At 41.0% G+C, this 57,671-nt stretch carries 48 protein-coding genes and 3 pseudogenes (2 of these 51 cut by a window edge); 22 read left to right on the forward strand and 29 right to left on the reverse strand.

Translation table 11 applies throughout. The annotated features are described in order from the left end of the window. The 3 genes and pseudogenes from EL244_RS00525 to EL244_RS00535 all read left to right on the forward strand — a co-directional run. Positions 1-13: pseudogene (locus tag EL244_RS00525) on the forward strand (Arm DNA-binding domain-containing protein); its annotated part reaches 212 nt to the left of the window's first position; the annotation flags it as partial. Between the two features lie 72 nt (positions 14-85). Beyond that, positions 86-746 (forward strand): annotated as a pseudogene (locus tag EL244_RS17940) (IS3 family transposase); the annotation flags it as partial. Between the two features lie 220 nt (positions 747-966). Continuing rightward, a complete protein-coding gene (locus EL244_RS00535) occupies positions 967-1,302 on the forward strand; it encodes a hypothetical protein (protein ID WP_126436164.1) in 336 nt (111 codons plus the stop codon). A gap of 280 nt (positions 1,303-1,582) precedes the next feature. On the opposite strand, the gene EL244_RS18240 is transcribed toward EL244_RS00535, so the two are convergent. From EL244_RS18240 to EL244_RS00560, 5 genes and pseudogenes are all read right to left on the reverse strand, one after another. Beyond that, positions 1,583-1,876, reverse strand: coding sequence for a hypothetical protein (locus tag EL244_RS18240; RefSeq protein ID WP_126436166.1), 294 nt, complete (start codon positions 1,874-1,876; stop codon positions 1,583-1,585). Between the two features lie 53 nt (positions 1,877-1,929). After that, positions 1,930-2,763 (reverse strand): formylglycine-generating enzyme family protein, encoded by an 834-nt coding sequence (locus EL244_RS00545; protein WP_126457982.1) that lies wholly within the window; start codon positions 2,761-2,763, stop codon positions 1,930-1,932. Then, positions 2,763-3,242, reverse strand: a complete 480-nt coding sequence (locus EL244_RS00550; RefSeq protein WP_126457985.1) for a hypothetical protein — start codon at positions 3,240-3,242, stop codon at positions 2,763-2,765. The genes EL244_RS00545 and EL244_RS00550 overlap by 1 nt, the downstream gene beginning before the upstream one ends. Before the next feature lie 22 nt (positions 3,243-3,264). Continuing rightward, positions 3,265-4,119 carry a hypothetical protein gene (locus tag EL244_RS00555; RefSeq protein WP_126457988.1) on the reverse strand — a complete coding sequence of 285 codons (855 nt, stop codon included), beginning with the start codon at positions 4,117-4,119 and terminating at the stop codon, positions 3,265-3,267. A gap of 236 nt (positions 4,120-4,355) precedes the next feature. Beyond that, positions 4,356-4,946 (reverse strand): annotated as a pseudogene (locus EL244_RS00560) (ISNCY family transposase); the annotation flags it as partial. 843 nt (positions 4,947-5,789) lie between these two features. On the opposite strand from EL244_RS00560, the gene EL244_RS00565 reads away from it, so the two are divergent. Then, entirely contained in the window at positions 5,790-6,824 is a 1,035-nt protein-coding gene (locus EL244_RS00565) for a virulence RhuM family protein (protein WP_126457991.1), read from the forward strand. Between the two features lie 155 nt (positions 6,825-6,979). Here EL244_RS00565 and EL244_RS00570 read toward each other — a convergent pair whose 3' ends face one another. The 13 genes from EL244_RS00570 to EL244_RS00630 all read right to left on the reverse strand — a co-directional run bounded on the left by EL244_RS00570 (position 6,980) and on the right by EL244_RS00630 (position 19,203). Beyond that, a complete protein-coding gene (locus EL244_RS00570) occupies positions 6,980-7,342 on the reverse strand; it encodes a YibL family ribosome-associated protein (protein ID WP_039854928.1) in 363 nt (120 codons plus the stop codon). 186 nt (positions 7,343-7,528) lie between these two features. Further along, positions 7,529-7,810, reverse strand: a complete 282-nt coding sequence (locus tag EL244_RS00575; RefSeq protein ID WP_126457994.1) for an MrpH family fimbial adhesin — start codon at positions 7,808-7,810, stop codon at positions 7,529-7,531. 14 nt (positions 7,811-7,824) lie between these two features. After that, a complete protein-coding gene (locus EL244_RS00580; protein ID WP_126457997.1) occupies positions 7,825-8,583 on the reverse strand; it encodes a hypothetical protein in 759 nt (252 codons plus the stop codon). Positions 8,584-8,677: 94 nt separating this feature from the next. Further along, entirely contained in the window at positions 8,678-9,241 is a 564-nt protein-coding gene (locus tag EL244_RS00585; RefSeq protein ID WP_126457999.1) for a fimbrial protein, read from the reverse strand. Further along, the gene (locus EL244_RS00590; protein WP_126458002.1) at positions 9,238-9,756 is read right to left on the reverse strand and encodes a fimbrial protein; all 519 of its coding nucleotides are present in this window, start codon (positions 9,754-9,756) and stop codon (positions 9,238-9,240) included. Before EL244_RS00590 ends, EL244_RS00585 begins: the two co-directional genes overlap by 4 nt. Next, positions 9,756-10,256, reverse strand: a complete 501-nt coding sequence (locus tag EL244_RS00595) for a fimbrial protein (protein WP_126458005.1) — start codon at positions 10,254-10,256, stop codon at positions 9,756-9,758. Before EL244_RS00595 ends, EL244_RS00590 begins: the two co-directional genes overlap by 1 nt. A gap of 12 nt (positions 10,257-10,268) precedes the next feature. Continuing rightward, the gene (locus EL244_RS00600; protein ID WP_230084859.1) at positions 10,269-10,895 is read right to left on the reverse strand and encodes a fimbrial protein; all 627 of its coding nucleotides are present in this window, start codon (positions 10,893-10,895) and stop codon (positions 10,269-10,271) included. A gap of 56 nt (positions 10,896-10,951) precedes the next feature. Further along, complete coding sequence (locus EL244_RS00605; RefSeq protein WP_126458008.1) at positions 10,952-11,701, reverse strand: fimbria/pilus periplasmic chaperone; 750 nt, start codon at positions 11,699-11,701, stop codon at positions 10,952-10,954. A 93-nt stretch (positions 11,702-11,794) separates the two neighbouring features. Beyond that, positions 11,795-14,329, reverse strand: coding sequence for an outer membrane usher protein (locus EL244_RS00610; RefSeq protein WP_126458012.1), 2,535 nt, complete (start codon positions 14,327-14,329; stop codon positions 11,795-11,797). A gap of 70 nt (positions 14,330-14,399) precedes the next feature. Next, complete coding sequence (locus tag EL244_RS00615) at positions 14,400-14,924, reverse strand: fimbrial protein (protein ID WP_232004558.1); 525 nt, start codon at positions 14,922-14,924, stop codon at positions 14,400-14,402. Positions 14,925-14,992: 68 nt separating this feature from the next. After that, on the reverse strand, positions 14,993-15,553 hold the full coding sequence (locus EL244_RS00620) for a fimbrial protein (protein WP_126458015.1): 561 nt from the start codon (positions 15,551-15,553) through the stop codon (positions 14,993-14,995). A gap of 238 nt (positions 15,554-15,791) precedes the next feature. Beyond that, positions 15,792-16,115, reverse strand: a complete 324-nt coding sequence (locus EL244_RS00625) for a helix-turn-helix domain-containing protein (RefSeq protein ID WP_126458017.1) — start codon at positions 16,113-16,115, stop codon at positions 15,792-15,794. 799 nt (positions 16,116-16,914) lie between these two features. Beyond that, a complete protein-coding gene (locus EL244_RS00630; protein WP_126458020.1) occupies positions 16,915-19,203 on the reverse strand; it encodes an FdhF/YdeP family oxidoreductase in 2,289 nt (762 codons plus the stop codon). A 1,511-nt stretch (positions 19,204-20,714) separates the two neighbouring features. Here EL244_RS00630 and EL244_RS00635 point away from each other — a divergent pair. The 9 genes from EL244_RS00635 to EL244_RS00675 all read left to right on the forward strand — a co-directional run bounded on the left by EL244_RS00635 (position 20,715) and on the right by EL244_RS00675 (position 28,475). Continuing rightward, the gene (locus tag EL244_RS00635; RefSeq protein WP_006813953.1) at positions 20,715-20,990 is read left to right on the forward strand and encodes a helix-turn-helix domain-containing protein; all 276 of its coding nucleotides are present in this window, start codon (positions 20,715-20,717) and stop codon (positions 20,988-20,990) included. 150 nt (positions 20,991-21,140) lie between these two features. Next, positions 21,141-21,689, forward strand: a complete 549-nt coding sequence (gene fimA / locus EL244_RS00640) for a type 1 fimbrial major subunit FimA (RefSeq protein WP_006813952.1) — start codon at positions 21,141-21,143, stop codon at positions 21,687-21,689. 80 nt (positions 21,690-21,769) lie between these two features. Continuing rightward, positions 21,770-22,306: a fimbrial protein gene (locus EL244_RS00645; protein WP_126458023.1), complete on the forward strand. Its 537-nt coding sequence runs from the start codon at positions 21,770-21,772 to the stop codon at positions 22,304-22,306. Positions 22,307-22,369: 63 nt separating this feature from the next. After that, positions 22,370-23,068, forward strand: coding sequence for a fimbria/pilus periplasmic chaperone (locus EL244_RS00650; RefSeq protein WP_039854655.1), 699 nt, complete (start codon positions 22,370-22,372; stop codon positions 23,066-23,068). 91 nt (positions 23,069-23,159) lie between these two features. Next, entirely contained in the window at positions 23,160-25,796 is a 2,637-nt protein-coding gene (locus EL244_RS00655) for a fimbrial biogenesis usher protein (protein ID WP_006813949.1), read from the forward strand. 43 nt (positions 25,797-25,839) lie between these two features. Continuing rightward, positions 25,840-26,343 carry a type 1 fimbrial adaptor subunit FimF gene (fimF, locus tag EL244_RS00660; protein ID WP_006813948.1) on the forward strand — a complete coding sequence of 168 codons (504 nt, stop codon included), beginning with the start codon at positions 25,840-25,842 and terminating at the stop codon, positions 26,341-26,343. Between the two features lie 34 nt (positions 26,344-26,377). Next, a complete protein-coding gene (gene fimG, locus EL244_RS00665) occupies positions 26,378-26,869 on the forward strand; it encodes a type 1 fimbrial minor subunit FimG (RefSeq protein WP_039854653.1) in 492 nt (163 codons plus the stop codon). Between the two features lie 14 nt (positions 26,870-26,883). Further along, entirely contained in the window at positions 26,884-27,819 is a 936-nt protein-coding gene (locus tag EL244_RS00670) for a fimbrial protein (RefSeq protein WP_392397986.1), read from the forward strand. A 116-nt stretch (positions 27,820-27,935) separates the two neighbouring features. Then, the gene (locus tag EL244_RS00675) at positions 27,936-28,475 is read left to right on the forward strand and encodes a DUF2058 domain-containing protein (RefSeq protein WP_039854648.1); all 540 of its coding nucleotides are present in this window, start codon (positions 27,936-27,938) and stop codon (positions 28,473-28,475) included. A gap of 17 nt (positions 28,476-28,492) precedes the next feature. Here the strand turns inward: EL244_RS00675 and EL244_RS00680 are convergent, their stop codons facing one another. After that, positions 28,493-29,191 carry an RluA family pseudouridine synthase gene (locus EL244_RS00680; protein ID WP_112835854.1) on the reverse strand — a complete coding sequence of 233 codons (699 nt, stop codon included), beginning with the start codon at positions 29,189-29,191 and terminating at the stop codon, positions 28,493-28,495. A 177-nt stretch (positions 29,192-29,368) separates the two neighbouring features. Here EL244_RS00680 and EL244_RS00685 point away from each other — a divergent pair, with 177 nt between their 5' ends. Continuing rightward, positions 29,369-29,857 carry a cold-shock protein gene (locus tag EL244_RS00685; RefSeq protein WP_039854645.1) on the forward strand — a complete coding sequence of 163 codons (489 nt, stop codon included), beginning with the start codon at positions 29,369-29,371 and terminating at the stop codon, positions 29,855-29,857. A gap of 85 nt (positions 29,858-29,942) precedes the next feature. Here the strand turns inward: EL244_RS00685 and hypT are convergent, their stop codons facing one another. After that, on the reverse strand, positions 29,943-30,851 hold the full coding sequence (gene hypT, locus EL244_RS00690) for a hypochlorite stress DNA-binding transcriptional regulator HypT (RefSeq protein WP_006813934.1): 909 nt from the start codon (positions 30,849-30,851) through the stop codon (positions 29,943-29,945). A gap of 405 nt (positions 30,852-31,256) precedes the next feature. On the opposite strand from hypT, the gene cuyB reads away from it, so the two are divergent. From cuyB to dmsD, 6 genes are all read left to right on the forward strand, one after another. After that, entirely contained in the window at positions 31,257-31,964 is a 708-nt protein-coding gene (gene cuyB / locus EL244_RS00695) for a cysteate racemase (protein WP_126458026.1), read from the forward strand. A gap of 88 nt (positions 31,965-32,052) precedes the next feature. Continuing rightward, positions 32,053-33,354, forward strand: coding sequence for an anaerobic C4-dicarboxylate transporter (locus EL244_RS00700; protein WP_039854644.1), 1,302 nt, complete (start codon positions 32,053-32,055; stop codon positions 33,352-33,354). Between the two features lie 568 nt (positions 33,355-33,922). Next, positions 33,923-36,367: a dimethylsulfoxide reductase subunit A gene (dmsA, locus tag EL244_RS00705; RefSeq protein ID WP_126462690.1), complete on the forward strand. Its 2,445-nt coding sequence runs from the start codon at positions 33,923-33,925 to the stop codon at positions 36,365-36,367. 11 nt (positions 36,368-36,378) lie between these two features. Then, a complete protein-coding gene (locus tag EL244_RS00710) occupies positions 36,379-36,996 on the forward strand; it encodes a DMSO/selenate family reductase complex B subunit (protein WP_039854643.1) in 618 nt (205 codons plus the stop codon). A 1-nt stretch (position 36,997) separates the two neighbouring features. After that, entirely contained in the window at positions 36,998-37,855 is an 858-nt protein-coding gene (locus tag EL244_RS00715; RefSeq protein WP_126458029.1) for a DmsC/YnfH family molybdoenzyme membrane anchor subunit, read from the forward strand. A 102-nt stretch (positions 37,856-37,957) separates the two neighbouring features. Then, on the forward strand, positions 37,958-38,572 hold the full coding sequence (gene dmsD / locus EL244_RS00720; protein ID WP_126458032.1) for a Tat proofreading chaperone DmsD: 615 nt from the start codon (positions 37,958-37,960) through the stop codon (positions 38,570-38,572). A gap of 49 nt (positions 38,573-38,621) precedes the next feature. On the opposite strand, the gene EL244_RS00725 is transcribed toward dmsD, so the two are convergent. The 6 genes from EL244_RS00725 to codB form a co-directional block, all read right to left on the reverse strand. After that, positions 38,622-39,227, reverse strand: coding sequence for a protein-methionine-sulfoxide reductase heme-binding subunit MsrQ (locus EL244_RS00725; RefSeq protein WP_126458034.1), 606 nt, complete (start codon positions 39,225-39,227; stop codon positions 38,622-38,624). Next, complete coding sequence (gene msrP / locus EL244_RS00730; RefSeq protein ID WP_039854641.1) at positions 39,227-40,237, reverse strand: protein-methionine-sulfoxide reductase catalytic subunit MsrP; 1,011 nt, start codon at positions 40,235-40,237, stop codon at positions 39,227-39,229. Before msrP ends, EL244_RS00725 begins: the two co-directional genes overlap by 1 nt. An 89-nt stretch (positions 40,238-40,326) precedes the next feature. Continuing rightward, positions 40,327-41,691: a heavy metal sensor histidine kinase gene (locus tag EL244_RS00735; protein ID WP_126458037.1), complete on the reverse strand. Its 1,365-nt coding sequence runs from the start codon at positions 41,689-41,691 to the stop codon at positions 40,327-40,329. Further along, a complete protein-coding gene (hprR, locus tag EL244_RS00740) occupies positions 41,688-42,359 on the reverse strand; it encodes a response regulator transcription factor HprR (protein ID WP_126458040.1) in 672 nt (223 codons plus the stop codon). Before hprR ends, EL244_RS00735 begins: the two co-directional genes overlap by 4 nt. Positions 42,360-42,565: 206 nt before the next feature. Then, positions 42,566-43,852, reverse strand: coding sequence for a cytosine deaminase (locus tag EL244_RS00745; protein WP_126458043.1), 1,287 nt, complete (start codon positions 43,850-43,852; stop codon positions 42,566-42,568). After that, positions 43,845-45,092, reverse strand: coding sequence for a cytosine permease (gene codB / locus EL244_RS00750; protein ID WP_126458046.1), 1,248 nt, complete (start codon positions 45,090-45,092; stop codon positions 43,845-43,847). The genes EL244_RS00745 and codB overlap by 8 nt, the downstream gene beginning before the upstream one ends. Before the next feature lie 805 nt (positions 45,093-45,897). On the opposite strand from codB, the gene dcuC reads away from it, so the two are divergent. After that, positions 45,898-47,172, forward strand: coding sequence for a C4-dicarboxylate transporter DcuC (gene dcuC / locus EL244_RS00755; RefSeq protein WP_006813920.1), 1,275 nt, complete (start codon positions 45,898-45,900; stop codon positions 47,170-47,172). Between the two features lie 15 nt (positions 47,173-47,187). Next, positions 47,188-48,453 (forward strand): amidohydrolase, encoded by a 1,266-nt coding sequence (locus EL244_RS00760; protein ID WP_112835862.1) that lies wholly within the window; start codon positions 47,188-47,190, stop codon positions 48,451-48,453. A gap of 163 nt (positions 48,454-48,616) precedes the next feature. On the opposite strand, the gene EL244_RS00765 is transcribed toward EL244_RS00760, so the two are convergent. The 3 genes from EL244_RS00765 to EL244_RS00775 form a co-directional block, all read right to left on the reverse strand. After that, entirely contained in the window at positions 48,617-49,858 is a 1,242-nt protein-coding gene (locus EL244_RS00765) for a Zn-dependent hydrolase (RefSeq protein WP_126458049.1), read from the reverse strand. Positions 49,859-50,637: 779 nt separating this feature from the next. Beyond that, positions 50,638-50,922 (reverse strand): helix-turn-helix domain-containing protein, encoded by a 285-nt coding sequence (locus EL244_RS00770; RefSeq protein WP_126458052.1) that lies wholly within the window; start codon positions 50,920-50,922, stop codon positions 50,638-50,640. A 926-nt stretch (positions 50,923-51,848) separates the two neighbouring features. Then, on the reverse strand, positions 51,849-57,671 hold the 3' portion of the coding sequence (locus EL244_RS00775; protein ID WP_126458055.1) for an Ig-like domain-containing protein. The gene runs 1,299 nt beyond the window's last position; the window shows 5,823 of its 7,122 coding nt (coding positions 1,300-7,122); its start codon lies beyond the right edge, outside the window; its stop codon occupies positions 51,849-51,851.

Raw genomic sequence — 57,671 nt, forward strand, 5'->3', positions numbered from 1 at the left:
CAGAAAGTTACTTATGGATGTAATGGTCTAATAAAACTGTAGGGATTTATAGCTTATAATTAAGCAAAATCTTATAGGTATAAATATGACCCGAAAAGTAAAAGTGACCTTTAGTGCAAAGCAAAAACTGGAATATGCAAAACTCATGGTTGAAGGGGGGTATAGCACAATATCCAAGTTGAAAAAATATCTGGGGCAGGCAAATCTGCAGTATCGCGATGGAAGCAACAATATCTGGCTGAGTTAAATGGTAATACGCCAGTAAAATCAAAAGCACTAACGCTCGAGCAACAGCGCATACAAGAGCTAGAAACTCAACTCAAGCGCGCTCAGAGGGATAACGATATATTAAAAAAAGCAGCGGCTTACTTCATCCTCGACAATCAAAACTCAAAATCGTGAAACAAATGAAAACCCTGTATCCTAATTTTACAGTCACTGAGTTATGCCATCTTTTTGAAGTAAGCAGCAGTAGTTTTTATTATGAACCGACAATACCGACTGTTGAAAATGAAAGACTGTGTAGTGAAATCAAACGCATTTTTACTGTATCGGGTCAGACTTATGGCAAAAGGCGTATCCAAGCAGAGCTAAAAGATTTAGGGTATCAAATTGGTACTTATAAAATAGCGAACATCATGAAATTAAATCAATTAGTTGCCATTAGACCCACGAAAAAGCACTATTATGTCGGGGATATCACGTACATTCGGCATTATCATGGGTGGAGCTATTTAGCCTGTGTGTAATTTTATCGTTTTAGTGTTGGTTCAGTATTTTCAAATAAATACTTTAAAAACAATCATCTTTACAAACTGAACCAACTGAACCAACTGAACCAACACCTGATCGCGTATTTAATAGAAAAATTTTAATTAATTTCGGTAGTGAAAATTGGAAATACGGATAATAGCTGAAACAAAAAAGTGAACTATGATTGAGTTTTATTCAATACAGGAGATTAATGTGAGTTCAATCATAGAGAAAGATACATACACACCTTATTTTGCTAGCCAAATAGCTATTGTGGCAGTTCTTTACACACTGATGTTTGTTTGTTCTTTGCTGTTGAGTAAAATGACCGGTGTAAATATGTGGGATAAATTAAGTAGCATAAAAGGAGGGGGTTTAGTCTTTGTGGGCTCTGTTTCTTACCTATATATCCTTTCTAGAGTGGTTATGTTGGTTAAAGTCATACGTAGCCATATACACTTTTCCTGTATAGAAAAATTAATCCGGTTGTTTGAAGTGTTCTTAATTGCTTTAGCTTTGCTATTAACTCCAATATATCAATTATTTTAGAGTGAAAGTTGCTGCCTCAGTATAAGTAGAGGCGGTAATATTCGATAATAACTCTCATGCAATGATACCTCACGAAACCTCACACCTCTAAAATTTTATTACTAGCCAAAACTAGCCTTGTCATTCGTAAACGTTTAGCAAAATACAATGCGTAATTTTCTTTATAATGCTGATAATTCAATAAGTGACATTTTAAAATTGGAGCTACAGCGGTGGATCGCTTAAGCACATTTATGTTAAATTGACGTAAAAAGTCAATTTAACATAAATGGAATCGACATCATCTAAAAAACACCGATTTTTTAATTTTGGTCGATTTTTTCTCATAGTAGTAAGAAATACTATTCACGGTTGCATGCAAATTAAACCCAATCACAAAAATGCCTATGAATAAAAATAAACAGGCGAAAAAGAGTAGAACATGATCGTATTCGTCTAATCCAACATGAAACATCAGCAAGGAAGCAGCAATAAAAAAGCTGCCCAAAAGCAATAACGAGAAAAATAACAACAAGTGATGGTAGATAACGAGACGTAATACCTGAAAATTTGAACGTAATTTCTTATTTTGCATTTAGTTATCTCCTTGAGTCCCTGGCGACTCAAATCACCAGAGACTCGACCAGCTTACAGGTTTTCGACACACCGAAACCCATTTCCAAATTCATGGTCAGGGAGCCTCCCCCCCCGGGTGATCGTCAATGTTCCATCAACACTGCCAAGATAGCCTCGCACCACTTTTTCCGTTCCATTTTTTGGCCCTAACGGATTGTCTTCGGGGGAATGTTGATAATAATCTTCACTATACCAATCGTTAACCCAATCCGTCCCATTGCCCATCATGTCATACAGTCCAATGGGGTTGGGGGCAAAATGTCCTACAGGAGCGGGCCAAACCGTAAAGTTTCGTTTGGGGTCTTCGTTACTATGATACAACTTGTTATCACTATTCCCGAAAATCAAAAATTGTCCCCCGCTGCGCGCGGCGTATTCCCACTGTGCCTCCGTCGGTAAATCGGTTTTTTTGCCACTATTTGCCCCTAACCATTGGCAATAATCTTTCGCCTCTTGCCACGATACTTTTGCGGGATAATCGTCCCCTAGCTTATCTTTTTTTGCATAGGGATTATTTTTCACATCAAGGTAATATTCGGTTTTATTTCGCTCCTGTAAATCGAGCCAGCGATTAAACTCCCCCCACGTCACGCGGTATTTGCCCATTTTAAAATCCGACAAGGACACCCAATGCAAGGGCTTGGTTGAAAGGTCAAAACTATACGGCAGTTTATCCTCCACTAACGGTCCAAAATCCCCCATTTGAAAACGCCCTCCTGGAATGGAGACCATATTCTCCATTGATGCTTGTCGCAACTGAGCCGCTTCAATTTCTTTTTGCCCATTATCACACCCGGTAAGCATGACTATCAGTAACGGGGCGTAGCGACACCATATCCTTGTCATTATCGTAACTCCTTATCGTCCACAAACACGCGCGTACAACTGTCCACATACACAAAATCGACTTGCTTTAACGGGATCTGTTGATTCACATCCGAATTTCGTTGAACCTCAAGGCTATCCGGTAGATGTTGATACAGTGCCGCCAGATTTTGTCGGTAATGACTGGGCTCTATCCGAATGTCAGGTACCAGCCCAATGATAGTCGGGGCGGGACCAAACAGTTGCGGTTTTATCGGTGAAATTGGCGCTTCCCCATCCGATAAAAACGCTACCACCCGTGCTTCATTCGCTCGCCAATCCCCTTTCTCCCCAATATTCATGGATAAGTGCTGCATAATATTTTCGTAATCCCGTTTGGATTGTGCCCAGCTTAAAATCAGTAAAATCGCCCGTTTACGCGAGGCAAACCGCACCCCGCCTTCACAGCTTGTGCCTTGATGATTGGCTGGGCTGAACTCATCCCAAAAATTCCCGGTCATCAGTGAGGCAATCGCCGCCCCTTTACTTTCCGGTACGTAAATCTAATTCAAACGGACTGAATCCGGCTTTAAACCCCGCGCCATACCCCCAACGCATTAATTGAGATTGAGAATCGAATTCAAAGTTATCGCCTTTATACGGGGAGGTTTTGAGCTTTTTATTCAAATCTTCCACCCATTCTCCGAGCGTCCCCGCGGTATCTTTCACCAATTTTAGTTCATACAGGGAGATGTTCACTTTCCCCGAGGTTAATTGTGAGGTGAGTTTTTCCTTGTCAATCACTTGCCGTTGGCGTTTTTCTCCCTTGCCGTCGATGTATTCTTCGGTGGTGATAAAACTTTTAGTCCCGCTTTTTTTGTCATTCTCATTCAGTTGATAGCGCCGAGTATGGTTTTTAATTTTATCGGAACGCACGTAGGTATATTTATACCCTTTTTTTCCCCCGCTGATTTCGATAAGTTCCATTAACCCAATGGCACTTTTTTTACTGCTGTCGTCTAAGAGCTTGGTTTTGGGCAGTTCCTCCGGAGGGGCGAGCATTTTCATTTCCGTTTTTAAATTCTCCACGGCGGTATCAAAACATAACTCCTCCTGACGAAGCTCGGCTAATAAGCGTTCTTTTTCAACACTGTAGGGTTTATCAATCAAGGCTAACTTCCGGTGAAGTTCTTCGATGCGTAACTCCGCATCCACGCGCAGAGCTAAGAGTCCGTTCATCCGATTGTTATCGAGTTCGATATCGAGCGCGTCTTCGCTACTAGGAAAAAGGAACGTGCCGCTGTCGGGGTGAAAATAGAGGCGGGGCGGCACAGAGCTGGTGACGATCTCCCCGGTAGATTCCAGTTTGGTTTTTGAGTGATGTGTATTATCAGTCATGTGAAATGGCGTTAAGTAATGATTACATCTTAATAATTTAACTTAAAGCGCAAATAATAGCTTGCAGGTTTGTCTGATTTTTTTTCGATATCAGTTCTCAAAAGAAATGACAATTCTGCTATCACATTATCCTGTCACTCCAATTTTAAAATGTCACCTAATTCTCCAAAATAGAAATGTCACTTTTAGTTTGGAGAATAGGGTGATTATCGCCTTAAACTGGCTCTAAATTCTGCTGGATTACCGTGTTTTTCAATGTATTCTCGTGTTGCCAGCATATAATCAAAGGCAGATTCGGTTTTGCCAAAACGCAGGTGCATTAAGCGTCCTGTAGCATCATCAACAAACACCAGTAAGCAACATTTTGGGGTTCGACCTTCAAACCAATCATGATGAGATCCGTCTAGCTGGATCAGCTCACCAAGGCAATCACGACGACTACGAGGCTGATAAATGCGAGGCTTTCGCCGAACATAAGGAACCCAAAGACCATCAGCAATCATCCATTTTCTGATGGTTTCGGCAGAAACAATAATTTTGTGTTTTTCATGCAATTTTTCGGCTGCCAGGGTTGAACCAAAATCACTGTAATTTTGGTGTATCAGCGCCATCACGCGAAGTTTAAAAGCGTCAGGAAAGCAGTTGTTACCTTGTTTTCCTCGTTGTGCATGAGCCAGACCAGCTATACCTAATTCACGATACCGGTTAACGAGCCGCTGTACCTGCCGTTCGGTTAAATTGAGTTGAGATGCAGCATCACGCCGCCGTAATCGTTTTTCACAAACTGCCTGAATAACATTAATCCGATTCAATTCTTTATCCGACATAGTCACCAACATTTTGAATGTCCTTATCGCGGAAAAAGGTTTACTCCTTTATGCCGCAAAAAGTGATATTTCTAAATTGGAGCTACAACAAGCTGACGAAATAGTGATGTTTTGTAAAATTAAAGCGACATATTGCGCAAAATAAAGTTTGCGCAGTTGGCCATGAAATAGAAATGTAGCGTTGAAGTCTCTTTCTGGTTGGCTCTGCTCAATGATTGCCTGTTAACAATTGTTAAGGTTGTGCGCAAATTTGGGTGTGCAGAAATGTTAAGGTCAATTGCGCATTACTGCGAAAAACCGCGCTTAGAATTGCGCACTGCGAAAAATACGAACATCAATAAATTGTAATTATTACAATTGGTTAAGATGATGTTTACGTGTTTTGATATATAGATTTATTGAGGTTAACTGCGAATTGTGCGCAAAAAAATTGCGAATTGCGCAATACAATGCCAAGTTTTCCCAAGGTTTTTAGTTAGAAATAGAGGTGATAAGTATCGCCTAGAATTAAAGATGTGAGTAGTTTTGTGTGTAAATCTAAAAGTGTATTTATATAATTCATTATAAATCAATATAAAATGGACAATGTGGACTCCTGTTATCGCCACGATTTGCTTCTTTCGTCATGTCTCAAAAACTTCTTGTTAATTAATCAATCCAATTCTCTATAGCTTGTCCTAATTTGTGAATGTTTGTTGGTATTTACTACTATTAAAAACCGCGTTTTTTCTGCTGCTAAGTGATGCGAAGAATATGGCTATTTTTGTCAGCCTTATCTTTTGTGGTGACATAGTATATTGTTGGTCATAATTTATTCTTAGCACGTAAATTGGGGGCAATTTGATGAGTGAAAATCTTCCGGAAGCACCACAGGGTGAATTTGTTTTATTTCGTAGTGTTGATGGCCAAACTCGCGTCGAATGCCGCTTTGAATCCGATACGCTGTGGTTATCTCAGGCTGAAATTGCCAATCTTTATCAGGTAACACCTCAGGCAATAACTCAACATGTTAAAGCTGTTTACGAAGAGGGTGAGCTTGTACAAAATTCAACTTGTAAGTCTTTCTTACAAGTTCGACGAGAAGGTAATCGGCAGGTTAATCGCAACACACTGCATTACAACCTCTCAATGATCCTCGCGATTGGTTATCGCGTCCGTTCGGTTCGCGGTACACAATTTCGCCAGTGGGCAACGCAAACGCTGGAACAGTATCTGATCAAAGGGTTTGTGATGGATGATGAACGTCTGAAGAATCCGCCTATCGGTCAGTCTGTTGTGCCTGATTACTTTGATGAGATGCTCGAACGCATCCGTGATATTCGCGCCAGTGAGCGGCGAGTATATTTACGAGTCAAAGAAATTTTCACTATGGCAGCGGACTACGAGCCTTCAAATAAAGAAACTACTCGTTTTTTTCAAACCATCCAAAACAAACTGCATTTTGCTTGTACGGGAATGACTGCCGCTGAACTTATTGCCAGTCGCGCAGATGCCAGTCAGCTGGATATGGGATTAACCAGCTATAAATCCGACGAAATTCGTAAAACCGATGTAATTATTGCAAAGAACTATCTACGTGAGAATGAGCTCAAAGAGTTAAACCGTATCGTCAATATGTGGCTCGACTTTGCAGAAGACCAAGCACTGCGCCGCAAGCAGGTTTTTTTACAGGATTGGGATACCAAACTGGATCAGTTTTTAAGTTTCAATGACCGTGAAGTTTTGCAAGGCGCTGGTGGGATTAGTAAGAAAGCGGCTGATGAAAAAGCTAAAGAGATGTTTGATATTTATGCTCAAAAACGTCGACAGTTAAAAGAGGCAGAAGGGGCAAGGGCGAATATTGCAGCACTGAAAGATTTACTGAAAAGAGGGAAGTAGAAGTCACTATTCTTAATTTTAGCTGACTTGTTAAAGTCAGCCTTATATCAGAATCGGACGAATACTGGCTAACAGCTCATAATAATAAACAGTATATTAAGAACCTGCCAGTATTAGTCGGTCACGATAAATTTTTAGTTAGGTTGATTTTCTAACTAGAAATCAGTTTTAGAAAAACCTGTCATAGCATCCAGCTCCATTTCGCGACCTAATGCCGTCATGGGGTGGACAATAACGAGGCCTCGTACGGATTTCTTCAGCTTGCCCATATCCGCTTGCTCTTTCTTCGTGATCGGGCGCTTGAATGGCATATCCATCAACTTTTGTGCTTCTTTGCTGAGCTTCTTGTTACGAGTTTCCTTCACGCGAGCGATCTCAACTTCCAGCGTCGCTTTTTCTTTCTCAAGTTCGGCGTACTTTTCTGCTTCGTTCGTCAGCTGCATACTTGCCATCTGGTGACGAACAAGGTCTAAGCGGTCGCTAAGCGTTTTAATTTGTGTTTTTTCAGTTTCTTTCATCATTATTTAACCGTGAATAAATTTCCTGCTGGCAAGTATACATCATTCTGGATTAGAGGGGGAAAGGGATACTACGGTAAGAATCTAAGTTCATTATAATGGCAATTATTTGACTAACATAATGTCATGAAAAGGCTGGTCAATAATATCAATGAGCAGCCGATTTCTGAGTGACCGAATAATCTGTTAATTGTAGGTAAATACAAGTGTTGTCGCCCCTGAGTATTCCCCAGCCGACACGTGTCCATTTGTGATCAGTTCGCTACGAACGGGGACATTCAAAGGAACCCCCTCAGGAATAGAAAGTCGATTCCCATCAGGTAAGCTAATACGAGAAGATAATCCTTTGCCCAGACTCAGATCGCCACCTCCAGGGTTAATGATACTCACGTTTGCTGTTGCAGAGGTACTGCACGAGACGGTGACAGTGGCAGACCCAACCGCACCGTTCAGAGATGCTGAATTCATTACTCCGTAGTCTATTAGAGTATCGCCATGGGTGGTACATACGACAGGGGGACATAGCCATCATTAGAATACCCTGTTCTATGATACGTCATCCAACGATTGCTATTGCGAGGAGACCAGTCATTGGATGGTTGCACAATAAGATAAAAAGAAAGCGAAGTACCGTCCATAGACGGATAGATAAGTCTTCTATAAGTCCATGTGTAGGCATATGGATTAGAAGGCCCTCCAAAGAGGTTGCTCGCCATACTCGCGCTAACAATACCCACATCTCGAATGGTGGTCTCTGTACAAGGCTTATCAATCTGCTTGATTGTGGATCCGGTCGCCATTAGATAGCCATCATATGTAATCTCCCGTTGTTCGGCATTATTGGCTGCTCCCTTATCATATAGCATGGTTGAGCCTTCTGAAACGTAATTGTCAGCATACCCAGCCCCCACACTAAGGTAGCACTTACTCCCGCCTGTAATTGCTGTAAATGGGCGTTCATCAAGGCCGCCAACGAGAGATAATACCACGTCATATGAGGCTGGCCGTGAGAATACAGTACAGGCGACAGGCTGGTGATTAGAATTTCTGCATCCAGCAGGGCTGTTACTATCTTCCCTGTATTGATAGTAATATGCAGGCCCTGTGGTTTGTGTAATGCTACCTGTTAGGGTGGCTTTAGGCCCCAGGTATACCCCCATATTCTGTGGTGTGTAGTTGACTGTCGCGACAGCAGTAGGAGCCATGATATGAAGAAGGAAGATGATGGCAATTTTATACATTAATGTCCTCGATATTAATCGTAATCGTATATTTGTGTTTCACAAATCAGCAATCTTGAAATAGACAGCATTTTTCAGTTTGAAAAAATATTTGCTACTCGTATACCAAAGCGTAAGTCAGTGTTGCCATAAAAAAGCCAGGGGTGATTGCCTCTATCGTCGCACCATCCGCCGCTTGTACATATGACCGTAACCGGATGGTCATATTGCCATCTGTTATTGGCTTCACTGGTTTCACTTGCATATTATTAATCGGTAAAAATTCACCGCTTGGTGTTTCTAAACCCACTGCGATTCCGCTCGCGCTGCTGTTAGCATCTACGTTCAATAGCCCATTAGGGGTTGTAGAAATACCATTGAATTTCACCGAGACTGTGTTGCCAAGGGATATATCACAGTCTGTCAGCTTAAACGTAATATCTTCTTTGCTGTAACGACGTTGGCCATTGGCTAAATCTTTTGCATTGATATTCTCACCAAAATTTATCCCGAAATCTTCGGAGGTTGGATCAACCGTGCAAGGCAATGCAATCAAGGTTCCGCTGTACTGAATTTCATTACTATTCGCGGTTTGAGCACTTAACGAATAAGCGCTGAGCATCAATGCTGCTGTACTTAGTAAGGATAAATGTCGTATTTGTCTGTGCTGTTTTTTCATGGATAGTTCAGCTCCATACTGGCCGTTGCTGTGAAATCCCCTTCATATAACGTTGATGCTGGGCTTGTATCTTTTACGGTTACCGCATAGAACTGCAATTCTTTGGGATCGTTACCCGACATATTTACAGGTATCCCTGTATTTGGTGGTACCACGTTCCCGTTTTGATATAACCGAATGCCCAATCCTAGCGGGCTCGCTTGCAATGCATTTTCATCAAATGGTGCAATCATTCCTCGGTATTCGAGATAGACCGCCACGGCATTCCCAAGACCAGCTCCGCAACTTAGGGTTATCGTGAAATCTTGTCGGTAGTTCACCCCGTTAATTTTGGTGATACCAACATCGCCAAATGGCACTCTAATGGGCTGATTGACACCGTCGGGCCCTGAGACATCACAAGGCGGGTTTTGAATTAAATTCGCGGTGAAGTTAACTTCAACAGCCGGTACCGCTACAGATACTAAACTGCTTAATGTGAAAACCAGTGATCTTAAGGTTGTTTTGAACTTCATTACTGATACTCCACACTTAAAGTCGCGGAGGCGGTCATTTGTTCATCATTAATACCGCCCGTGCCACTTGCGATTGGGGTCACACTTAATCTAGGGTGTGCGCTGTAATTAAATAGATGCCATTTGCCAATGGTCATGTCACTGCTTCCCATTTTTAAGGCTAACCCTAAGTTATCAACGGATGTTCTTAATACATTAGCCTCTTGGCCTGCCATCTGGGTTCCATCGAATTTCATTTTTAACGCGGGATTATTGGCAGCATCGGTACAATCGAGCTGATAGGGGATCTCGGTTTCATATTGTTGCCCATCAATTTTTTTGATAATAAGATCCCCCATATCGACAGTGATAGGCTGATTACGCCCTCCGTTGCCGTATATATCGCAAGTTTTTTCTACAACGGTGACTTTAACGGTTAGGGTATACATATCGGCAATTGCCAGATTAGAAAACAAACTGAATAGGGATAGAAACAGCCCAGAAATAATGTGTTTGGTCATGTTACTTCCTCGCTAGTCGTACAGCATTTCAAAGGCAATCAGCGAGGAATATGCACCCGGCTGCAACGCTCCTGTTCTGACGGGAGTCACATAATAAGTCAGCTTACTTTGCCCTGATGGTAGCAACCGAGGATCACTGTCTAATCCGAGAGGCAGTAACGAGCCGTTGGGTGTTGTGATAGCTAATCCCAACCCATCAACACCATTGACTTGAGCAACATTAGGGGTTGATTGCGTACTCTTAGCGAGAAAGCGAATTTTGACCGCAGGTTGGCTGCTACTCCAGGCAGTCATACCCGTTTGTGCATTAGTTAACTGAGTTGGTATTTCTAAACAATTTTCTAGTTCAATCTGAAATGCAACTGGGGTGCCTTTTCCATTTCGCAGCAATGTACCCACATCCAAATTACCCATTTCGATGGATTGATAGCTTGAGGTCATCGCAAGTTGGCATGGGCTTTCGGTGAGTGAACCGGTGACATAGACCACGCCATGTTGTCCATCAACGTTCCAATTATCGACGGGTTGACCGAAATTGTTGTGATTGTCAGCTGCCATGCTCGATACACTGACGGTACAGCTCAATATGGCGACAAATAAGCCGTATTGAAAAAATGGTGTTTTTGGTAAGTCAGTCATTCGTATTCCTTACGTGTTATCAATATAAGCCCCGCTAGTTAGGGGCTTACTTGGTGCTATTTGCTTTTATTATCTGAAACAGTCTGGCAGCTGGTGGCTTGGCAATTAAATGTCAAATTAGGGCGACCACCGTAATCGTTGATATAAGTCAGTATTGGGCTATTACCTAATTTATTAACGGTCGCACCTAAGTCACTTTGCCCAAAGGGTGGCACCATAATTGGGGTGAAATCTTTGCCATCAGATTCCTTACCATTGGCTACTGCATTGATAATCGTGACGTAATACGGTGTCGGATTTTTCACGACAAAACGTTCACCTTGCTTATCTAAGGTTAACTTTTCTTGCCACGGTGTACTGTTTTGCTCAGGAATGATTGCTTTAGGGCGATAAAACAGTTTCACGCGTGTTTGCAGTGCAATTTGCAGTGAATTTGGTTTATTTGTTTTTGGCGGAATTTCTCGTAAATTAAAATAGAACAATGACTCACGATCTTGCGGTAGCGTATTGATAGCGGGCAGAGCTTCAATTTTGACTTGGCTCGATTTACCTGGCTCTAAACGCTGAACAGGCGGTAATACAACTAATGGAGACTGAATTTTTTGACCGTCTGTATTTTCAAGCCAACCTTGGGCTAAATATGGCAACTGATTGTTGTTATTTGAGATATTCAGCGAAATAGATTTTTGTCCGCCATTAAAAATGATCCGTGTTCTGTCCATTGAGACGGCGGAATACGCGGTATGGCTAAATATCGCAAGGCTAATGAAGCCGAGGGTTGTACGATAAAGTGTTGTTAATTTCATGGTTATTTACCTTCTATCTCTACGTGCTCACTAAAGTCACATTTTTTTGTTAATTCAAATTGTTATGTAAAATTTTGCTGCATGTTTAATCAGCTAATTTTTTGCTACTGCCATTGATTCTGGTAGCGTGACTGGAATACAGGGAAGAAGTAGCGCATCCTGTAAAGAGTCCAACTGTTTTGGAAACGTTATCTGGCACGTTTGCTCTTCACCCCAAGTCACGTTCATGACACCTAGAGGATTAATACCGCTGATATAGGCATTTCCTGCGTCACTGACAATTCCAGTCTCTTGTTTTTTGCTATTGCGTATTTGAGCGCCAAACGGCGGATAGCTGCCATCGGGTAACCGCAGTACCGTCATTGCTTTTTGTCCTGAAACCACATCAAAGTGTCGATACCCTACAGCACCTTCAGTGAGTGTGGCCTGTACGACGGACTGCTGCGCATCGACATCGTCAGGTAGCGAATTTAAATCAATCTGCGCTTTATTCCGGTAGTAACTACTCACATCACTCACCACCGCTTTACCGAATAGATTTGTGGTAATTGGGGCGCCTAATCCTTTGATGGGAACACCTGAAACACCATCGGTATCCACTAACATTCTTGTTCCACCGAGAGCACTAACACGATGAAGCCCGCCGCCTTCGGTGGTTAACGTCATTCCACCACTGGCGGATAGACCAAGGGCACTATATTGGTTATGCATGTAGTTCACATTTGCCGTTAAACGCGCGGTATCTGCTTGATGGGTGACAAAGGCGCTCCCCGTACTTCCTTTTTTGCTGCTACCTGCGCTCAACTGGTAGGTGGTTCTATCATCGATGCGATCGTAATAAGTCGCTCGATTTGTCGTATCGTAACGGCTGCTATTTAACGAATATCCTACGTTGGCACCATGGCTCAAAGGGAATGAAGTCGATAGATATATACTGTCATCTCTTACACCGTTATAAGTGGTACGGTTTGCCGATACGTTCAGACTGATATTTTTCAGTGAGCCAATATCCATATACTTAGAGAACATGATGCTGTAGTAATCGTTATTTGGTCTGTCCCAATAAGTTTGATGGTTATAGTTCAGATATAACGACATCCCTAAATCACCAAAATTTTTATTTAGTGATATGGTGTAAAGCTCTTTATTTCCGCCATAACGCTCACCCGTTTGCAGTGCATTTAAGAAATCAGACATCGACATAAAGTTGCGTTCTGAAAATCGATAACCTGCAAATTGAATTGTGCTATCAAGAGACTCAAATGTTTTTGAGTAATTGATGCGGTATGAACCGCCAGTTAAGCTCCCCGTAGTAGGTAAGCGGGCAAAAGACTGCGTGACATCGAAAGATAAAGCGCCAAATGCCAATAAATCACGTCCAATACCCAGTGAAACCGCATTGTAGTTTTTACTGTTCAGGCTACCGCCAAATAATGACCATCCGTTGTTGATCCCCCACGAAAATTCCCCGGTCGCAAAAGTATCGCCTTCGCTGTGACGTTGGTAATTCGTTGGCTGACCTAACGCAAGTTTGTATTGCATTTGTCCTGGGCGTGTTAAATATGGCAAGTTTGCTGTATCTATTTGAAATTCTTGAGTTGTTCCATCTTGTTCTTTAACTGTGACATCTAAGGTTCCACTCACTGCATCACTTAAGTTTTGGATACGAAAAGGCCCCGGAGCGACTTGAGTTTCATACAGCACTCGCCCTTGCTGGCTAACAATGACGGTGGCATTGGTATTCGCAATTCCCGTCACTTCGGGCGCATAGCCTCGTAAATTCGGTGGCAGCATATTTAATTCCGAACGTACGCTGGCACCAATAAAACGGAATGAATCAAAAATATTTGAGCTAAGGTAATCCTCTCCTAAGACTAATTTCGCTGCGAGTGAGGGCAGTGCGCGATAGGCATAAAATCGATTCCATTCAAAGTCTTTACTTGTCGAACTGTTTGAGCCCGTTGTGCGGTTAACACGCCCTTGCCAATCAGCACGAAATCGCCAAGCACCGAAATTCATTCCAACAATACCGTTGCCATTCAAGGCATAGTTATCGTTACTCTTGGTATGGGACTTATTGGCATTTGCATTAATGTTGTAGTCGAGCATCAACGCAGAAATACCCTCATCCCAACGTGATGGCGGATCCCAATTGGGTGCGGTGTACTCAAGGTAAGCCTGTGGAAGACTGACATAAATTGATGAGTTCGCCAGTTCACCACGAATTTGCATGCCGGGTAAACTACTTGCTGCGAGGCATTGACCATCATGCCACCATGTCAGCGATTTTTTTGCTGATGAGGTTAAACCAAGTTGTTCGACGATTTCTGGCGACAAACAAGCATCACTTTCTTGCGGGTCATTTTCAGCGGTATAGAATGGAACAACCACATCTGACAAATGCTCGCCGTTTACTTTCAAAGCAAAAGAATAGGTACCGGGCATAATGTAGCCCGCACGAGAAAACTGTTCTAAGTTGATGTTATTTTTATCTTCTAAATCCAAAACATCGGTATTGAACTCAATTGCCTCTGCTGCCGATACAGGCATTGGAAGGCCACTCAATGAAAATAAAATGGCCATACCTAAACTACTCAGGCGAAAAAATACAGGTTGTGATGAAGACATAAATAACATCCCTAGAAATTCCATTCAGGCAAAAAACAGGTCAAAAAAGTCAAAAAAAAGATTTTTATTATTAGTAATAATCAAGCTTAAAACGTAGGGCACTTTGGTATTCGCCTGGACGTAGCGGTTTTTTATCGGAAACCAATCTCAATCCATAATGCAGAACCTTTTTTCCAGGGGTAATAGTTTGCTTTTCTGTGGATCTTCCTGGATAAATAGCTTGACCATCTGCATCTTGCAATTGCAGTGCGACTCCTCGAGCTTCTCCGGCTACTGCAAACCAATCACCTGAAGCTGCGCCATCAAAAGTCACCGTAAATGTTTGCCAAGCGGAGCCGGTATAAGGGGTTAAACTGCAACCAATCAGGGTGATATAAAAAGGTTGAATAGGACCTTGTCCTTGTTGGCGTATTGTTCCAATCGGTAAAGCACCCATATCGACAACTTGTTCATAAGAGCCGGTATCAATAGCACATGCCGAGTCAACAATGCTGCCATCCATTTTGATACTTCCCCACAGTGTGGAAGCCTGTACTGGCATACTGAATAACTGAGTTGTAAGTAACAATGCACTGACTGAAAGGGTCTTCAACACCAAACGCTCCTATATTTCCCCTAGCAGCGGATGCTGCTGGGGAATATTGATAAAACAACTAATTACGATTAGTTATATGCCAAAGTAAAGTTGGTTGTTGCTCGGAAACTACCCGGAACAACGTTGGCACCTGATTGACCTTGCAGAGCGGCTTGGAAACTTAAAATATTATTACCTGAGGTATAAGCGCGTTCAGTTGTTGAACTATTGATATTAATTTTGGTACCTGACTTATTCATCAGTGCAACACCTGCACCTGAAGCTTCACCCGTAATTTGGATTAACCCAGTATTGGCACCATTTTCAATCCACTCAGTACCTTCAAAGTTGACTTGAACCATATTGTCATAGGTATGTTCTTTACCGTCTTTATCGGTATATTTAGCATTCAACGTACACCCTTGAAGATGGATTTCGAAAGGCTGTGCCGATGACATTTTGCCTTCTTGTAATGTCACATTAGAGACCTGTCCTAAATCAATAGTTTGGCTCTCATCACCCGGTGCGATTGAACATGGTGCTTCAATAATCGAACCTGTAAATGTCACGACGCCTTTTCCTGCATCTGCGGCAAAAGTTGATGCGCTCATTACACTAGAAACCAGAGTTGCTAAAATGATCTTTTTCATTAATTTAATTTCCTTAAATAAAATAAAATAAAGTAAAGTAAAAAATTTTGGTTAAGCTTATTTCAAATATATTTTCTGAAATAAATAATAATTATTTTTATTTCAAAAAATAATGAATTAAATATCACCAGGCTATTTTTTAGTCTGCTAATAATTAATTGGATCTTTTCAAGAATAAAAATCATTCTCAATTAATAGAATGTATTAATTTTCATTTAATAGAGTTGATAATGATGTTTTAAAATGAAACTAAAGAACCATGCTGTTCAAACAATGTTTGAAACTCCGTATGTAACCTAGGTTCTTCCTCTTCTATTCGTTCAGAAACAAAGTAAAAGAATGATTCTAATGATACATCTAAATAATGAAGTAACAGGCATAGGGTAGATAGATTTATTTCACAGATACCATTTTCATAACGTGAAATTTGTTGTTGTGAAACACCAATGAGAGACCCTAATTGTTTACCTGATAATAATTTCTTTCTTCTTAAATTTGCTATTTCGGCGGCGATAGCTTGGGTGAAGGATTTCGTAATTTCCTCTATTTTTTTTAAACGCATTCATAAACCTTAAAACATTAAATAAGAATCAAATTAAAAACAAAGTAATAAAACAAATATCTAATCTCGAATCTGTTTTTATTTTTAAACAATATATGAGTAAAAACAATAGTAGGAAATTTATGAGTTTGTTCATTTAAAGCATGATTTACATATTACTAACACGCTAGCTTTGTTAAATTAAATAAATAACAAAAGGTTGCGATATCCTTACTCGTAATGTGCTTAAAATTGGTAGTGATAAATTTCATTTTTTGTCACTTTAAGAGTCGAATACAGAATTAAGTATTAAAAATAACATTTATTAACACTTACATTTGGAATTTTTGATGTTGAAAGGAGATCGTCCAATTGAATTTAAAAAAAACAATAAAATTCAATTATCTATACTGTATTTTATAGATACATGCTTAGTAACAATTATGAATTTAAAATCGAAGGTATAAAAAAATATGTCGAAATGTGACTTTTATGACATTAAATAACATTTAATTTGACTTAGGTTGCGGTTGATTGTGATGTAAATCACATTTGATTGGATTAAAAATAACACAATGGCTTTAAGACTGTTGTTTCATTTATGGTATTGAAACAAATTTAAGTGGGGAGGCTGGTCAAAATGAGGAATTTAGTGGTATAGACTTCAATATCAGTCTGAAAGCTTGGATAAGGGCGCTATAACTTACACGGCTCAGTTTGCATCAACACCATTATCCCCAAAAATGACATTTATATGCCTAGCATTTCAAAAAAAGCAGCCTTGATGTGTTATCAAGACTGCTTTATCTGGACACAATAACTAGCAGGCAACATCCACTTTTTCCAAAAGAATTGGAATATTTTTATAAGCTGGAATACCACTTTGAGGATCAAAATTATCGAGCGCAATTAAATTATTGGCTTCAGGGAAATAGGTAGCAACACAGCGATCTGCCATATCATAGATTACCACCTTCAGATTATCTAAACGGCGATTTGTGCGCTTTTGTTCATTATCTAAAGCGATAATATTGACCCGATCACCCGCAGATAAATTTTGTTTTTTGGCTTGAGCTTCGCTAATAAACATCACATCTCGTTGCCCAAAAACACCACGATAACGGTCATTCATCCCATAAATCGTCGTATTATATTGGTCATGACTGCGTAGCGTCGCCAAAATTAACTCACTGTGTATTGCGGATTTGGGATCTTCAATAACCCCTTTGGTTGTCATAAAGTTAGCTTTTCCAGATGATGTTAACCACTTACGCTGTGAGGCTGCATTGGTTAGATGGAAACCACCAGGAACACGAATTCGTGCATTATAATCTTCGAAACCCGGTAATATGGCTTCCATGGCATCACGAATTTTATCGTAATCATCCATAAACTCATCCCACTCAACTTTCGTGTGAGGAAGAGTCGCTTTAGCGAGTCCAGCAACAATTGCACATTCAGATTTCAAATGTGGGCTGGCAGGTTTTAATTTCCCGTGGGAGGCATGTACCATCGACATTGAATCTTCAACGGTAATACTTTGTGGTCCAGATTTTTGAATATCTTTTTCCGTACGCCCTAATACAGGGAATAAAAAGGTATTTTTTGAGGTTAACAAATGTGAGCGATTGAGCTTTGTTCCTATATGAACGGCTAAATCGAGTTTTTTCATTCCGCTATAACAGGCATCTTTATCTGGCATTGCAACCGCGAGATTTCCACCCATACAGATCAGCGCCCGCGCACTACCTTGTGAAATGGCTTGCAGACTTGCAACCGCAGCATGCCCAAAAGCTGCTGGCGGCTTAAAGCCAAAACGTTGTTCAATTTTATCTAGAAATGCTTGGCTTGGTTTTTCTGTGATACCAACAGTTCGGTCACCTTGTACATTCGAATGACCTCGCAATGGACAAATTCCTGCACCATCTCTACCAATATTACCTTTTAACAACAGTAAGTTGACAAGTTGCTGAATATTTTGAGTACCATGTTGATGCTGAGTAATTCCCATGCCGTAACAAATGATGGTGCTTTTTGCTTCAATGTAGAGCTGAGCGATTTGCTCTATTTCACTTTGAGTTACACCACTAATAGATAAAATATCCTCCCAGCGGGTAGACAGAATATCGTGTTTAAGCGCATCAAAACCAACTGTGTGGTTTTGTATAAATTCATTATCTAATATTGGGGCTTGCCCTTTGGCTACTGCGGCATCGTGTAGCTCAATAATTACGCGCATGATACCTTTCATTAGAGCGGTATCCCCGCCAATGCGCACTTTATAGTAATGTTCTGCTAAGGGGGTAGACTCAAGCGTTAACATTTCAATCGGATCTTGAGGGTAGGTAAATCGTTCTAATCCCCTCTCTCGAAGTGGATTAATGGCGATAATTTTAGCGCCACGTTTTGATATTTCCCGTAGGGAGCTGAGCATTCTGGGATGGTTAGTGCCCGGATTATGACCAATGCAAATAACCAAATCCGCTTTATCAAAATCTTCCAGTAACACCGTTCCTTTGCCAACCCCTATCGCAGCAGCAAGACCAACGCTGGTTGGTTCATGGCACATATTCGAGCAGTCAGGGAAATTGTTGGTACCGTATTCTCGGGCAAAAAGTTGATATAAGAATGCGGCTTCATTAGAGGTTCTACCGGAGGTATAAAATTCGACAGAGTTTGGGTCGGGGTAACGGGATAAGAGCTGACCTATTTGGTTAAATGCATCATTCCATTCTATTGGTTCATAATGATCGGTTTGAGCATTGTACTTCATTGGATGAGTTAAGCGCCCTTCATTTTCTAAATCGTAATCTGCCCATGTTAACAATTCACTGACAGTGTGTTTCGCAAAAAATTCAGGTGTGGTTTTTTTTGCTGTCGCTTCCCATGCCATGGCTTTCGCACCATTTTCACAAACATCAAATGATGCACTGTGTTTAGGATCTGGCCATGCACAGCCAGGGCAATCAAAACCTTGCGGTTTATTCATTTCAAACATGGTAATAATATCTGGCACTATTTCCATTTGCTCGCGTATCGCTTCAGCAACGGCTTTAACTGCCCCCCAGCCTGCAGCAGGCCCAGTGTAATCTTCAATTTTTTCTTTCATTTGCATTACTCTTTCTAATTTAAATATAACAAAAAATAAACATTGATTTATTACAGTCTAATTATGATTTGAATAGAGCGAGAAACATCGATTTATTACAGTCTAATTATGATGAGAAACTAAATTCATAACCAATAAAAACATATCAAATATTAATAATAACAATAAGAGACTACCTTATATTAATAAAGTGATAATTTATTAAAGGCAAATCAAATTTTCATTTGATCTTAGATTGACTTGATATACCTCAAGATAATCTCAATCATTTGAAAATACTGGAGTTTTATTCTTGATCGAGTTGTTTTTAGGCCTATTTCGATAATAGAATCTAAAATTCCCATCAAGAATTTGACTATTTTCAATTAAGCATTTATCCGTTTTATCATAATAATAAATATGCTAATCCTTTGGTTTATCTTATTTTAAATAAAAATTTAAGGGTGGATACATTCTTTTTTACTACGAATTTTTTCATTAGTTGATGTTATTGAGCAAAAGGCTAAATCGTATTTTGACATTTATCAGCAATATTTTTATACGTTTGGCTAGAAAAGTACGGGCTAATTACTTGCCATATTGGAAGCGTAATCTCATTAGTACCCTTCGAGATGGTCCATAGTCTATTTTTTCAATGCTCATTTTTCCTGTGAAGTACTCACATCAGATTTCAATCTTTCATTAAAACCCTAAAATTATTCTTACCTATTGGAACGGTTATGGATTAGGGGAGAAATTTAGAGTGGTGGGATTTCCCTGAAAGCGTTGTGAGTACGAATCATTAATAATTATTGACAATACTCTCAGGGTGGGTTGGTGCCTCTAAATGAAGAACAACTTATTAATAACCTTTCAAATATTATAAATATAGAAATTTTTTCTAATTAAAATGTCATTTTATATATTAGTAAACTATATTGATTATTGATCGAGGTCATTTTTTTATATTTTTTTTTACATAATTATAACTTTTTAGTGTATTGTTTTGGCGTCTATAATTGTTGGTTATTTCTGTTTTGATTATTTTATTCTTTTATCTATCTTATTTTGCAATCAGTCTTTTTATGACTAGTTATTGAAAAAACTCTTATTTCGGATATTTTTGTTTTTTATTAAATATTCAAAATCTAGATCAAGTTTTTTGTTTTTTCTATTTTATGTGGAATTTACTTATTTATTGTAAATTATTGTTTCTAAATTACGCGAATTGCGAGTAATTGATTTTTAACGTCTAAATGTCTAAATTCGATTTTCATTTTTTGTGTCAAATTTAACTTTGGTTAGACTTATAATAAATAAAGACTTTTTTTTACTCTCTAGCTGAGTTGATCGAAAAAACCGATCAAAATTAGCTCTGATAATAGCTACTGGCTATCAAATATCACTTATTTGATCGGAAAAACCAATTTTTAACTATAAGTATCATTCTATACCTTAATAAGAGTTGACGAATATTTCCTTTATCGACAATACATAAAATTAGTCAACTAAAATGATTTGAGAGGTTTAGTATGCAAGAGAATGATCCGCTATCAAATAATATTGGCAAAATGTTGAAGTCTTATCGTAGGAGAACTGGATTAACCGGAACTGAATTAGCGAAAAGAATTAATGTCAGCCAACAGCAAATATCACGTTATGAAAATGGTGTTAATAATATAACGTTTGATAAGCTAATGATCCTATTCAATGCTCTAGAGATGAATAGATATGATATCGATATTTTCTTTGAGCAAATAAAATGCTTTGCTGATCCCTATGAACACGGGAACTCAAAAAACAGGTAATAGCATCTAAAAAACATTTAAATTTAATTGAATTATAAAATCGTAATTCAATTAAATTCGATCATTTTAATTATGGTGTTATCAGGCGTCATTTAACCCTCTTGTATTATTAATTTTTGCAATAAATAAACATAAACATAAGGAATCTTTATGAAAGTTAAATCATTAGCACTTGTTGTTGTTTCTGCTCTGTCTTTAAGTTCAGTTGCTGCTTTTGCTGCAACCACAACAGTTAATGGCGGCACTGTACATTTTAAAGGTGAGTTAGTAAACGCAGCGTGTGCTGTTGATGCTGGCTCTGTAGAGCAAACTGTTCGCCTTGGTCAAGTTCGTACCGCTAAGCTGGCAAAATTAGGCGATACCAGTGGTCCTGTTGGTTTCAATATCCAGCTGAATGACTGTGACACTGAAGTTGCAACTTCTGCAAAAGTTGCTTTCACCGGCGTATCTGCTAACGCAGCTAACCCAACAGTATTATCCGTTGCTTCTTCTGCTTCAGGTGCAGCAACAAATGTTGGTATCCAAATTTTAGATGGTAAAAGCGTACCATTAGGTCTGGATGGCGCAACATTTGGTAGCCCGATTACGTTAAATGATGGTGCTAACGTGCTGCCATTCCAAGCTCGCTACTTCGCATTGGGTGCAACCACTGCGGGTGTTGCTAATGCGGATGCAACATTTGCTGTTCAATACGAATAATCACTAAAAAACGTTAAGGATATCGAGTTAGATAAACCAAGGATGGTTTTTTATAAACGAAACTAAAAAGGTGAATATTCATGAGAGGGCTGATGCTTGGTCTACTGCTTCTGTTTTCCCCATTTCTGCAAGCTGGAAATAAATGGAAAGTTCAGCTTCCCGGCGGCGGAATGCGCTTTCAAGGGGTGTTGATTGCAGAGGCTTGTAGTGTCGAAACGTCAGATCGAACTTTGACCGTTAACATGGGGCAACTGCGAACCAATATGTTGCATGCTCCGGGTCAAGATACGGCGCCCGTTATCTTTGATATTCATCTTCGAGAATGTACTCAGGCTGTCAGTGAATATGTTTCCATCACTTTTTCTGGGGTCGCGAATGATAAGAACCCCGATATATTTTCTGTTGGTGATGAACCGAATACTGCGCAAGGCGTGGGATTAGCTATTTTTGATTCAACCAATACGTTGATTCCTATAAACAGCACACCTCGAAGAATTGATCACATCACCAATGGTGATATGACATTACATTTTGTCGCTAAGTATCGTGCGACTAGCTATGAAATTACCGGTGGAAAGGCCAATGCACAAGCATTGTTCTCGCTAACCTATGAATAAGAATCTAAAAAAATAGTCACAGATATTTTAAATTTTTTTAGTCAAAGAAGGACAGATGTAAACATGAAAACAAGAATAACTCGTCAACTTATTACAGCCTTATTTATCTTACTCTGTTCTGGTGTATCCACTCAGGTCTATGCAGGGGTTGCATTAGGTGCAACTCGCGTAATTTATCCTGCGGATCAAAAGCAGGTTCAACTTGCCGTAACAAATAATGATGACAAAAGTGTATTTCTTATCCAATCATGGGTAGAAAACGCTAACGGCCAGAAAGATAACCAATTTGCGATTACACCACCACTGTTTTCGATGAAAGGTAAAAAAGAAAATACGTTACGCATTATTGATGCAACAAATAACCAGCTACCGAAAGATAGAGAAAGCCTTTTCTGGTTAAACGTTAAAGCGATACCGGCTATGGATAAGGCTCAGATGAACGAAAATACGCTGCAACTTGCCATTATCAGCCGTATCAAATTGTATTATCGCCCAACCGGTTTATCGGTTTCTCCGGATACCGTTGCTGAAGCATTGCGTTTCAAACGACAAGCTCAAGTGCTGTCTGTTATCAATCCAACGCCGTATTACGCCACAGTGACAGATCTCAATGTCGGTTCAGTGAAATTGGAAAATACCCTCGTTCCTCCGTTTGGTGAGGTATCTATTAATGTGCCTGTAAATGCGAATGGTGCGATTAGCTATAAAACCATCAATGATTACGGTGCGTTAACTGCGAAAATGACAGGGAAAACTCAGTAAAGGCTGGCTTTCTTATTCTTAATAAAGCGCTAAATATCATTCTGAATCAAAGAGTTTACTGAGAGACGTCATTGATCGGATTGGAGGGATCATGTCATATCTGGCATCTGAAAAAAGGCAATTAATTTCGGAAAAAGGATCATTTTTGGGATGTAGATTTGATCTGCGTTTTCCCTTAATTCCATTGACATTCTTTATTGGCATATCTCTGTATCCCTCTTGGGCAGGGGCTGAGCTGTATTTTAATCCGCGCTTTTTGGCAGACGACCCTTCCGCAGTGGCTGACTTATCGGCTTTTGAAAAAGGGCAAGAGGTTCCAGAAGGTACTTACCGTGTGGATGTCTATCTTAATGATGGCTACCTGTTTACACGTGATGTTCGCTTTGTCATTGATGAAAATAATAAAGAATTATCGCCATGTGTAACTCAAAGTGAGTTAGCCAAAATGGGGGTAAATACGCTCGCTATTCCTGAGATCAGTAAATTAGCCAAGGATACTTGTGAGCCTTTAACTTCATTGGTCACCGATTCAACCGCGAGATTCGATGTTGGTTTACAGCGTTTAAATATCACTGTTCCTCAATTATTTATGAAGGATAGGGTCCGAGATTTTATTCCGCCAGAATTATGGGATTCGGGTATTACGGCTGGAATTTTAAACTATAGCCTGACAGGAAGTAATGCACGTAACCAAGATGGTAAAAACAGCAGCTACAGCTATTTAAACCTGCAAAGTGGATTAAATTTTGGGGCGTGGCGCTTACGTGATAACTCGACATGGAGTCACAGTACAGGGAGTGCGAACAGTGAAACGCGTTGGGAGCATATTAATACTTATCTTGAACGTGGGATTAATCAGATTCGTTCCCGTTTAACGATTGGTGACAGTTATACGCCAGGTGACATCTTTGATAGCTTTAATTTTCGCGGTATTCAATTAGCGTCGGATGACAATATGTTACCGGAAAGTCAGCGAGGCTTTGCGCCCGTTATTCGTGGGATGGCACAAGGTACGGCAGATGTTTCCATTAAACAAAATGGTTATGAAATCTACCGTAATACTTTCCCGCCGGGGCCATTTGTTATTAATGATCTCTATGCCGCAGGGAGCAGTGGCGACCTTCAAGTCACGATCACTGAAGCAGATGGTTCAACCAAAAGTTTTACAGTGCCTTATTCATCCGTACCTTTATTACAACGTGAAGGTCACACGCAATATGCGGTCACGGTGGGTGATTACCGTTCAGGTAATGGGCAACAAGAAAAACCAACTTTTTTACAAGGTACAGTAATGCGTGGTTTATCATATGGTTGGACATTATATGGTGGAACGCAATTGGCAAATCGCTATCAAGCTATTAATGCGGGTATCGGTAAAAATATTGGCATATTTGGGGCGCTATCTGTCGATATTACTCATGCGAATGCTAAGTTGCCAGATGACAGTAACCATGAAGGGCAATCAATACGGTTCCTATATAACAAGTCTTTGAATGAGACGGGCACAATTATTCAGCTTGCTGGTTATCGCTATTCCACAAAAGGGTATTACTCATTTGCGGATACGACTTACAAGCGCATGGATGGGTACAACTTGGCAACCCAAGATGGTGTCATCTATGTCACGCCAAAATTCTCAGATTATTACAATTTAGCGTACAACAAGCGTGAAAAAGTTCAGTTGAGTTTAACTCAGCAAATCGGAGAGCAATCCACTTTATATGTGACGGGAAGTCATGAAACGTATTGGAATACTAGTAAATCTGATAAGCAATTACAGGTTGGTATTAATACGCTAATTGAAGGAATTAACTGGGGCTTAAGTTACAGTTTATCTAAGAATTCTTGGCAAGAATCGAATGACCAAATGTTGGCGCTGAACGTGAATATTCCGTTTAGTCATTGGCTTCGTTCAGATAGTCAGTCTATCTGGCGCAATGCCAGTGCTAGCTACAACGTATCCAATGATCTGAAAGGGCGAATGACCAACACCGCCGGTTTGTATGGCACATTGCTAGAAGATAATAATTTAAGTTATAGCGTACAAACTGGGTATTCCGGAGGTGGGCAAGGAACGTCTTCGGCGACTGGGTATACCTCGTTGAATTACCGTGGGGCATATGGTAATGCGAACGTCGGTTATAGCTATACCGATAGCTTCCGCCAAATTTATTACGGCTTTAGTGGCGGCATTTTAGCGCATGCTAACGGCGTCACACTGAGCCAGCCGATGAATGACACTGTGGTATTGGTCAAAGCACCGGGTGCTGGGCATGTCAAAGTTGAGAATCAAACTGGCGTAGAGACAGATTGGCGTGGCTATGCGGTTTTACCGTATGCCACCGAGTATCGTGAAAATCGCATTGCTCTCAACACAAACACTTTGGCGAATAATGTTGACCTCGAAGATCCGGTTGTGAGCGTTGTTCCTACTCGTGGTGCGGTTGTCCGTGCAGATTTCCACCCTAAAGTCGGTGTGAAGGTATTGATGACATTGCTGCGAAATGGAAAACCCGTGCCATTTGGTGCGGTCGTTTCCTCAGAAGAGAACAGCGGCGGCAGTATTGTTGCGGATGATGGTCAAGTTTACTTAACCGGATTACCACTCTCGGGACAGCTTATTGCTCGTTGGGGCGATGGTCCTGATGCACAGTGCCATGTTAACTACACTTTGCCGGAACAGAGCCAGCAAGAAATACTCAGTAAGTACCGTGCAGAATGCCTCTAAGGAGCGAATAGTGTCTGACAAATCAACCGTTTTTTCTGCCACGATGCTGACATTTATGCTGCTATGTCAAAATGCATTTGCCGCAGACAGTACGATAAATATTAAAGGCAATATTAAGGATAATACCTGTGCCGTTGCCCCGGGATCACAAAATCAAGTTGTTGATTTACTGATAAATGCAGTGAAACAGCTACATTCTAACGGCGAAGTGACGCCGCTTGTTCCATTTAGTATTGACCTCACGCCTTGTGGGACAGCGGTGACAGCGGTCAAAGTCGGTTTTGTGGGCATTGCAGATGGAAATAATAAGTCATTACTTGCTTTGGAGGCGGGTAGTGCTAATGCTTCTGGCGTGGGAATACAGATCTTAGATGGTGCTAGAACGCCTCTGGTACTCAATGCAGATAGCAATAATATTTCATGGACACCCTTGATGGCTGGTAAGAGTAATACGCTACATTTCAATGCCCGATTAATGGCGTCTAAGACGCCTGTTGTGGCTGGGCATATTCGTGCAACCGCAACTTTTACTCTTGAATTTCAGTAAGCGGGGGGATGTCATGATAAATAAGAAATGGAAAATGAGGACGGCACTGATATTGGGATTGATCTCGTTATCCATCACGTCAACATTTGCAGCAGATGTAACTGTTACGGTTAATGGAAGTGTGGTTGCTAAGCCTTGTACGGTAGCGACAACAACCGCGAATGTGGATTTAGGGGATCTGTATACCTTCAATTTGGTGTCTCCTGGTGCTGCCTCACAATGGCATGAGGTGACGTTGGATTTAGTGAATTGCCCGGTTGGAACATCTGCGGTAACGGCGACATTCAAAGGAACGACGGATACCACGGGATATTACAAAAATCAGGGAACGGCGACGAATATCCAACTGCAATTACAAGATACCGCGGGTAACAATTTAAATAACGGCGTTCAGAAAAAACTACAGGTCAATGACTCTACATTATCGACAAGTTTCCCGTTACAGGTTAGAGCATTGTCGGTGAAAGGCGGTGCGACGCAAGGAAGCATACAAGCGACTATTGATGTCACCTACACTTATCAGTGAGTTACGTTATGAATATAAAAAAAGTGTTGAAGTTACTGTCGGTTAACGCGTTTATTTATTTTGCTGGGATTTCTTCAGCATCTGCATTTACCTGCCGTGACACAACAGGCAACGTCTTGAGTTACACTCAAAGTCCTGCGACTGCAAATGCCTACGTTAATCTTGTACCCAGTGTTCAAACGGGACAAAACTTAGTTGTCGATTTATCGCAATCCATTTCTTGTCGGAACGATGATCCTACAGGACGAAAAGACTTAGTGAGTATGACCAGAGGTTCTGCTTATGGTGGTGTCTTAACAAATTTTACAGGCTCATTAAGATACTATGGTTCTAGCTATCCATTCCCATTAAATTCCGCAACTCATCAACAAAATTTCAATTCAGGTAGTTTTACGCCTTGGAATACGCAGTTGTATCTGACGCCAGTTTCAGCGGCGGGGGGCGTTGTACTAAAAAAAGGAACGCATTTTGCGACGCTGGTTATGTACCAAGTCGGCTCAGATATCCCCGGTGGCGGAAATATCAATACATCGACATTTACATGGAACTTATACGCCAATAATGATGTGGTTGTTCCTACGGGTGGCTGCGATGTCTCTTCTCGTAATGTTGTGGTGACATTACCTGAATATCCAGGCAGTGCTCAGCCTGTCCCTATTTCTATTCATTGTGCATCCAATCAAAATATTTCTTATTATTTATCTGGTGCGACGGATACCAGTACCTCGATATTTGCGAATACGCTTTCTGGTACTAATACGGCAACAGGAATTGGAATTCAAATATTGCGTAATGGAACGGCGATCTCTGCTAATCAGAATGTCCAGTTGGGGCGAGTCGGAACATCGGCAGTAAATTTAGGTTTAACGACCAATTATGCTAGAACCAAAGGGCAAGTTACGGCCGGAAAGGTGCAATCTGTGATTGGTGTAACTTTCATGTACGACTAGAAGTACATCAAGGAGCCGCAATACGCTGTGTATATTGTGGCTCCCCATTCCCTAACACTCCCGCTGAAATAACAGGTATAATCCCTCAAATCTTATTCAATGGGCTTAAAACCAATATGGCAAAACTTACCTTACAAGAGCAGATGCTCCAAGCGGGACTCGTCACCAGCAAAAAAATGGCGAAAGTCCAAAGAACAGCAAAAAAATCACGAGTTCAGGCTCGAGAAGCTAGAGAAGCCGTAGAAGAAAACAAAAAAGCACAGCTTGAGCGCGATAAGCAACTAAGCGAACAACAAAAACAAGCGGTGTTATCGAAAGAAGCAAAAGCACAAGTGAAGCAGCTGATTGAAATGAATAGAATTCATATCGCAAGAGGCGATATCAGTTTTAACTTCACTGATAATAATCTCATTAAAAACGTCTCTGTGGATAAAACCACTCAAGCTCAGCTCATTAGTGGGCGTCTCGCCATCGCGCGTTTATTAACGGACAACCCAGAAGTGAATGAATACGCGATTATCCCTGCGGTTGTTGCCGACAAAATTGCTCAGCGTGATGAGAGCTATATCGTATTAAATAATGCATTGAGTCAGGAAGCGCAAGACGAAGACGACCCATACGCAGACTTTAAAATCCCTGATGATTTGATGTGGTAATTCGCAATAATATCCGCTTAGAACGGGCTGGCATTATGGGTATTGAGCGGTTCACCGGTGACCGGATGGATAAAATCCAGTTCGCAGGCATGTAACATCAATCGCGGAGTCTGTTCGGTTCCTAGTAACAGGCGACCACCATATAAATCACAGCCCAAAATCGGGTGCCCTAACAGCTGGCAATGAATACGGAGTTGGTGAGTCCGCCCCGTTTCTGGCGTAAGTTGCACCCGAGTTAACGGTAACTGCCCCCCATCATCCAACTCTCGATAAAAACGTTCAATAACGCGATAGCGGGAGCGAGCGGGCTTGCCATTAATTGCACTAATCGACATGAGCGGGAACAGCGCGGGATCTTTAGCTATCGGTGCATCAATCACACCTTCATCATCATCCAAATGCCCACAAAGTAGCGCACTATACATTTTGCCTACAGTGCGTTGGCTGAATTGGTGGCAAAGGGCGGCATTAATGGCTTTATTGCGAGCCACCACCATCAATCCTGATGTCCCAAAATCGAGACGATGAACCAGTGTACATTCAGGAAAAATTTTGACCATACGATGATGCACTGAATCCAAGTTTTGGGGATTTTTTCCCGACAGGCTAAGTAGCCCCGAGGGCTTATTGATTAATATCAGGTGGTCATCCTGATAGAGATACTCAATCGGATCATGGCAAAATGGGGCAATAAAGGTATCAATAATGGTAGACATCGGGCTATCCGGACGAAGAGTGAGGCTGGATGATAACCAATTTTAAGCAGACTAGCGAACCCACTATTCACGCACCAAAAAATTATCATCTAGACTTAAACCAAAGGCGTGGTCTGTACAAGCATTGTGTTTTATACTGCGCGCTGTGAACACTGAGTAAATATTAAGTAGGCGGTAATAACGATGAACGGAATAATCACAACGTGGTTTGAAGAGAAAGGTTTTGGCTTTATCAAAGATGAAAATGGGGATAACCGTTATTTTCATGTGATTAAGGTCTCCAATCCTGATCTGATCAAGAAAGATGCGGCGGTGACTTTCGAACCGACTACCAATACCAAAGGTTTGTCTGCCTATGCCGTTAAAGTCATACCGGAAAGCAAATATATTTATATTGCAGGCGAGCGTATTAAACTGACTGCGATAAAATCCTTCCGTATTTATTATGAAGATGTACCCGCAGATACCCGTATTGATAAAGAAAATACGGTGCTGTCTATTGGCGCCTTGATGAACAGTATCAAACCTAAATCTGACATTAAGCCGGGTCAAATGCGTACACTGAAAAAATTAATTATCGAGACGCTTCATGGCACGACGCTGACTTTTACCGAAGACGAAATTGATGTCGATGATACGCTCAAGCAGTTAAAATCTATCAAATAATTGCTTCCAATATTCTGCCGTTAGTATTGTACTGGCGGCAAAATCTTTGCATTTCCATCCTATCGCTAGTTGCCTATCTTACCTGCTATAGATGCTTTAAATCTTCGGGTATATTTTTCTTTAAGATCCGCCAAAAATCTTCTGCGGTTTTATTTAATCGCGTATTCATGCGATAAATATAAACTTGGATAGGAATTGTCAGTTCAGGGGTATTCAAACAGGCTAGTTTCTTCTCTTTCAATTCGTTGATAACAGAATAAATGGGTAACCAAGCAATACCATGCCCATCTAATGCCATGTTTTTCAATAACTCACTCATTGAAGACATAAACAGAGTTTTAGAACTGATGGCTCCAAATTCACTTAACCGACGATTGACCAACCTTCCCATATATGAGGCGCTGGTATAATTCAATAACGGAACTTCGGGCTGGTAAATATCAAAAAGGGGCTTTCCATTTTTATCTGTCGCACAAATGGGGTATAGCTCAGATTCAAATACGTTTAAGCAGCAAAAAGGAGATTGCATTAAATCTTCGTCATAGAAAGAGATAATAAAATCACTCTTACCCTCCCTTAGTGTGTTGACCACTTGCACGACATCGATGGCTTCCACATGATAAACAAACTCCCCACCATAATCAGACAACGAATGCACTAATTTGGGTAGCAGAGCTAACGATAATGAATGTGCTGCGGCAATTTTGATATTCGGTAGGCTCAAAATATTATGCCCTGACAGTTCATTGAGGTTGCACTCTAATTGCTGCAAAAGACTGCGAGCTTGTGAATGAAATATTTTACCTTCTTCAGAAAGCTGTAAGGGTGATGTTGTTCTATCGAATAACTCTACGCCGATTGCCTCTTCTAACGCTTTAATTCGTCGGCTAAATGCGGGCTGAGATAGATTTCTTTGTTCTGCTGCATGAGAAAAGTGGCGACAAGATTCTAGCGTTAAAAAGTCATACAGCCACTTAGTTTCAATATTTTTCATTTGCTTGGCCTTAAAATGACATAAAACGGAAAGATAATAACAATGATGTTTAACGTTAATTATTAGTTACACTATTCAATATTTATTGTGGCGCTATTATTCGTATTATGCATGCCGATAACGTTTCAAACATTAATAAAAATCAAACTCTATTTTTTATTTTGATAAAAAGTGATAAATATTAGTTATTAACCACGAGTTTAATGAAGTAAATCGAAATAACCAATAAATTTGCTATGCACTTTTTGCATCAGCCTATACATACTTGCATTTCTCTTACGCTCAGAATACTGATAAATCTTATTCATGATTTAATTTATTGAACAAATTAATAATTAAGTTCATTTGAAATATTCAAATATTTCAATCAAAGAATTAAGATATAAAATATTGGGAGTTTTAATTATGAAAGGTTTGATTGGTGTTCTAGGTGGAATGGGACCCGCGGCAACTGTCGATTTATTTAATAAATTTGTTACTTTTAATCATGCAAGTAAGGATCAGGAACACATTCCATTAATAATATCATCTATCCCAGATATTCCAGACCGTACAGAGGCACTACTCAATCATGGGGTTTCACCGCTTCCATTGATGGAGGACTATCTTCAAAGACTTGAAGTGGCAGGCGCAGAATGCATCGTTATTCCTTGTAATACCGCCCATTTTTGGTTTGATGAGCTTAAGAAATCATGCCATGTAGAAATATTAAGTATTATTGAAGCGACAATGAATGAAGTTATTTCTACACAGAAAAATAAAATTGGTTTATTAGCCACAGATGCCACCATGCATATGGGGCTGTATCAGCAGAGTATTGAAGATCAAGGTTTGATTTGTATTAAACCTGATAATGAAAACCAAAAAATGATAATGAAAAGTATTTATTTATTAAAATCAGGTGAATTTTCTTTAGCAGAAGACATTATGAAAAAACAAGCAGATATTTTATTTTCAAATGGTGCTGAAATTATTGTTTTAGGGTGTACTGAAGTTCCAGTCATTCTTTCTAATGAAGTTAAATCTCATCCTGATAAATATATCGACTCAACTGGAGCATTAGTTCGGGCGGGTATTAATTGGTATAAAAAACGAATCGGTAAAATAAATTAAAAATAAAAATAATTATTTAAAAACTAAATTAATACAAAAATAAATTCTCATATTACTAATGACAAAATATTGTCTATTGGAGACGATTATGGTTTTTCTAGAAATCATTGTTGTATTAGGAGCGATTTTCTTCGGGATACGAATGGGAGGAATCGGTATCGGTTTATGTGGTGGATTAGGATTAGCGATTTTAACCATCGGATTTGGTTTACCGATAGGCTCTCCCCCGGTTGATGTTATTTTAATCATCATGACTGTTGTTGTCGCAGCTTCCGCATTACAAGCGGCGGGAGGAATGGATTACCTCGTACGCCTTGCGGGTACATTTATGAGGAAAAATCCAAAATATATCAATATCATTGCGCCGATTACAACGTGGGTAATGACCATTATGGCAGGAACCGGTTTTATCGTGTTCTCCATGCTTCCCGTTATTGCCGAGATTGCGAAAGATTCTGGTGTTAGACCGTCAAGAACACTGGCTGGCTCAGTTGTGGCATCACAGATTGCAATTTCAGGTTCACCAATTAGTGCCGCAATGGCAGCAATGCTCACCATCATGGAAGGCAATGGCGTCACATTTATTACCGTGATGTCTGTATGCTTACCAGCCTCTTTTGTCGCGGCAATGGTTGCGGCATTCATTGCGTCACGTCAAGGTTGTGAATTAGAGGATGATGAAGTTTATTTAGACCGTTTACAGAAAGGTTTAATACATAAATATGAAGAGAAAAAAGGGGAAAGCACACCAAAAGAAAAATTCTCTGTCATCTTATTTATTATTGCAACTATCGGTATTGTTATTCTGGCGGCATTCCCTCAATTACGTCCTGGTTTTGATATTGGAAAACCAATGGGGACGCGAGACATCATTATTATCTGCATGTTGAGTGCGGCTTGTTTAATGGTAGTTTTCTGTAAGACATCACCGAACTCGATTGTATTAGCGTCGACTTTCCGCTCTGGAATGAGTTCACTGGCAGTCATATTAGGTATTGTCACGTTAGGTACCACATTTGTTGATGCTCATATGGTACAAATAAAAGAGATCGCAGGAAATGTTCTTTCTTCCTATCCTATTTTACTCTCATTAGTTTTATTCTTTACCTGTGCATTACTTTATTCCCAAGGGGCCACCACGCCACTCATTATTCCTTTAGCCATCGCATTGGATGTACCAACATGGGCGATACTTGCATCATTTGTTGCTGTTACGGGGGTATTCGTTTTACCGACCTATCCAACCTCATTGGCTGCCATGGAGTTTGACTCAACAGGTTCAACTAGAGTAGGGAAATATATTTTAAATCATCCGTTTATGTTGCCGGGATTAGGCGGAATTATTGCTGGAGTCGCATTCGGTTTCATTATCGCACCCATGGTGGTGTAACCGTTTAAATATCACTAGCACCAGAGAATAATCGCCAGAAATAGGAAAACGTTAAGATAACTATTTCTGGATGATTTAAGAAGTTCGACATCCTTAAACAAAATGACATTTAAATTTGATGACTTGGCTTTATTTTTGAGGAATAAATTTTTTTCATCAAAAATAAAGCCTTTTTTATGATCTCTGAATCTTATTTTTCTGGAATAGAAATAACTAATATGGAATAAGAAAACTAAAGTAATTTATTCATACCATTACAACCATCGGTAGTATTTTTTGTATAAAACGCTTATTTATGTATTCGAGTATATAACGTCAGGCTAAAAATTACTTATAAAATCAATTGGATAATAAATCTCATTCGCTTAATAAGCCATAACTTTCTTGACCTAAAACAACTCCTCAATTCTTGTGATTGGTATATTGATTAAATCAAAATTTTAATTACTGCCACTTTTGTGGCTCGTAGTTTTATCGCTAATCGCACGCAGGTCGCGTGCCTACATTCAAATAACTATAGCGAACAGACGTCATACCCTTTTAAGCAATCTAAGTGAGCGAGTTATATATGGCCAATATCAAAGAGAAAGCCGCTGTTTTTGCTCCTCTAACCCGTCGTGGATTTGTTAAAGCCGGAACAATAACGGGTTTAGCGGCGGCGGCTGGAGGATTTTCTCTGCCATTCAGCGCTTCCGCTGAAACAGAGCAAAAAACAGCAGCCCCGACAGGGGATGAAAAAGTGGTTTGGAGTGCATGCACCGTTAACTGCGGTAGCCGTTGCCCGTTACGCATGCATGTGGTTGATGGCGAAATCAAATATGTCGAAACCGATAACACCGGCGATGACGTTTACGACGGACTACACCAAGTACGGGCGTGCTTACGAGGTCGCTCTATGCGCCGTCGCGTTTATAACCCAGACCGTCTGCGCTATCCAATGATGCGCGTAGGCAAACGTGGTGAAGGTAAATTCAAGCGGATCAGTTGGGAAGAGGCTTATGATGCCATTGCTGACAACATGAAACGCATCATCAAAGAGTATGGTAACGAGTCAATCTACCTAAACTATGGTACGGGTACTCTGGGTGGCACAATGACAAGATCATGGCCACCGGGCGCAACCTTGATTGCTCGCCTGATGAACTGTTGTGGCGGTTACTTAAACCATTATGGAGATTACAGCACCGCGCAAATTGCCGCAGGCTTGAATTACACCTTTGGTGGCTGGGCGGATGGTAACAGCCCATCAGATATCGAAAATTCAAAATTAGTGGTGATGTTCGGTAATAACCCCGGTGAAACGCGGATGAGTGGCGGTGGGGTGACTTATTATGTCGAACAAGCACGCGAAAAATCTAACGCGAAGATGATTATCATCGATCCTCGCTACACGGATACAGGGGCTGGGCGTGAAGATGAATGGATCCCAATCCGTCCGGGTACCGATGCCGCGCTGGTGAACGCCATTGCTTATGTGATGATCACTGAAAACCTCGTCGACAAGCCATTCCTCGACAAATATTGCGTAGGTTACGATGAAACCACGATGCCAGCTGGGGCACCAAAAAATGCGCACTATAAAGCGTATATTTTAGGTGATGGACCCGACGGGCAAGCGAAAACACCGGAATGGGCGGCGACAATTACGGGTATCCCAGCAGACCGTATCGTGAAACTCGCTCGCGAAATTGGAACGGCAAAACCCGCTTATATTGTACAAGGATGGGGACCTCAGCGCCGTTCTAACGGTGAATTAACGTCCCGTGCTATCTCAATGCTAGCCATTTTAACGGGTAATATCGGTATTAATGGTGGTAATACTGGGGCGCGTGAAGGTTCATACAGTATTCCATTTGTACGGATGCCGACCTTAACTAATCCAGCGCAAACGAGTATCTCTATGTTTATGTGGACCGACGCTATTTTGCGTGGCCCTGAAATGACGGCAACTCGCGATGGTGTACGTGGTAAAGATAAATTGGATGTACCAATCAAAATGGTCTGGAACTACGCAGGTAACTGTTTAGTTAACCAACATTCAGAAATTAACCGTACCCACGACATTCTTCAAGATGAATCGAAGTGCGAAATGATTGTGGTGATTGATAACCACATGACCGCATCAGCAAAATATGCGGATATTCTACTGCCAGACTGCACAGCTTCTGAGCAAATGGATTTCTGTCTGGATGCCTCTGCGGGGAATATGTCCTATGTGATTTTTGCAGATCAAGCCATTAAACCGCGTTTTGAAAGCCGCAATATTTATGAAATGACCAGCGAAATTGCTAAACGCATGGGGGTTGGTGAGCAGTTTACTGAAAACCGGACCCAAGAAGAGTGGCTACGTCATTTGTATGAGCAATCTCGTGAAGCATTACCGGAGCTGCCAACATTTGAAGAGTTCCGCGCTCAAGGTATTTTCAAAAAACGTGACCCTAACGGACACCATGTCGCCTATAAGAGTTTCCGTGAAGACCCTGTTGCGAACCCATTAACTACGCCATCCGGTAAAATTGAGATCTATTCGGCGCAATTAGCGGAGTTGCAAGACACGTGGGAATTAAATGAAGGGGATGTGATCCATCCGCTGCCAATTTACGCGATGGGCTTTGAACACCATGGCGACCCACTGATGGAAAAATATCCATTGCAACTGACTGGTTTCCACTACAAATCACGAACCCACTCAACCTATGGCAACGTGGATGTATTGAAAGCAGCGTGCCCTCAAGAACTCTGGATCAACCCACAAGATGCGGCTAAGCGCGACCTAAAACAGGGTGACTTAGTACGTGTATTTAACGACCGAGGCGAAGTACGAATTAAAGTCAAAGTGACGCCACGTATTTTACCGGGCGTGGTGGGAATGGGGGAAGGTGCTTGGTATGACCCAGATGGTAATCGTGTTGACCATGGGGGAAGTATTAACGTGCTGACCACTCAGCGCCCATCGCCATTGGCGAAAGGCAACCCATCACATTCTAATCTTGTTGAAGTTGTGAAAGCTTAAGGATGTCAGTTATGTCAACGCAATATGGTTTTTATATCGACTCAAGCCGTTGCACTGGCTGCAAAACCTGTGAGCTAGCGTGCAAAGACTTTAAAAATTTATCTCCGGAAGTGAATTTCCGTCGGATTTATGAATATGCAGGTGGGGATTGGACAGAGCAAAACGGTGTCTATGGGCAAAATGTTTTTGCCTATTATCTGTCTATTTCTTGTAACCACTGTGACGACCCAGCTTGCGCTAAAGTATGCCCAAGTGGGGCGATGCATAAACGTGAAGATGGCTTCGTGGTTGTGGATGAGGAAGTGTGTATTGGTTGCCGCTATTGCAGCATGGCATGCCCTTACGGTGCACCTCAATTTGACCAAGAAAAAGGTCACATGACCAAATGTGATGGTTGTTATGAGCGCGTGGCAGAAGGCAAAAAACCAATCTGTGTGGAATCTTGCCCACTGCGCGCATTGGATATGGCACCGATTGAAGAGCTACGCGCTAAATATGGCGATTTAGCGGAAATCGCACCATTACCTTCAGCGGAATATACCCATCCGAATATTGTTTTAAAACTGAATGCCAATAGCAAACCTGTCGGTGATACCACGGGGCATCTGGCTAACCCGGAGGAAGTTTAATATGGGCGCGGGAATTCATGAATGGCCATTGATGTTTTTTACGGTCATTGGTCAAAGTGTGGCGGGAGCATTTGTGATGATGGCGGCGGTGCTATTTTGTGGCAAATTATCCGTCGATCTTAATCGCAAAGTGCATTACAGCATGTTTGGTTTATGGGTGTTAATGGGCATTGGTTTTCTGTTATCTACCATGCACATGGGAACTCCGCTGCGTGCATTTAATGCCTTTAATCGCCTAGGTGCTTCTTCGCTGAGTAATGAAATTGCCAGTGGGGCGCTATTCTTTGCATTGGGCAGTTTATATTGGCTATTAGCTGTATTAAACAAGATGCCGGCGGCGCTAGGAAAATTATGGCTGGTGGTGGTGGCGGTATTGGCGGTTATTTTTGTCGTGGCAACGTCTCGAGTCTACCAAATCTCGACCGTGCCAACCTGGAATAACCACTACACTATGATCAACTTTGTGTTAACCGCATTCCTCGGTGGCCCGATTTTAGCTGCCTTGTTATTGCGTGTGGCAGGGTTTGATTTACAGTGTATTCGCCGTGTTCCTGCTATTTGCGTGATTGCGTTACTGGTCAGCGCGGCAGCCGCTATTTCCCAAGGTTTTGACTTAGCGAGTATTGAGACATCTGTACAAAAAGCCACAGATTTAGTACCTGACTACGGTTTCTTAATGGATATTAAAATCGTGGCAGTGGCGATGGGATTGGGTTGCTGGATCATGCCAATGATAGCAAAACGTAATCCATCCATACTGAACTTAGGTATTGGTTTCCTACTTGTGATGGTGGGTGAAATCGTAGGGCGCGGAGTGTTCTACGGTCTGCATATGACCGTTGGAATGGCCGTGAATTAAGCCAGATTGAATTAAAGGCTTAGCAAAATATCGCTAAGCCTTTTTTCTGGTAGGATGATATTAATTAGCTAAGTCACTAATAATAAGCGAATCAAAGACACTATGAGCGAACAATCCTTGAATGATATTGACGTAACTGCACGAGTGCTTGGTGCTGCATTTTATTACGCGCCAGACCAAGTGCCTGATATTATCGAATTATTGATTTCGTCGAAGTGGGTAGAGGATTGGCCCTACGGTTCCGTCGAGCAAAAGCAGGCGATTGCTGAGAAAATGACGAAGGCACAACGTGATGATGAAACCTTGGACGAGGCTTATCAGCGATTATTTATCGGGCCTTATGCGCTGCCATCTCCACCTTGGGGCTCGGTGTGGTTAGATAAAGAAAATGTGTTATTTGGTGAGTCGACGTTGCAATTACGTGAGTGGATGCAACGCAATAAGATAGATATTCAGCTGACGCAAAATGAACCGGAAGATCATTTTGGCTTGCTGCTGATGATGACCGCCTGGGTGGCAGAACATTGCCCAGACAAATTAACAGAACTATTAGCGCAGCATATTTTGCCTTGGGGCTTTGCCTATTTAAATAAAATGCAGGAAAAAGGCGATTCACCATTTTACGTGGGGCTGGCGGAATTAGCCCAATTAACCTTAGCTACGTGGCAGGAAACGTTAAACATAGTAGCGGATAAAAAAATTATTTTTTATCGTTAAACTGGATTTATGTTGGCGACCATTCCGTGTCGCCAACCATTTTCAATCCCTATATCACCGCTGGTTTTTTCAGACTCCAAGTTCGATAAGCAAACGCACAACCGACAATCACCAAATAGATAATCGGCTCGGGGGTCATGGTTTTCATGGATAAAATATAGTGTGTGATAACCAGTAACAGGGTGGGATAAAGCAGCGTATGAATTCTTTTCCACCACACACCTAAGCGGATCCGTATGCCATTGAATGAGCTGATCGCCATCAAAAACAGGCAAAGCCAACCGACCATACCGAGAATTAAATATACACGAGAAAACATCTCGTCGAAAAATAGCGCTAAATTATTCACGCCAATTTCCAATAATAAATAGCTACTTAAATGCAGTTCCGCCCAGAAAAAACACCATAATCCCAGCAATTTTCGAGTCTGAAACAGGATGTTAAATCGCAATAAACGTACCGCTAATGGGATTAGGGCGATAAGCACTAGCAAACGTAAAGTGGCAATTCCCGTATAGTGTTGGATATCTTTGGCGGGGTCAGCACCGAGTTGCCCTGAATCAATTAAAAAAATCAGCCAGAGTAGGGGCAGTAACCCGATTAAATGGAAAAAAGCTTTAGTTCCCCACAGGAGCCAGCGATTTTCTTGAGGCATCAATAATATCTCCGTAAATCCATGCCCTGATACAAACTCGCCACTTGTTCACCATAGCCATTAAATAGCAAGGTGGGTTGTCGAGTCACTTGTCCTAGTCCCCCTGCGCCAATAAAACGTTCTGTGGCTTGTGACCAACGGGGATGGTCAACGTTCGGATTCACATTGGCATAAAAACCGTATTCGCTAGGAGCGGATAGATTCCATGTGGATTGTGGCATCTGTTCAGTTAAATGAATTTTGACGATGGATTTGATGCCTTTAAACCCATATTTCCACGGTACGACTAAGCGAATTGGCGCGCCATTTTGATTCGGTAACGTTTTCCCATATACCCCAGTGGCCAATAATGTGAGCGGGTTCATCGCTTCATCCAGCCGGAGTCCCTCAACATACGGATAAGGCAATCCACCGCCAATGTAGCGACTCTTTTGCCCCGGCATTTCTTCCGGTGCGTAGCGGGTTTCAAAAGCGACATATTTGGCTTTGCTGGTGGGTTCAACTAATGCGAGTAGCTTCGCAAGAGGAAAGCCGACCCATGGGATCACCATTGACCATGCTTCGACACAGCGCATGCGATAAATACGTTCCTCAAGGGGAAATTTTGTATTGATATCATCTAAATTGAGGGTGAGTGGACGATTGACTTCACCCTCGATGGTCAGTGTCCACTCATCGGTTTTTAGGGTATGGGCATTCTCCGCTGGGTCGGATTTTCCCAGTCCGAACTCATAAAAATTATTGTAGCCAATCACCTTATCTTCAGGTGTGAGGACCAGTGAAGAGGATTGATACTCTTGCGGTTGAATAAAAGTCAGTTCTTTTCTGGGCACGGTGGGCACGGCAGGCTGATCGTCACTGAACCACGAAAATAACCCCGCATTGGCGGTCGAGGCAACCGCAAGACCTGCCGCGCCAACGCCTAATACCTTTAGCAGTTCCCGACGCTTCATAAAAAAGACGGATTCAGAGGTCACTTGAGATGACGGAATTTTAGGGGACTTTTTCATTGTGCGCTCCATAGCAAAAGATTTATTGGGTTTGTTATACCGAAAGCGCAATCAAAAATAGCTGACAGTAAGATGACAAATTTGTCATCTTACTGAGTTGTTGGAAAACGCAACGTTACCGTGCTAGTGCCTTCACGGTGTTCAAAATCAACGGTACCCTCATGTAGCTCGACGATAGCTTTGACAATCGAGAGACCTAAGCCCGTTCCTTCCGTGGTACGCGCATTATCACCGCGCCAGAAGCGGGTAAAAATTTCAGGGTTGTTCAGCAGCATTTCACCATGATTCTCGATCTGGATGATCACGCACCGATCTTGCTGGCTGATTGTCGTCATGACTTGAGTTTGAGGATCGGAATATTTAATGGCATTAGAAACTAAATTAATTAACACCCGAGTGAGCAGAACTTTATCGACAAATATCGATAGGGAGGATGGCTCGCAATATAGCGCAATTTGTTTCTCTTCTGCATAAGCAGAAAATAGCTCATAAACCTCATTAACTAACGTAGATATAGACAGGTTTTCTCGATTTAACGGGATGTTTTTATTTTCTGCTCGTGCAATAAACAGCACGCTTTGGATCATTTGTGCCAGTTTATCCAGCTCTTCGATATTGCTGATTATCATGGCTTCATATTCTTCAACACTGCGTGAGCGTTGCAGGATAATCTCATTTTGTACGCGAATAGCATTTATCGGTGTTCTCAGCTCATGGGCTAAGTCGTCGGCTAATTGCGTCAATTTGACAAAATCATGCTTCAGCCGCTGGCGCATGATATTCATGGATTCCCCCAGCTCTTTCAGCTCTTGGGGAAGTTGTTCAATATCAATGGGATTATTAAGAGAGTGAACATCGGTTTTTACGGTAATACGGCTTAATGATTGAATATCGGATAACCCTTTTTTCAATAGCCACAAACTTAATATTCCCATCAGTAAAATGGATAAGACCGAAATCAGCAAACTTTGGGTCAAATATTGGTTTAGCACGCCGCTTCGGTCGACGGAGACTTTACCTAATACCACATACAATTGACCCATTGGCGAATTCATCTCGAAATAAACCGCCGCAATTGGGATACCTTGAGATGTTTGCCAATGATTGATGGCATTAATATTCAGTTGCTCAAGATTGACGAGTTGCAGGCGATGAGTATTGAGTGGTTCCGAATGGGTTTCCACCAAGATATTTCCTGATGCATCAGATATTTGAATAATATCTTGGCGCATGTCCATCATACTTTGAAAATACATGGGGAGCGTTTTGATATTAATGCCGCTGGCAATCAGTTTAGATAACTGGTTTGCGCGATTAACCAGTAAATTATTATCCTGCTCTGCTAGCTCACTTTTGAGTGAATGATACAAAATCCAAGTCACAAAGCTGGCATTGGCAACCATCAGAATGATAAACAGAGAGATTAATTTAAAGCGCAGGGACTTTTTTTTCATTCTGTCGGCCTATTGAGTCGATATCCCATTCCTCGAATGGTTTCAATGAGCTTAACATCAAACCCATCATCAATTTTTTTGCGTAGTCGGCGAATGGCCACATCAATAATATTGGTATCACTATCAAAATCGATGCCCCACACTTCACTGGCAATTAAGGTTCTGGGTAATATTTCATCGCAATGCAGCACAAAAAACAGTAATAAAGAGAACTCTTGGCGAGTCAGAATGATTTTTTGGCCGCCACGTTCTACGTCATGACGGACGAGGTCGATTTTTAAATCGGCAATCGTCATGTTGGTTGAGGTAGGTTGATGAACTTTTAATTGATTTTTAACCCGAGCCAATAACTCAGAAAAAGAAAAGGGTTTCACTAAATAATCATTGGCGCCTAATTCTAACCCTTTTATACGATCATCAACGGCATCACGGGCAGTGAGGCAAATGACAGGAATATTTTTAGAGGTACGTAATACTTTCAGGATATCCCAGCCATTCATACCGGGTAGCATAATATCGAGAATAATCAGTTGGTAATTATTTTCTAAGGCAAAGTAGAGCCCATCGCGTCCATCGGTGGCCACATCAACCAGAAAGCCGGCTTCTTCTAAGCCATTTTTTACCCAGCCTTGGGTTTTCAGATGATCTTCAATTAATAATATTTTCATGCACACCAACTATCACCTCAATTTTGCTTAATTTCATCTTAATCAAGTTTTCAGAGGTTGAACAATCAAAAATTTATGGTGGAGCAAGGAGGTGATTGAGAAGTGAAAATTATCGATTAATTTAATTTAGAGCGGTATTCAATTGAAATTGCTCACCCATCCACAAGGAGGATGAGCAATATAACGGTATTAAACTTTGCGCTAACTTACGGTTGATAACCGTAACGCACAGTTTCAACGTCGTCGAGTTGGATCTGGGTAACCGTCGGCTGGGTGGTGGCAATTACGCGACCATCGCGGACAGAATAACGTACTGGCACCTGGCGGCGTACAGCATCAAAACCATTTTCAGCTGGCAGGATCAGCAAGCTAGCGCGTTTCCCTTCAGTTACGCCATAATCTTGTAAGTTCAGCGTCTTCGCACTGTACTCCGTGATTAACTTCAGACCGTCATTGATCTGACCGTAACCCATCAGTTGGCAAACATGCAGTCCCATATGCAGAACTTGCAGCATATTCGCTGTTCCTAATGGATACCATGGGTCGAACACATCATCGTGACCAAAGCAGACATTCACATTGGCGGCCAGCATCTCTTTCACGCGAGTAATACCGCGGCGTTTTGGATAGGTATCGAAACGCCCTTGTAAGTGAATATTCACTAATGGATTCGCCACAAAGTTAATTCCGGACATCTTCAATAAGCGGAATAAACGAGAAGCGTAAGCGCCGTTATAGGAATGCATCGCGGTGGTATGGCTTGCGGTTACGCGAGCGCCCATCCCTTCACGGTGAGCAAGGGCAGCAACAGTTTCCACAAAGCGAGACTGTTCATCATCGATTTCATCACAATGCACATCGATTAAACGGTCATATTTCTGCGCTAAGGCAAACGTTTTATGCAGTGATTCTACGCCATATTCGCGGGTAAATTCGAAATGGGGGATAGCACCAACAACATCTGCACCTAAACGCAGTGCTTCTTCTAATAGCTCTTCCCCGTTCGGGTAAGACATGATGCCTTCTTGTGGGAAGGCAACGATTTGCATATCGACCCACGGTGCCACTTCTTTTTTCACTTCCAGCATCGCTTTGAGCGCTACGAGGGTGGCATCAGAAACATCGACGTGGGTACGAACGTGTTGGATACCGTTAGCGATTTGCCACTTTAATGTCTGCCATGCACGGGATTTTACATCTTCATGGGTCAGTAGCGCTTTACGTTCTGCCCAACGTTCAATTCCTTCGAACAGTGTGCCGGATTGGTTCCAGTTAGGTTGCCCCGCCGTTTGTGTGGTATCCAAATGGATGTGCGGCTCAACAAAAGGTGGAATGACTAAACCGCCTTCACCATCGAGGCTATTAGGTAAGATTTCACCTTTTGTATAAGGAACAATGGCGGTGATTTTTTGGTTTTCGATATCGATACGCCACAAACCATCACGTTCAGGTAAGCGGACATTATAGATATGTTGGACTTGTTGATTAAGCACGGGTCATCTCCGAATTGGTGACGCGAAAGCGATTCATGAGTGGATTTAAAATCACATAGCAGAAAGCGCCGCCAAGAACGGCGTTCACAGGGACAATACCCGGTAGCCAATGTCCTGCGGCAACACCCGCAGCGACAGCGATTATCGCACTCATATTCACATCGCGCATTTTGCTTGCGTCAAAGGTGTTATAACGATGACGGTACATTAAGTAATCCGCAATAATAATGCCACCGATTGGTGGGATGGCGGCGGATAAAAAGGTTAGCCAGCTGACAAAATTATTGTATAGCCACAGTGCGCAGATGGTGCCCACTAAGCCGTTGACGATAGATAACGTTTTGCTTGATAGCCCGGTGATGTTAGCGAAGCCTAAGCCGGAGGCATACAGCGCATTGTCGTTGGTGGTCCAAATATTCAGACCCAGTACGATAATCGCAGGTATCAGCAGCCCTTGAGCTATCATGACGTCAGAAATATCTGCCATTCCGAGGGAGGCGGCGCCCGCAGCACCAAAGATAAACATCAATGAGTTACCGAGGAAGAACGCGATAATCGCCACTAAGACGGCAATTTTTGGTTTGCGCCCGAAGCGAACGAAGTCTGCGGTTAAGGTTCCGGCGCTGACAAATGAGCCAACAACCATCGCAAGCGCTAAATTGAAATCAATTGGTTGTGCTGGCGTGATAGCTTGCAAGGTACTCAAACCGCCTGCGCCAGTGACCGCGAGATAGACAGAATAACTACCTAAAACGGCAATTGCCGGAACCGCGACAATCGACAACACCGTTAATGCTGATATCCCGAAGAACACCGTTACAGTCATCAAAACACCGGAAACGCCAATCAACATATTGATGTCCCAGCCTGTCGCCTTACCGACTGGAATGGCAAACATAGCGACACCGACGCCGAACCAGCCGACCTGTGTACCACCGAGTAAGAAAGAGGGGAGCCAAGAACCGCGAATACCGAAGGAATAACGAGCGAGAAGGTGAGTTGTTAAGCCAGTTTTTGAACCAATGAAACCAAGAAAGGCGGTGTAGACACCAAGAATAAGATTACCGATAAGAACTGCGAGGAAGAAATCATTGAAACTAAGACCGGTACCGAGAGCACCTCCGGTCCACATACTTGCGGAAAAGAACGTTAAACCCAGCATTACAAAGGTTAATGCGAGTCCGCCTTTTCGCGCGGATATGGGCACAGGCCCATGACTGTAATTTTTATCCCCAGACACAATTACCTCCCGTTACTATTCTCAGGCCAAAAAAATCTGACGAATTCTATAGCCGCCAAAATAAAAAGCAAACGTTTTCTTTTCTAGTTAAATATAATTAATGCATTCGGGTTTTGTGTGCTTTTTGTTCATCTAATGTGGGGGATAGGGAGGCTGGATAGGGAGTCTGCTGATTTACCTGCCAGATAAATTAATTGAAGTGTAAAAATGGCAAATAGAATTTAGACCCGATAAATCAGATTAGTTAAAAATAAAATGCTTCCGAATAAGAGTGAGTTAATTGATGATACCTTTTATTTATATTTATTCATTTTGTAATAAAATTAAAACTAAATTATTTTTAATAAAATATGATGTTTTTTATTCGAACAATAGGGAATGAGGCTAAATTTTTAAATTATAGGGAAATAAATGTCTACTCTGGCTGGAATTTTATTCTCCGAGTTATTGTTTAAATTTAATAAATTCTTAAATGGTTAATTTGGCAGTAAAATTTTACTGAAATTATAGGGTTGTGGCGCTTGAGTTAAACTAGGTTAAACCCGGTTAGATTAAAAACAAATAAGATGTTTCTCTCCGGTTAAATATATAATTCGAATTAAAATATATTTTTAATATTAAAAAATAACCGCATGATAATTTTGTGGTAGGTCACAAAATAGCAGGTGAATTCTCTATTGGAGAATAAAATTGATATCCCTCAATTAAATAAAACAATTAATGCTCACAATGAATTACCAACCAAAAAAAATTTTTTCTTTATTTATTCTTATCAATTTAACCCGGGAATATAAGAGGTGCGGTCATGATAATTCAATTTATCGCGGCATTAGTTATTGTTATTACGATTTATCTTTTAATAAAAAAATATGAAACACGGATGGTATTAATTGCAGCTGGACTGGTGCTTTGTATTATCAGCCTTGTTCCGATGCAAGCATTGGCGGCGTTCAGTGAAAGAATGGTCTCCGCTCCATTGATTCAGGCGATCTGTTCGAGTATGGGTTTCGCTTATGTCATGAAATATACCAAATGCGATAAACATTTAGTTTTGGTTTTATCCAAAGTATTAAGTCGTCTTGGATTCTTTCTGATCCCCGCCGCTGTTGTGTTGACATTCTTCATCAATATCGCGATTCCATCCGCTGCAGGCTGTGCCGCGGCAGTAGGGGCAACATTGATCCCGTTATTGATTGCCGCACGTATTCATCCTGCGATTGCTGGTGGGGCTGTTCTCTGTGGCACCATTGGGTCGATGTTAAGCCCTGGTCTGTCTCATAACCCTTTTGTCGCTCAAATGTCGAATATGAGCATCGTTGACTTAATTGCTCGTCATGGTCCTTATAGCCTCGCAGTAGGTGGAATTGCAGCGGTTTCTTTAGCTGTTGTTGCTCTGGTCAAGAAAGAGTACAACATGAAAGTGACTTTAGAGACTAACGGAACGGCGGAACAAGGACAAAATGTTGCGACAGAACAACCGAATTATCTGTATGCAACGGCCCCTTTTATTCCTTTAATTTTATTAATTTTACCGTTTATGGATGCGCTGAAAGCGTATCAAATTACCGTACCTGCTGCGATGGTGATCGGGGCAATCTATGCACTGGTGATTACTCGTACAAATCCATCAACCATTACCAAAGAATTCTTTAAAGGAATGGGAAATGCTTATGGTGATGTCTTGGGGATCATTATTGCTGCCGCTGTATTCTCTGCGGGTCTAAAAGCCTCAGGCTTAATTGATTCATTCATTAGTTTCCTGATCCATTCACCGGAATTTGCTCGCTGGGGTGGAACACTGGGTCCATTCTTAATGGGGATTATTACCGGTTCAGGTGATGCGGCAGCATTTGCTTTTAATGAAACCGTGACGCCATTTGCTCAACAGTTTGGTTATGAAATACCGGATCTTGGTATGGCTTCTGCAATTTCAGGGGCTTTAGGAAGAACCATGTCACCACTGGCGGGTGCCGCGATTGTCTGTGCGGGTTTAGCCAACGTTAACCCGATGGAAATTGTTAAGCGTACCGCACCTGGCATGATTGTCGGGGTGATCTTTATTGCACTAATTATGCTTTAATTGTAAGGAGTTACTATGTCAGTCATCACATTAGAACAATTGATAAAATGGCGTCGCGAGTTCCATCAATATCCTGAAATTGGTTGGTCTGAATTTTTAACCACGGCGAAAATCGTTAATATATTACGCGACCTCGGTTTAGAGGTGAAAGTGGGCACTGCGGTTATTAATCCCGAGTATGCCTTTGGTCGCCAGCAGAAAGTGGTGGATAAGGGATTAGGTGTCGCCAGAAAGCATAATGTGAGTGAAGCGTTATTAGCTGAAATGCAGGAATTGACCGGTTGTGTCGCTATTTTTGATAGTGGAAAACCAGGTCCAACTGTTGCTCTACGTTTTGATATTGACTGTGTCGGTGTGACGGAAAGCAGTCAAGAAAACCATCGACCAAAAATGGATAATTTTAGTTCCTGCCATCCAGGGGAAATGCACGCTTGTGGTCATGATGGGCACATTTCTATTGGTTTAGCTGTTGCCCATTGGTTAGTGGCGAATAAAGATAAATTAACCGGAAAAGTAAAATTGCTGTTCCAGCCAGCGGAAGAGGGCGTGCGTGGTGCAAGAGCCATGGCAGAAAGTGGGATTGTGGATGATGTTGATTATTTCTTAGGGGCGCATCTCGGTTTTATCGCCAACAGTGGGGAAATTGTTATTAATCCAACGCATTTCCTTTGTACCACTAAGCTGGATTTTCGTTTCAAAGGTGCGCCATCTCATGCAGGGGCAGAGCCTGAGCTAGGGTTAAATGCGCTTGCAGGTGCTTGCCATGCCACAACCCAAATGCTAGGAATTTCTCGACACGGTAAAGGCATGTCTCGCATCAATGTCGGGGTTTTGAATGCGGGTGAAGGTCGCAATGTCACGCCATCTTATGCACAAATGCAGGTTGAAGTTCGCGGTGAAAATGAAGAAATCAACCGTTTTATGAGTGAAAACGCCATTCGTATGGCAGAGGGTTCAGCACATAGCTTCCAATTAGAGATGGAAAGCGAAGTTATGGGGGAAGCTGTTGATTTAACCAATGACCAAGAGCTGATTGATACGCTCACCAATGTTGTTGGTCAGCACGGGGAATTAACCGCAGTGGCGACTCGACCTTTCGGGGGGAGTGAGGATGCGACTATCCTTGCTAAGCGCGTACAGCGTAACGGTGGGAAATCACTCTATTTTGTGGTGGGTGCAGATAGAACCGCTGGGCATCACCAAGCCGGTTTTGATTTTGATGAAAATGAGATGCTAACTGCCTATAAACTCTATACGGGTTGCTTATTATCTTTGTTATAAATTAATCTGAAATATTTTTCTAAAATAAAGAATCAAATAGCTGGAAGTTTTCGACTTGCAGCTATTTTTTTATTTCTAATTTATCAAAGTCAAAAAAATGACCTTTATATTGTATAGAAACAATAAAAATAAAGGTCATTGCGATAATTTATGATTGGAAAAATTATTTAGCGAGGGAGTACAGTGTCTCTTTTAGTAAATCGGCGGCAATAATAATATCGTTAAAGTCGGTAAACTCATCGGGATGATGGCTGATACCGTCTTTTGATGGCGTAAAAATCATAGCGGTTGGGAATTTTTTCGCCATATTCATGGAGTCATGCCCTGCACCGCTCAACATAGTCATATATTTCAATTGCTTTTCAATACAATGCTGCTCAATAACATGGCAAATTTCATTGTCTAATTTCACTGGATTCTCGGATGAAATTTCACGGATATTGATGGATACTTCGTTGTCATGTTCAGATTTTTTTATGGAATCTTTAAGATGATCGGCGACGCGGCGAATACTTTCTGGTTCGATGCCACGAATATCAACTAAAAAATTAACCTCTCCGGGAATGACATTCATGGAGTTCGGATAAACGTTTAATTTTCCGATAGTACCGACGGTTCCCCAAACTGCTTCTTTACAGGCTGCTCGGTTCAAATCATCGATAATGGCAGCGCTGGCGACTAAAGCATCATGGCGCTGGTACATTGGCGTGGCACCAGAGTGGTCGGCGTGACCGGTCACTTTAACGCTATAACGTGTCGGGGCAGCAATCCCATTCACGATACCGACATTTTTCTCTTCCAATTCCAGTCGGCGGCCTTGCTCAATATGGAGCTCGATAAAGGCGGAAAAATAATCATCGGGTAATTTACATTGTTCAATTTGCTGGCTGTTATAGCCACACTCATCGATAACTTCAAAGAAATTTTGCCCGTTATCATCAAGATTTAACGCCCATTTTTCGTTGTCTACAGCACCAAGTAACACTTTGCTGCCAATACATGAGAATCCAAATCTGCTGGACTCTTCTGCGCGAAAGACGATCAGCTCAAGGTCTCGGGATAATTGCTGTGGTTGAAATTGCATTAGGGCATAAAAACCGGCAACGACTCCGAGTGTGCCATCGTAAGCTCCACCATCGGGAACAGTATCAAGATGTGAGCCAGTACCGACGGCGGGTAAATCAGGATTTTTACCGGGTAAGCGGCAAAATATATTACCAATGGCATCTTGGCGAACGATAAACCCAGCTTGTTGCATGGTTTCTATCATATATTGATGGGCTGCTTGGTCAGTGGGAGTATATGCTAAACGTGTGACTCCTTTATTATTGGGCTGAGAAGAAAATGACGCTAATTTTTCAAATAATAATTTCATTTTATTAGTAGAAAATAATTCCCTAGTCATGAAAACCTCTTTTATAAAACGTAATCGGATATATTTAATTTTGGTGTGTTAAAAATAAAAATAGTAATGTGAGAAATAAGGTTTGAAAATTATATAAATATAAGTAAGAGACTATTGAAGATACCAATATGACAAATCTAAGTTGGATGTGTCAAACAGAAGATAGGAAAGATAGGGATTGTATGATATTTGTCAAATTACTGATATTAAACGAAAAAATAACAATGTTTACGTTTTTAAAACACAGTTCAGAGCATGGTTAAAATTAAAGGCTATTTTTAAAAATTAAATTATTTTTTAATTTAGAATTGAATTTATATTTTTAAATTACTATTTTAATAAGGTGTTTATTTTAAATAATTATTTTACAGAGATAATTTATATTTTTGTTTTCATACTGTCATTAATTGTTATTTTTTATCTTTAATTGTTAGCATCTAAATAGTTGTAGTAGAGTACAATATTATTGTCACGTTGAATTTTTTCAACCGCTGTAAGCGGAGCTGTGATTATCATCGATAAGATGAATGTCGGTGTTTATGGATGGAATGGAACACTAGGTTGTTTTACTTATTATCACTTGATTTTGCTACTGAGTTTCACTGAATAAATTGAGTCGATAGGTAAAATAAAAAGTAAAAGCCTTCAAGTTAGCTTTTACTTTTTATGCTGACTTATCATAATTAGAGTTAATTGAATTACGTTACTCAAATATAGAGTAATTTTGTTTTTTTAACCAAAATCTTCACCTATTTAAAAATGAAGCGTAATGACTCATTTTATGCAAAAGATTCAACAAATTCTTGGGTTTTATGTACAGGCTTAATCTCGAGATCTTCTTGGAAGATATCACTGAATATATCACTGATATTCACATTCAATATTTTTGATACTCGAGCTAAACAATCAATATCAATACGATTAACACCACGCTCATAACGAAACAGCTGTTGTTCACTGATATTGCATTCTCGTGCTAATTGGAAAACAGTATAACCTTGAGATTTTCTTAATGATTTAACTTTTTGCCCGACAGCGTAAGCAATAGGAAATTTTCTATTCATAAACATTCTCTATTAAATTATTTTATTGGAATAACGTTAAACATGAATCCTGAGACCTTATAAATATCATTTTATATAGTCTTTGTGTTTTCATTTTTAGCTGGATATATAGTGACCATTGGGAGTCACTAAGTAAATGATATACTATCCTTATAATTGTTTTCAATTGGTCAAAAAATGACTTTTTAAATATTATAATTATTATGTTTAATATTTTTTAATATTTCTAGCTTTGATAAATTTATTATTTTCAATGGGTTAAATTTAATTTCATATAATGAGTAAGTAAATGGAAATTTTAATACATGACCAATCTCTAGTTTTATACTTCGATCATTTGATGTCTTGCAGGATTATAATCCAAAAAAACGCAAAATAAAACATGAATAATATTCAATCAATCTATTTGTTTCATGTGATTTAGCTTAGTTATTTTCAAGTTTTGGTTTATTTTATTAAAGAGTCAAACTAGGAAGATCGTTATTTGATCAATTTTATTTTTTATTACACTAAATATATCTAGGAATGTTGATTAATAAATTTACAATTGAGTCTTTCCATTTTTTTGTTTTTTAGTTTGATTCTGATTCTGGTGCTAAAAATATTATGTAGAGATATAACCATTTTGTATGATAATTAACATGAAAAGTTATCGTTAACATTATTTTGATAAATTTTTCATTAAACGTATTTCTCTTGATAGCTATGCTTCTATTCCTCTCTTTTAGTACATAAAAATACACTTTTTTAGATTGTTAGACGGACAATTAAATTTATATGATGAGCTGTAAATACATTAATTTTTTTGTGATTATATTACGTTAGGGTTAGGTATTTATGCTTATATCTTAGTGATCGAAAGGGAGAATCAGTTGATAAGGCGTCGGTTATTAGTAAAAACAGGGAGCAAAGCTCCCTGTTTTTGATTAATTATTTTTTCCGTTCCATGAAAAGTGATGTTTAAGTTCATCACTACTTCCTAAGAAACTTAACGTGGTGGTAATGTTTCCGCTACCACTGTGATTTTGATAACAATCATTTTTCAATACCTTTCTGTAAATATCATTATTACTGTAAACATAGTCATCATTAGTATTCGGAGTACTGATTTCAGGATAGCTCATGCCCGCAGATCCCGTTCCAGAATATTCATTAGAGAGAATCTCATGCTTGACATAAATAGGTGCCAGCAAACGTCTGCCATTAGTATTAATATTCATAGTCGGTGCAATCACAAGATCGATAGTTCTATCCGTTAGATAATAAGCGCAAATATTTCTTTCACTCGCTTGCCCTTCAAGAAAATACTTAACTTTGTGCCCTAATGTTTGTTGACCAATTTCTTTTGGCGATGTCACCTGAATTGGAGTATCTATCACCACAAATTCATTTTTGAGTTTATGGCTCGATTTACCTGTCGCTGAAATTGTGACCTTTAAATTGCCCGATTGGTTGAAATATTCACGTTTAGGTGGAAGAGTAATCTTTTGAATACCCGCTTGAACCGTGGCGGGGTATTCAAAGGTATTACCGTTTGGCTCGGTAACAACAGCTTTGATTGTCGCCGCGGTATCAAATTCACTGCCACCATTTAATGACCAGTTAATTTCCAAATTATCATCGGTATAGACGGGTGACCAATTACTTGTATTATCTTGTCTATTACCATTATTTCCGTAGGTAATGATATTTGCGCTGATAGCCGGTTTGGTATAAACCTTAACACGATATTCCCCACTAGTTTGCTCAAAATAATCGTTGGCTTTCACTGTCATGGTGAGGTTCGCTTCACCTTTCGCAAGGTCTTTTAACGTACCATTTTTTTCTAAACTAACGACACTGTCAGCGCCAGAAGTCCAGACAATATCGGCTTTGGAAGGCACTGTTATTTGAGTATTTTGTAAAGCAAAATGACCTTTTTCATCGGTAATTTCTTGCTCTTTTTGCGCAAAATCGATATTAAAGCGAGCTTTAGCCAAATTGTAAGTGACCTCTTGGCTTTCCGATAAAAACTGTTCGGTTTCTTTGGAACGAATCGTTAATTTGGTCACTCCAGGTTTTACTTGAGTAATAGCGCCTGAAGCAGAATCAATTTGAGCAATACTGGTATCTTGGCTGATATATTCCACAGGGATACTGGCTGCATCAGTATGGTTAAATGCGGATTGAATAGGATGATTGTTATTATCCGCCCAAGTTGCCGAAATTGTACTATTACTGGTTAAGGTTAGATTTGGTTTGGCTTTCTCAACCTCTAACTCATAGTTAGCCGCCGCAGATTTATACACGCCATTTCCATCGATGCGCGCCCAAATCTTAGTGCGTCCTGCTTTTTTCAGTTTAACTTTCCCTTGATTATCAACGGTTGCAATACTGGTGTTATCACTCGACCAAACAGGAGTCGCTCCAACGGGTAACCCTTTGATAACCTGTCCATTATCGGTTATTGATGAGTAAGTTAAACGTTTTTGAATATTATCAAAGCGTAAAGTCGGATTTATAGCATCCACTTTAATATTCAGTGGGTTAGCGATGGTATCACTGCCCACTCTAGCGGTTAATCGCACCGTACCTTGTTTGGTGGCCGTTGCCGTAGAGGTATAGCTACCATCTTGGTTATTGGTGATTCTCGCAATAGTGAAGTCAGTATTGGGTGCATTACTATTGATAGTCACTATTTCATTGCTGAGTGGATTACCAAAATCATCCTGTAACTTAATCGTGAGGATGGTTTCTTCTATACCATCAGGGCCAATATCCATTTTACTGGCAGTAAATGTCGAGTTTTGACTATTTACGGCTCCCGCATTGACTTGAACTGGGGCGGCCACTTTATTTTGACTGCTTGATAGCACCGCGGTCATCACTAATTGTCCCATTTGGTGGCTGGTGACTTTTACGTGTGCGACACCTTGGGCATTAGTCACCGTCGAGTGGGCAAACGGCTCCGCTTTTCCTTGTAGATGCCATGAAACATGAATACTTGGGAGTGGATTATTAAATTGATCCACAACGGTGGCGTAATAGGTCACTCCAGTTTGGTTTCCTGCTTGCATGTGGTTAACGCTTGGCATCAAACTAGAAATTGAACTATTGGCAGTATCTCCCTGTACCGTTAAGGTTTTGGTCTGAGGTAAAGATTGAGTACCAATATCGACGGATAAAATAGCGGTATCCGCTTGCTCGCTGCTGACGGAAACTTGATAAACTCCGTCATCTACAGCGGTTACCGGCGAGATAACCACATGGCTTTTATCCTTACGAACATGAATAGCTGTTTGTTGATTGACCAATGGATTACCAAATTGATCTTTCAATACCAGTTTTAACGTTGTCAGTTTACCCGCAGTGACCGTACTTGGCGTTAAATTCAATGATGATTTACTGACATCAAGTGCGCCTTGAACGAAAGCCACTATTGGGGCTCTAGCACTATTTTGTGATATCAGATTAATGCTGACTAATGCTTCACCGATGGTATCTCGTTGAACTTGGATCGCGCTACGGCCCGTTGTATCTGTCATCGTTTGGTTATCGGATAATAGAGTATTATCATTACCCACCCAAAACACAGGTACTCCAGCACCTAATAAGTTGCTATTGGCATCTTCAAAAATTGCACTATAGGTGACGGAGCGACCAACGGTTTCAGTTGTTTTGCTAACGGTGATCCCGCCTCTCACACGTGCGGTTTGGCTATCCGGAGTGATAGTTAGAGACACAGAATTATCCAACGTCACACTATTTGCTTTTACCTTAATCAATGTGCTTCCAGCTTTAACACCACTCAATTTTCCACGATAAACGCCTTTACTGATTTCGTTAAATCGTGGAGTAGTGATACTTAAATTGGCTGAATAATCGAGAATAATTTTATTGGCTAAGCCAGTTAATGGGTTACCAGCATTATCTTTTAACATTATGGTGATGTTGGTTTCACCCGTCGCAGCGATAATAGAAGGCACTGCAAGTGTTACGCTCGAGGCACTACGAGACACTGTACCTGCAAGAAACTCAATTTGATTGGTTGTCTCTTTGGTTGATTGCCCGACGATAGCGGCGACCTTACCTTTCCCAGCAACGGTGCTAGTTAGGGTTATCTGCGCAATACCATTATTGTCCGTTAAGCTAACAGGCTGAGAAAGTTCGCCAATATCGCTACGCCAACCAACGGCAATGCCGGCTGGTGCTGGATTGTTGGTCGCATCTGTGACTGTCGCTCGCAGGGTAATGGGATTTGTACCATCGGCAGGTGCTGTGGTTTTTCCTACTATATTAATATTTTTTAGATGTGCGGTACTGCTATCCGCAATCAGTCCAATCATTTTTTGGCTGGTGACAGAACCCGTTTGTGCGGATATATCAAATGTTCCAGCAAGATTACCGCTGATATTAACTTGGTATTCGCCGTTATTCGGCAGCTCTCTAGCTCCTGATAAACTGAGTCCCGTATTGTTCTTACTCCATTGGATATTTTGCCCTAATACAGGGTTATTCCATTGGTCTCTTAAGATGAGCGTTGCTGTCGCTTGTTCGTGATTATTTGCCACGATAGTTTGTGGTTTTATCTCTAACACACTGTTTTGTTGATGAGGAATGCCCGCCATAAATTGGATATTCTGGTGAGCTGTTTGGCGATTCATCAATTGTGCGGTGACTTGTGTTTCACCTGAAATATACCCAGATAGTTCAACTTTAGCTTGCCCTCTTAGGTCAGTCACAGTGGTGTTGGTGCTTAACCGGTTATGATTGGTTAACCATGTCACTGGAGTACCAATTAATGGGTTTTGCTGATCGTCAATTACGGTGGCCGTTAAGATAACAGTTGGTGTTTGTTGGCTAATTTGAACTCGATCCGTCGAAGAGACGATAGTCACCTTAGCGGTATTATTATCTGCGAGGGCTTTGATATGCTTAGCAACAGGCTGTGATTGTGAGCCCACCACATTTGCCGCAACCATAATATCGCCCGTAGCTTGGTTAGTGGCCAGTTCCGCTTTTACTCTACCGTCGACGGTGGTTTTGGAGAACGGAGTTAACGTGGTAATCGTGGCACCATTGTTGGCTTGTAATAGAACGTCGATACCTTCAACAGGATTACCAAAGTTATCTGTGACAATAACATCCAACAGGGCTTTATCATTCCCATTGGCGATGATAGTCGCTTTATTGATAGCTAATGTTGCCACTTTGGCTTGGTTTTTATCTGCGACAAAAGTAATAGGTACTGCCAATTGTCCATTCCCATTGGTAGAGGCAGTCACAATGACAATTCCGGCTTTATTACTGATGATTGACGTTGTCGCAATCCCTTGAGCATTGGTTTTTGCGGTTTCTTTCTCAAAGTGAAGCTCAGATCCATTGAGGTTAGATAACCAGTTAACATCAACATCAGAAACAGGATTGTTGTTGGTATCAAGGACTTTTGCAGTATAAATTACAGCGGTTCTGCCATCTGCAATATAGCTAGCTTTTGGCTCAGGTAGCACATAGTCAACCTTGGCAGTTTGACCATTTGCGGAGAATAAAAGGGTTTTATTTAGAGTGTGATTACCGACTGAGGCCGTGATAGTTGCACTACCAGACTGTGTGCTGGTGAGCTGCGTTTCCGAAATACCTTGATGATTGGTCACGACTTTATCGTTAGTTAACTGGCCTTTATCTGTGGCAAATTGAACTTCAACATTGGGAATAATATTGCCGCTAGCATCCGTTACGGTCACGGTTAATGTATTGGGTGTTATCCCATCAGCGAGGGTATGGGATTGTGATGCGTGAAAATTTTGAGGCCTTATCATCGCTGATTTTATATCGGGAATAAAGGTGACCGTGAGATCCTGAGACTCCCCCAAACCAGCGCTAGCTGTGATCAGTACATCACCAGCAAGGGTGCTGGTGACAGTGGTAGAGGCAAAACCGTTTTGATCGGTGCTGGTGGTGTTGCTACTGAAAGAGACCTTATTCGGATTTTTGTCTGAGCTCCACGTGACCCGTGTGTTAATCAGTGGGTTGCCGTTAGCATCTTTTAATTGGGTTTTGATTTCGAGTGGCGTTTTACCGTCAGCAGGCTGTGACTGTGAGACGTTAGTCATTAATTTGGCAATTTGCGTTGTGGCACCATCAGCAAGGACAGAAACTTTGATTTCTGGAAAAACGGCATTGCGCGCTTTAGACACTAAAACAAAATTTTCCGGTGTCGTTCCGCTTGTTAATATCGCTTCATATTGTCCCGTAGCGATACGGGTAAAGCCACTGATGGTTGTTAAATTGGCAGTATTAGCAGAATTGACACTTCGTGCGGCTGTCTTATTCGCCACCACTTTTTCAATGCCAATTTCATTTGCGGCGAGGTCAATGTAGTTTCCCGCTTTATCTCTGATAGAGAGAGATAACTTTTTTGTATTTTTACCATCAGCAATTAAGTCGATTTTTCTGGGGGTTAGTGCACTTTTTATGGGATAAATCGCCGGCTGGGTGACGACAACACGTAACATGGTATTGGGTGACATATTCCCTTTTTTATCGATAGCAACGGCGCTGATGGTGTAGTTGTTAGCACCTTTGGCATCATTGCGATAAGCGGGGAGAACAAGACTATATTTACCATTCTCTTGAACAATATGACCTCCGGCAGCAACCAGAGTCTCTGCGTTCCATTTTAAATGGCTAAGACCGTATTTACTGGCTACCGTGAAACTCAGTGGAATTTTTTCTCCTGCATAGCCGGTTATAGAATTAGCGATATTTAA

The organism is Providencia rustigianii, from assembly GCF_900637755.1.
Classification (GTDB): Bacteria; Pseudomonadota; Gammaproteobacteria; order Enterobacterales; family Enterobacteriaceae; genus Providencia; species Providencia rustigianii.

Bases quoted from the DNA above. Each gene is read 5' to 3' on its own strand.
- fimA (WP_006813952.1), top strand. From the start codon at position 21,141: ATGAAAGTTAAATCATTAGCACTTGTTGTTGTTTCTGCTCTGTCTTTA.
- EL244_RS00600 (WP_230084859.1), bottom strand. From the start codon at position 10,895: ATGACTGACTTACCAAAAACACCATTTTTTCAATACGGCTTATTTGTC.
- EL244_RS00700 (WP_039854644.1), top strand. From the start codon at position 32,053: ATGGTTTTTCTAGAAATCATTGTTGTATTAGGAGCGATTTTCTTCGGG.
- fimF (WP_006813948.1), top strand. From the start codon at position 25,840: ATGCTGACATTTATGCTGCTATGTCAAAATGCATTTGCCGCAGACAGT.
- EL244_RS00625 (WP_126458017.1), bottom strand. From the start codon at position 16,115: ATGCGTTTAAAAAAAATAGAGGAAATTACGAAATCCTTCACCCAAGCT.
- msrP (WP_039854641.1), bottom strand. From the start codon at position 40,237: ATGAAAAAGTCCCCTAAAATTCCGTCATCTCAAGTGACCTCTGAATCC.
- EL244_RS00765 (WP_126458049.1), bottom strand. From the start codon at position 49,858: ATGACTAGGGAATTATTTTCTACTAATAAAATGAAATTATTATTTGAA.
- EL244_RS00565 (WP_126457991.1), top strand. From the start codon at position 5,790: ATGAGTGAAAATCTTCCGGAAGCACCACAGGGTGAATTTGTTTTATTT.
- cuyB (WP_126458026.1), top strand. From the start codon at position 31,257: ATGAAAGGTTTGATTGGTGTTCTAGGTGGAATGGGACCCGCGGCAACT.
- dmsD (WP_126458032.1), top strand. From the start codon at position 37,958: ATGAGCGAACAATCCTTGAATGATATTGACGTAACTGCACGAGTGCTT.
- EL244_RS00585 (WP_126457999.1), bottom strand. From the start codon at position 9,241: ATGAAAAAACAGCACAGACAAATACGACATTTATCCTTACTAAGTACA.
- EL244_RS00545 (WP_126457982.1), bottom strand. From the start codon at position 2,763: ATGACAAGGATATGGTGTCGCTACGCCCCGTTACTGATAGTCATGCTT.
- EL244_RS00650 (WP_039854655.1), top strand. From the start codon at position 22,370: ATGAAAACAAGAATAACTCGTCAACTTATTACAGCCTTATTTATCTTA.
- EL244_RS00760 (WP_112835862.1), top strand. From the start codon at position 47,188: ATGTCAGTCATCACATTAGAACAATTGATAAAATGGCGTCGCGAGTTC.
- EL244_RS00655 (WP_006813949.1), top strand. From the start codon at position 23,160: ATGTCATATCTGGCATCTGAAAAAAGGCAATTAATTTCGGAAAAAGGA.
- EL244_RS00595 (WP_126458005.1), bottom strand. From the start codon at position 10,256: ATGACCAAACACATTATTTCTGGGCTGTTTCTATCCCTATTCAGTTTG.
- EL244_RS00620 (WP_126458015.1), bottom strand. From the start codon at position 15,553: ATGAAAAAGATCATTTTAGCAACTCTGGTTTCTAGTGTAATGAGCGCA.
- hypT (WP_006813934.1), bottom strand. From the start codon at position 30,851: ATGAAAAATATTGAAACTAAGTGGCTGTATGACTTTTTAACGCTAGAA.
- EL244_RS00630 (WP_126458020.1), bottom strand. From the start codon at position 19,203: ATGAAAGAAAAAATTGAAGATTACACTGGGCCTGCTGCAGGCTGGGGG.
- EL244_RS00555 (WP_126457988.1), bottom strand. From the start codon at position 4,119: ATGACTGATAATACACATCACTCAAAAACCAAACTGGAATCTACCGGG.
- EL244_RS00675 (WP_039854648.1), top strand. From the start codon at position 27,936: ATGGCAAAACTTACCTTACAAGAGCAGATGCTCCAAGCGGGACTCGTC.
- EL244_RS00590 (WP_126458002.1), bottom strand. From the start codon at position 9,756: ATGAAGTTCAAAACAACCTTAAGATCACTGGTTTTCACATTAAGCAGT.
- EL244_RS00645 (WP_126458023.1), top strand. From the start codon at position 21,770: ATGAGAGGGCTGATGCTTGGTCTACTGCTTCTGTTTTCCCCATTTCTG.
- EL244_RS00570 (WP_039854928.1), bottom strand. From the start codon at position 7,342: ATGAAAGAAACTGAAAAAACACAAATTAAAACGCTTAGCGACCGCTTA.
- dmsA (WP_126462690.1), top strand. From the start codon at position 33,923: ATGGCCAATATCAAAGAGAAAGCCGCTGTTTTTGCTCCTCTAACCCGT.
- hprR (WP_126458040.1), bottom strand. From the start codon at position 42,359: ATGAAAATATTATTAATTGAAGATCATCTGAAAACCCAAGGCTGGGTA.
- EL244_RS00735 (WP_126458037.1), bottom strand. From the start codon at position 41,691: ATGAAAAAAAAGTCCCTGCGCTTTAAATTAATCTCTCTGTTTATCATT.
- EL244_RS00680 (WP_112835854.1), bottom strand. From the start codon at position 29,191: ATGTCTACCATTATTGATACCTTTATTGCCCCATTTTGCCATGATCCG.
- EL244_RS00715 (WP_126458029.1), top strand. From the start codon at position 36,998: ATGGGCGCGGGAATTCATGAATGGCCATTGATGTTTTTTACGGTCATT.
- EL244_RS00710 (WP_039854643.1), top strand. From the start codon at position 36,379: ATGTCAACGCAATATGGTTTTTATATCGACTCAAGCCGTTGCACTGGC.
- EL244_RS00575 (WP_126457994.1), bottom strand. From the start codon at position 7,810: ATGAATTCAGCATCTCTGAACGGTGCGGTTGGGTCTGCCACTGTCACC.
- EL244_RS00770 (WP_126458052.1), bottom strand. From the start codon at position 50,922: ATGAATAGAAAATTTCCTATTGCTTACGCTGTCGGGCAAAAAGTTAAA.
- fimG (WP_039854653.1), top strand. From the start codon at position 26,378: ATGAGGACGGCACTGATATTGGGATTGATCTCGTTATCCATCACGTCA.
- EL244_RS00610 (WP_126458012.1), bottom strand. From the start codon at position 14,329: ATGTCTTCATCACAACCTGTATTTTTTCGCCTGAGTAGTTTAGGTATG.
- EL244_RS00635 (WP_006813953.1), top strand. From the start codon at position 20,715: ATGCAAGAGAATGATCCGCTATCAAATAATATTGGCAAAATGTTGAAG.
- EL244_RS00725 (WP_126458034.1), bottom strand. From the start codon at position 39,227: ATGCCTCAAGAAAATCGCTGGCTCCTGTGGGGAACTAAAGCTTTTTTC.
- dcuC (WP_006813920.1), top strand. From the start codon at position 45,898: ATGATAATTCAATTTATCGCGGCATTAGTTATTGTTATTACGATTTAT.
- EL244_RS00550 (WP_126457985.1), bottom strand. From the start codon at position 3,242: ATGACCGGGAATTTTTGGGATGAGTTCAGCCCAGCCAATCATCAAGGC.
- EL244_RS00605 (WP_126458008.1), bottom strand. From the start codon at position 11,701: ATGAAATTAACAACACTTTATCGTACAACCCTCGGCTTCATTAGCCTT.
- EL244_RS18240 (WP_126436166.1), bottom strand. From the start codon at position 1,876: ATGCAAAATAAGAAATTACGTTCAAATTTTCAGGTATTACGTCTCGTT.
- EL244_RS00580 (WP_126457997.1), bottom strand. From the start codon at position 8,583: ATGTATAAAATTGCCATCATCTTCCTTCTTCATATCATGGCTCCTACT.